The sequence below is a fragment of the Streptomyces sp. CC224B genome (assembly GCF_030010595.1).
In the GTDB taxonomy this organism is placed as follows: Bacteria; Actinomycetota; Actinomycetes; order Streptomycetales; family Streptomycetaceae; genus Streptomyces; species Streptomyces longispororuber.
Map to the genome: position 1 here is coordinate 57,672 of NZ_JASCXL010000020.1, position 41,202 is coordinate 98,873.

The 41,202-nt window shown below is 70.5% G+C and carries 27 protein-coding genes (2 of these 27 running past the window's edge); 13 read left to right on the forward strand and 14 right to left on the reverse strand.

Annotation, left to right across the window (positions count from 1 at the left end; genetic code table 11):
• On the forward strand, window positions 1-28 hold the 3' end of the coding sequence (locus QK440_RS10645; RefSeq protein WP_282792781.1) for a DUF397 domain-containing protein. The gene continues 347 nt to the left of window position 1, outside the view; 28 of the gene's 375 nt are visible here — the last part of the coding sequence; the start codon falls outside the window, past its left edge; it ends in the stop codon at window positions 26-28.
• On the opposite strand, the gene QK440_RS10650 is transcribed toward QK440_RS10645, so the two are convergent.
• The 6 genes from QK440_RS10650 to QK440_RS10675 all read right to left on the reverse strand — a co-directional run.
• A protein-coding gene (locus QK440_RS10650) for an MFS transporter (RefSeq protein WP_282792782.1) crosses the window boundary here: on the reverse strand, window positions 1-1,310 show its 5' portion. The gene continues 34 nt to the left of window position 1, outside the view; 1,310 of the gene's 1,344 nt are visible here — the first part of the coding sequence; the start codon lies at window positions 1,308-1,310; the stop codon falls past the left edge of the window. The two genes, QK440_RS10645 and QK440_RS10650, sit on opposite strands and share 62 nt — an antisense overlap.
• Before the next feature lie 257 nt (window positions 1,311-1,567).
• Window positions 1,568-7,009 carry a non-ribosomal peptide synthetase gene (locus tag QK440_RS10655; RefSeq protein WP_282792783.1) on the reverse strand — a complete coding sequence of 1,814 codons (5,442 nt, stop codon included), beginning with the start codon at window positions 7,007-7,009 and terminating at the stop codon, window positions 1,568-1,570.
• On the reverse strand, window positions 7,003-7,581 hold the full coding sequence (locus QK440_RS10660) for a GNAT family N-acetyltransferase (protein WP_282792784.1): 579 nt from the start codon (window positions 7,579-7,581) through the stop codon (window positions 7,003-7,005). The genes QK440_RS10655 and QK440_RS10660 overlap by 7 nt, the downstream gene beginning before the upstream one ends.
• Before the next feature lie 52 nt (window positions 7,582-7,633).
• Window positions 7,634-8,521: a TauD/TfdA family dioxygenase gene (locus QK440_RS10665; protein ID WP_282792785.1), complete on the reverse strand. Its 888-nt coding sequence runs from the start codon at window positions 8,519-8,521 to the stop codon at window positions 7,634-7,636.
• A gap of 61 nt (window positions 8,522-8,582) precedes the next feature.
• On the reverse strand, window positions 8,583-12,071 hold the full coding sequence (locus tag QK440_RS10670; protein ID WP_282792786.1) for an amino acid adenylation domain-containing protein: 3,489 nt from the start codon (window positions 12,069-12,071) through the stop codon (window positions 8,583-8,585).
• A 39-nt stretch (window positions 12,072-12,110) separates the two neighbouring features.
• Window positions 12,111-17,792: a type I polyketide synthase gene (locus QK440_RS10675; RefSeq protein WP_282792787.1), complete on the reverse strand. Its 5,682-nt coding sequence runs from the start codon at window positions 17,790-17,792 to the stop codon at window positions 12,111-12,113.
• A gap of 673 nt (window positions 17,793-18,465) precedes the next feature.
• On the opposite strand from QK440_RS10675, the gene QK440_RS10680 reads away from it, so the two are divergent.
• The 3 genes from QK440_RS10680 (at window position 18,466) to QK440_RS10690 (ending at window position 22,707) form a co-directional block, all read left to right on the forward strand.
• Window positions 18,466-20,949 (forward strand): penicillin acylase family protein, encoded by a 2,484-nt coding sequence (locus tag QK440_RS10680; protein WP_282792788.1) that lies wholly within the window; start codon window positions 18,466-18,468, stop codon window positions 20,947-20,949.
• A gap of 21 nt (window positions 20,950-20,970) precedes the next feature.
• The gene (locus QK440_RS10685; protein ID WP_282792789.1) at window positions 20,971-21,825 is read left to right on the forward strand and encodes an alpha/beta fold hydrolase; all 855 of its coding nucleotides are present in this window, start codon (window positions 20,971-20,973) and stop codon (window positions 21,823-21,825) included.
• A 354-nt stretch (window positions 21,826-22,179) separates the two neighbouring features.
• The gene (locus tag QK440_RS10690) at window positions 22,180-22,707 is read left to right on the forward strand and encodes a DapH/DapD/GlmU-related protein (RefSeq protein ID WP_282792808.1); all 528 of its coding nucleotides are present in this window, start codon (window positions 22,180-22,182) and stop codon (window positions 22,705-22,707) included.
• Window positions 22,708-22,811: 104 nt separating this feature from the next.
• Here the strand turns inward: QK440_RS10690 and QK440_RS10695 are convergent, their stop codons facing one another.
• Window positions 22,812-24,050 carry an aromatic acid exporter family protein gene (locus tag QK440_RS10695; RefSeq protein ID WP_282792809.1) on the reverse strand — a complete coding sequence of 413 codons (1,239 nt, stop codon included), beginning with the start codon at window positions 24,048-24,050 and terminating at the stop codon, window positions 22,812-22,814.
• Window positions 24,051-24,383: 333 nt separating this feature from the next.
• Between QK440_RS10695 and QK440_RS10700 the strand changes: the two genes are divergently transcribed.
• The 3 genes from QK440_RS10700 to QK440_RS10710 all read left to right on the forward strand — a co-directional run bounded on the left by QK440_RS10700 (window position 24,384) and on the right by QK440_RS10710 (window position 26,869).
• The gene (locus QK440_RS10700; protein WP_282792790.1) at window positions 24,384-25,181 is read left to right on the forward strand and encodes a DUF4239 domain-containing protein; all 798 of its coding nucleotides are present in this window, start codon (window positions 24,384-24,386) and stop codon (window positions 25,179-25,181) included.
• Window positions 25,182-25,327: 146 nt separating this feature from the next.
• Complete coding sequence (locus QK440_RS10705; RefSeq protein ID WP_282792791.1) at window positions 25,328-25,720, forward strand: VOC family protein; 393 nt, start codon at window positions 25,328-25,330, stop codon at window positions 25,718-25,720.
• Between the two features lie 411 nt (window positions 25,721-26,131).
• Window positions 26,132-26,869: a hypothetical protein gene (locus QK440_RS10710; RefSeq protein WP_282792792.1), complete on the forward strand. Its 738-nt coding sequence runs from the start codon at window positions 26,132-26,134 to the stop codon at window positions 26,867-26,869.
• Between the two features lie 114 nt (window positions 26,870-26,983).
• On the opposite strand, the gene QK440_RS10715 is transcribed toward QK440_RS10710, so the two are convergent.
• Entirely contained in the window at window positions 26,984-27,865 is an 882-nt protein-coding gene (locus QK440_RS10715) for a transporter substrate-binding domain-containing protein (RefSeq protein ID WP_282792793.1), read from the reverse strand.
• A gap of 7 nt (window positions 27,866-27,872) precedes the next feature.
• Window positions 27,873-28,736, reverse strand: a complete 864-nt coding sequence (locus tag QK440_RS10720; protein ID WP_282792794.1) for a hypothetical protein — start codon at window positions 28,734-28,736, stop codon at window positions 27,873-27,875.
• A gap of 252 nt (window positions 28,737-28,988) precedes the next feature.
• Here QK440_RS10720 and QK440_RS10725 point away from each other — a divergent pair, with 252 nt between their 5' ends.
• The gene (locus QK440_RS10725) at window positions 28,989-29,534 is read left to right on the forward strand and encodes a GNAT family N-acetyltransferase (protein ID WP_282792795.1); all 546 of its coding nucleotides are present in this window, start codon (window positions 28,989-28,991) and stop codon (window positions 29,532-29,534) included.
• A 37-nt stretch (window positions 29,535-29,571) separates the two neighbouring features.
• On the opposite strand, the gene QK440_RS10730 is transcribed toward QK440_RS10725, so the two are convergent.
• The 3 genes from QK440_RS10730 to QK440_RS10740 all read right to left on the reverse strand — a co-directional run bounded on the left by QK440_RS10730 (window position 29,572) and on the right by QK440_RS10740 (window position 31,981).
• Window positions 29,572-30,000 carry a VOC family protein gene (locus QK440_RS10730; RefSeq protein ID WP_282792796.1) on the reverse strand — a complete coding sequence of 143 codons (429 nt, stop codon included), beginning with the start codon at window positions 29,998-30,000 and terminating at the stop codon, window positions 29,572-29,574.
• Between the two features lie 61 nt (window positions 30,001-30,061).
• Window positions 30,062-30,277, reverse strand: a complete 216-nt coding sequence (locus QK440_RS10735; protein ID WP_282792797.1) for a DUF6199 family natural product biosynthesis protein — start codon at window positions 30,275-30,277, stop codon at window positions 30,062-30,064.
• A gap of 312 nt (window positions 30,278-30,589) precedes the next feature.
• Complete coding sequence (locus QK440_RS10740) at window positions 30,590-31,981, reverse strand: hypothetical protein (protein ID WP_282792798.1); 1,392 nt, start codon at window positions 31,979-31,981, stop codon at window positions 30,590-30,592.
• 273 nt (window positions 31,982-32,254) lie between these two features.
• Here QK440_RS10740 and QK440_RS10745 point away from each other — a divergent pair, with 273 nt between their 5' ends.
• Entirely contained in the window at window positions 32,255-33,025 is a 771-nt protein-coding gene (locus tag QK440_RS10745; protein WP_282792799.1) for a hypothetical protein, read from the forward strand.
• A gap of 81 nt (window positions 33,026-33,106) precedes the next feature.
• On the opposite strand, the gene acnA is transcribed toward QK440_RS10745, so the two are convergent.
• Window positions 33,107-35,821, reverse strand: coding sequence for an aconitate hydratase AcnA (gene acnA / locus QK440_RS10750; protein WP_282792800.1), 2,715 nt, complete (start codon window positions 35,819-35,821; stop codon window positions 33,107-33,109).
• A 607-nt stretch (window positions 35,822-36,428) separates the two neighbouring features.
• Between acnA and QK440_RS10755 the strand changes: the two genes are divergently transcribed.
• From QK440_RS10755 to QK440_RS10765, 3 genes are read left to right on the forward strand one after another with little or no spacing between them, the layout of a single operon-like run.
• The gene (locus tag QK440_RS10755) at window positions 36,429-37,958 is read left to right on the forward strand and encodes a UDP-N-acetylglucosamine 1-carboxyvinyltransferase (RefSeq protein WP_190138997.1); all 1,530 of its coding nucleotides are present in this window, start codon (window positions 36,429-36,431) and stop codon (window positions 37,956-37,958) included.
• 58 nt (window positions 37,959-38,016) lie between these two features.
• Window positions 38,017-38,493 carry a hypothetical protein gene (locus QK440_RS10760; RefSeq protein ID WP_282792801.1) on the forward strand — a complete coding sequence of 159 codons (477 nt, stop codon included), beginning with the start codon at window positions 38,017-38,019 and terminating at the stop codon, window positions 38,491-38,493.
• Window positions 38,494-38,509: 16 nt separating this feature from the next.
• On the forward strand, window positions 38,510-39,454 hold the full coding sequence (locus QK440_RS10765; protein ID WP_282792802.1) for an FG-GAP repeat protein: 945 nt from the start codon (window positions 38,510-38,512) through the stop codon (window positions 39,452-39,454).
• A gap of 16 nt (window positions 39,455-39,470) precedes the next feature.
• Here the strand turns inward: QK440_RS10765 and QK440_RS10770 are convergent, their stop codons facing one another.
• Window positions 39,471-40,307 (reverse strand): alpha/beta hydrolase, encoded by an 837-nt coding sequence (locus tag QK440_RS10770; RefSeq protein ID WP_282792803.1) that lies wholly within the window; start codon window positions 40,305-40,307, stop codon window positions 39,471-39,473.
• Window positions 40,308-40,465: 158 nt separating this feature from the next.
• On the opposite strand from QK440_RS10770, the gene QK440_RS10775 reads away from it, so the two are divergent.
• Entirely contained in the window at window positions 40,466-40,978 is a 513-nt protein-coding gene (locus tag QK440_RS10775) for a SigE family RNA polymerase sigma factor (RefSeq protein WP_282792804.1), read from the forward strand.
• The last annotated feature ends 224 nt before the right edge of the window (window positions 40,979-41,202 follow it).

The following is a 41,202-nucleotide window of genomic DNA, read 5'->3' on the forward strand; positions in this document are numbered from 1 at the left end:
TTCGCTGGCGCGGGGGCGCTGTCCCTGACCTCCCGCCCTGGCCCAGGGGTGTGGTGGAGGGCCCGTCGAGGCGGTTCAGTTCTTGGGCTGCCCCGGCGGGGCGTCCGGAAATTCGCCATCCCGGGGATGGTCAGCGAGCAGAGGGACACGATCGCCATCATCGCGCCTGTGCAGATCAGTGCTGGTCGCGTTCCCACTCCTGCGACCGCGGCAGGCAGGATCGCGAGGCTCAGGGGGCTCAGGGCGTACGACACCAGGAAGTCCAGCGATGAGATGCGGGCGCGCATGGCAGGGGGGAACTCGCGCTGAATGGCGCTGAACCAGGAGACGTTGAACATCTCCATGCCAAGACCCGCAGCGAAGTGAGCGACGAACACCGGCCAGGCGGCCGTCGAGAACGCCAGTGTGAACGGAATCCCGGCGAACAGCGTGATGCCGGTGACGGCGAAGAGCCCAGGCCGGCGCGAGCGCCACCGCAGCATGACGACGCCACCGGCCAGGGCACCCAGGGCGAACATGGTGAGCGCGACGGCGTACACGGCATCCGTACCGAAGCGATCGCGGCTGATCACCGGCAGCAGAACCATCTGCGTGGCCTCTCCCACGCCGAGGACCAGCGTGAGAATGACCAGCCCGGCGAGGAACCATGGCTGTCCGCGTGCGGCGCGGATTCCGGAGAGGAACCCTTGGAGGACGGTTTCGGCGCTTCGGTCCGGGGCCCGGAGTCTGGGCAGGCCGCGCACGACGTACGCCGCGCACAGCCACAGCAGGATCGTCGTGGCCAGGACCGTTCGTGGTCCTGACCACAGGGTCAGGGCCGTTGCCGCGCCGGGAGAGAGCACCAAGGCCAGCCGGAAGGTGACCGTGGACAGCGCGTTGGCGGACTGGCGTTGCGGTTCCGGAACGAGATCGCCGATGAGAGCCTGATAGGAGGGGCGCAGGACCCCCTCGCCCGCTCCTGTCACGAAGACGCAGGCGGCTATGACCCACATCGGGCCGTTCAACCAGAGCAACAGCATGCCGGTGGAGGCGACCCGTACCAGGCAGGCGAGGAACACCGTGCTCGACCGTGACCAGCGATCCGCCGCGACCCCGCCGGGAACGGTCGCGAGCACGAACCCCAGCGTCTTCGCCGCGAGGACCAGGCCGAGTGCCGTGGCACTGTCACCGCGGCGCACCAGCGCGAGCGTGACGGCCACCGGAAGCAAGGACACGGCCCACGCGTCGGTCGTGCTGCACAGCCAGAGCCGGGCGAAACCCGGAACCGCGAGAACACTGCCCCGCGTACGGGTTCTGAGGCCGGACATCATCACGGCGTCCCTCTGCCCGGCACGGCAACTCGGCTGTCCACAAAGCCGACGAGGTTGAAGAGGCCGGGAAGGCCGGAAACACCCCTGCGTGGTGGCTGCACAGAATCCCCCAGAAATCGCGGGCGGCGGCGCATGGCTGTCGCGCCGGAAAGGCGCGGGTCCGGCAGTCCCCCTGCTCGCGCGTGGGACTGCCGGACCCTGCGAAGCGCCCTCAGCACGTCGTCACGTGTGCGAGGTATGCGGCTCGAACGTCCGGATCACCGCTTGTTCCTGCGTCGCAGAGCTTGCGCACGGCGTTGCGCCCGGTCCGTGACCTCGCTGTCGTGGCGCGGGGAGCCGTCGGCCGGTGGACCGGCCAGAGTCCGCGCCAGTGAGCTGATCGTAGGATGCTGGAAGAGTGTGACCATGGAGATCTCGCGGTTCAGCCTGTGCGAGAGCCTGGCCTGGATCTCGGCTGCGAGGGCAGAGGTACCGCCGAGGTCGAAGAAGTTCTCCTGGTGGCCCATGTCGCTGACGCGCAGTACCTCTTGCCACACCGCGGCGACTTCACGCTCGGTATCCGGCATGGACGGAGAAGGAACCGCTCGGCCGGTCTCCTCGGGCAGGGACTCGCGCAGGGCCGCGCGGTCCACCTTGCCGTGCGCACTGCGGGGAAGCCCACCGGTGAGCACGTAGTCCGTGGGCACCATATAGCTCGGTACGCGCTCGCTGACGAAGCTCCTGAGCCGGTCGTCGAGGCCGGCTCCGGCCCCGGGCGCGGCGACGATGTGCGCGGTCAGCCGCCGGTCGATCGCCCGCCCGCCGGCAGCGGTGACGGCGGCCTCCCGCACATCCGGATGGTCGAGCAGTACCGCCTCCAGCTCACCCAACTCGATGCGGGCTCCCCGGATCTTGACCTGATCGTCGTCACGGCCGAGGTAGTCGATCGTGCCGTCGGCAAGGTAGCGCGCACGGTCGCCCGACCGATAGAGAAGCGTGCCCGGCTCGTCACGGAAAGGATGGGGAATGAACCGTTCTTCGGTCAGGTCCGGCCGGTTCAGATAGCCTCGCGCGAGCCCCGTCCCACCGATATGGATCTCACCGGGAACGCCGACGGGCACGATGCGACGGTTCCGGTCGAGCACATACATCTCGGCATTCGCGATGGGACGGCCGATGGGGACCCTGCGCGCCCCCGGGGCCGACGCGACGGCCTCGTACACACAGCACCCGACGGTCGCCTCAGTGGGACCGTATTCGTTGAAGATCCTGGCACCCGGCGCGTGGCGGCGCCAGAATGCGAGGCTTTCGGCGGGGAACGCCTCTCCTCCGACGACGAGGGCGCCGACGTTCGCCTGCGGAGCGTCGGCCGGGATCACGGCTCGGACGAGGTCGAGTTGTGCCGGGGTCGCCTTCACCAGGCTCTGGCCGGTGCCGCCGTGCAGCAGGTCGTACAGCTCGTGGATCTCGCCGCCCTCGCTGAGCAGCGTGACGGTCCGCCCGGCGAGCAGCGGCCCGAACAGACTGGTGAGCGTCGCGTCGAAGGTGACCGATGAGCTCACCGGGGCACCGGCGCCCTCGGCCATGCGGTACTCCCGGTTGGCCCAGGTCAGGTAGTTCACGATCGACCGGTGCGCGACCATGACCCCCTTCGGGGTGCCGGTCGATCCCGAGGTGTGGAGCACATAGGCGAGGTCGTCGGGTCCCGCGTCGGGCACGGCCGACGGGCTGGACGAGGATTCCGGAAGGGCCTCGTCCACGCAGACCGTCGGCTGTTCGCGGTCCGGGAGCCGGTCCCGTACGTCGCGCTGGGTCAGTACCGCCACGGCACGGGTGTCGTCGATGACGTGCGCGAGGCGGCGTGCCGGATGGGACGGGTCCATCGGAACGAACGCCGCTCCGCTCTTCAGCACGGCGAGCAAGGAGACGAGCAGCGCGGGGCGGCGGCGCAGGCAGACGGCGACGAGTGTGCCGCTCCGGGCGCCCAGCCGCGTGAGATGCTCGCTGAGCGCGGTCGCGCGGCGGTCCAGTTCCCGGTAGCTCAGTTCCTCACCGCGGCAGGCCACGGCGACGGCGTCGGGGGTGCGCGCCGCCTGCGCCGCGATCAGCTCGTGCAGCGTGGCGCCGGAGACCGGCTCGGCCGTGGCGTTCCAGTCCAGGACCGCCTGCTCGTGCTGGGCGTCGGTGAGGACGCGCAGCAGGCTGATCCGCTCCCGGGGGTCGCGCACGATGTCGGCGAGCAGGGTGCGGAAGTGTCCGCCGATCCGCTCGATCGTCGCGCGATCGAACAGAGCGGTGCTGTACTCCCATCGCGTCGTGAGGCCCTGATCCTCCTCGACGCAGGCGAGCGTGAGGTCGAACCGGGCCGCGCTCGCACGCACCGCGATGGGTTCGAGCGGTGGCACCGACCCCGCCGTGGAGGGCATCTTCTCGTACGCGAACATCACCTGGAACAGTGGTGTGTGGCTCGGATCGCGCGGCGGCCGGAGGCGTTCCACGAGCAGCGGGAAGGGAAACTCCTGGTGCTCCAGCGCACCGAGTACGGTTTCGCGCACGCGGGCGAGATGGTCGGTGAAGGTCGGGTCGTCGCCGACCTTCACGCGGAGCACGAGCTGATTGGCCAGGTACCCGGTGAGGGAAGCCAGCTCCGGGCGCGTCCGGGCCGCCGCAGGTGTGCCGACCACGAAATCGGTGCTTCCTGTGCAGCGGTGCAGCAGGACCTCGTACGCCGCGAGGAGCAGCGTGTACAGCGTCACTCCCGACGTCCTCGCGAGGGCCTTGAGCTCGGTCGACAGCGCGTCATCCAGCGGCAGGGTGACGCTGTCCCCATCGAATTCCTGTACCGCGGGCCTCGCCCTGTCGTAGGGAAGGGCCAGCGTGGTGGGTACGTCCTCGAGCTGCTTGGCCCAGTACCGCCACTGCTGCTCTCCCGCGGGGCCGAAGACGCGTTCCCTGATCCAGTGGACGTACTCGTGCGGTGTCCAGCCGGTGGCGGACGGTCCGGCGTCCGCCTTTCCCGTCCTTCCTGTGTCTCCTGCCGCACCCGTGGTGCCCGTGCCTCCCGCACTCACCGAACGTCCCGTCGCGGCCGCGTAGGAGCGTTGCAGGTCGTTGAGGATCAGCTTCAGCGACCACAGGTCGACGACGATGTGGTGTGCGGCCAGGACGAGGATGTGCCCTCCCTCGTCGTGCTTGCCGAGCATCGCGCGGATGAGGGGGCCTTGCCGCACATCGAACGGACGGTCACGGAACTCGATGATGCGCTGCTCCAGCGCCTGCTCGCCGAGGCCGGTGGTGTCCTCGTGGCTGACCGGTACCGGCATGCGGTCATGAACGACTGCGTACGGCTTGCCGTCGACTGCGGGGAACGTCGTGCGCAGTGCCGGATGCCGCTCGCTCAGCGCGGCGAGAGCACCGCGCAACGCATCGGCGTCGACGCTCCCGGGGAGCCTGGCCGCGTAGCAGGTGTTGTACGCGGGGCTGGTGGGTGCTGCGGTGTGCAGGAACCACAGGGCCTGCTCCCCGTGTGAGAGCGGGCGACGCGAGGGGGCGGGCGCGGGGGCCTGCCGCGGCCGCTCGCCGGGGTTCTCCGCGCTGCCCGGGATGTCCGAGCTGTCCGCGCCAGCCGTGCTGTCGGCGCCGTGCGCACTGTGGACCAACTCCAGGAGCCGGTCCGCGATGTGCTCAGCCGTCGCGTTCTCCAGGAACTCGGTGAGCGAGACCGGGACACCCAGGTCACCGCTGACGTGGTGGGCGAGTTCCGCCGCCGCCAGCGAGTCGATGCCCACGTCGGTGAGCGACGTCGACGGTGCGTGCTCCGCGGGCAGCTCGTCCTGCGGGCCGAGGACAGCGTCCCTGACGTAGGCGGTCAGCCACGCCTTGCGCTGGTCGACCGGTAGCGCCATGAGTGTTTCCCGCGCCCGGGTGCCGTGCCCTTGCCACGTCTCCCTCGGAGTGAGCACGTCCCGGTACAGCTCGCCGAGCGTCTCCGCCAGGTAGCGGGCCCGGCTCTCCCGCCGTCTGATCTTTCCGCTCGATGTCTTCGGGATCGCGCCGGTCGGCAGCAACGCGACCCCGTCGACCCGCAGCGCATGGCGTTCGGTGACGGTCCGCCGGATGGCCTGGGCGATGGCGGGGCCGTCGAAGTGCGCGGCGGCTTCCGGGGTCAGCTCGCAGACGATGACGAGCTGCTCGGCGTCGGGCCCCGGCACCGCGAACGCAGCTCCGCACCCGGCCCGGACCGCCGGATGGCACTCCTCGACGGATCGTTCCAGGTCCTGCGGATAGTAGTTGCGGCCCCGGATGATGATCAGGTCCTTGAGCCTACCGGTGACGAACAGTTCGCCGTCGTGCAGGAAACCGAGGTCGCCGGTCCGCAGGAAGGGGCCGTCGCCGGAGTCGGCAAGGTGCGCGCCGAAGGTCTCCTCGGTGTCCCCCGGCCGCTTCCAGTAGCCGCCGGCGACGCTTCGGCCGGCGACCCAGATCTCCCCGACCTGGCCGGGCGGGCACGCGACGCGGGCGGTCGGGTCGACCACACGCACCCGCGCGTCCCCCTGGACGGTCCCGCAACTGACCAGTTCGGTGGCCTGCTCGCCCGACGACGCCGCACGGGCGGTCCCCGCCTCGGACAGTTCGCCGGTGGCCGCGGAGAGGGTCCGGGCCCCGCTGCCGAGTTCGGCGCCGGTCACCATGAGGGTCGCCTCGGCCAGGCCGTAGCACGGGTAGGAGGACTGCGGCCGGAAGCCATGGGGAGCGAACGCCGCGGCGAACTCTTCGAGTGTGCTCGGCCGGATCGGCTCGGCACCGTTGTACGCGCTCAGCCAGCAGCTCAGGTCCAGGCCCTGACGATCGGCGGCCGTGGTGCGCTCGGCGCACAAGGCGTAGGCGAAGTTCGGCCCCCCGGAATGGGTGGCGCGATAGCGCGATATGGCCTGCAGCCACCGGATCGGGGCCTTGAGGAACGCCGTCGGCGGCATGAGATGGGCCGGGAACCCGGTGTACAGCGGTTGCAGGATCCCGTCGATCAGACCCATGTCGTGGTAGGCGGGCAACCAGCTCACGGACACGCTCGCCGGTGACAGACCGAAGGCCTGGCGGATGATGTCGGAATTGGCGAGCAGGTTGTGGTGGCTCACCATCACGCCCTTGGGGGTCGAGGTGGACCCCGAGGTGTACTGGAGCAGCGCACAGGGATCGGGATCGGGGGTGATCCCGTTTTCTCGCTGAGGACACGTGGCGGGAACGCACACGATGTTTCCCTCAGATACCCAGCGGTCCTCGGCGTCGAGGGCCTGCCGGACTCCTTCCGGCAGCGACGTGGCGATGGCACTCGTCGTCAGGACCGCCGCCGGTAGCGCATCCTTGAAAATGGCTTCGAGGTGGAGATTTCCGCGCCTGCCCGGCGGATACGCCGGAACCGCGACCACTCCGGCCTCGAAGCAGGCGAAGAGCGCGACGATGAAATCGAGACCCGGCGGATGGAGGAGCAGGGCGCGGTCACCGGGAGTTGTCACCTGCCGCAGACGGGCGGCGACGGACCGTGCCCGGCTCGCGAGTTCACCGTAGGCAAGCCGGTCGGAGGGGGTGGTTCCATCCTGGAGAAAGGTGTAGGCGAGCTGATCCGGCGTCGTTGTCGCACGGAAATCGAGCAGCTCGGCCCAGGTTGAGAACTCCGGCTTCGCCATGACGGGGACGGGGTCTGTCCGGGGATTGATCACCATGGGGGGCCACCTAGGTCGATGACGCCTTCGGTCGGCGTCGCACAGAGGACGGAGCGGGTCATTACCCGGGAGTAGGTGTATTCGACTTCCTCGCCGAACTGGGTCACGAGAAGTCGGCCTTCGAACTCCTGCCAGCCCAACCTGGAGTAGTAGGGAAGCAGCGGCGGGTCGCAGACCAGCAGTCCGAAGTCGACGTCACCGCGTTCGTGGAAGTACTTCTCGGCACGCAGCATCGCGGCTTCCGCGTAGCCCCGCCGCCGGTATCGGGGGTGTGTTTTCACTCCCCCGATACCGGCGATCCGGACGGCCTTGCCGTCGTGGCGACCGGAGCGGAAGAGCATCCCGACGTGGCAGGCCAGCGTGCCGTCCGGCGACCGGACGGCCACGCGCCACTGCGCGGGCGCCCACTCCATGGCGGCTCCCGACCAGCCGGCTTCCTCCTCCGGGGGGTACACGGCGTCCCGGAGCTCCCTGAGGGCCGACTGTTCCCGGTCGGGCAGGTCGGCCATGCGGTCGATCGACATCTCCGGTGCCGCGGCACCCCCGTGATCAGTGGTGTTCGCGTCGGCCATCGGGGAAACTCCAAGGGGTCATGAGCAGAAGTGATCAGAGGGATCAGAGCGGTCAGAAGTTGAGGAAGCTGAGGCTGGAGAAGATCCGCCTGTTGGGGTCCGTGTAGGCGTTGCGGCCATGGAGGTAGCGGCTGTTGTCGATGAACGCGAGGTCGCCGGGCTGCCAGGCGATCTCTTCGGTCACCCCCATGATCACGTCGTTGACCCGGGAGAGGTCCACCGCACGCGAGATGGGGGTGCCGTCGTCGAAGGCCATCGCGTCCCCGAGCGTGTTCTCGTGCTCGGTCATCAGGCTGTTGGCGAACGCGCGGTGTTTTCCGTACCGCGTGTCGACGACGGCGGAGCACACGTACTCCAGGTACACCGACTCGTCGTCGGTGACGTGGTAGGACACGCCGTCCAGGCCGGTGAGGGTGCGTTCGAGGTCGTCGAGCGTCGCCTGCCCGCCGAGGAAGAGCTGCCACTTGTCCTTCTCGTAGCGCTGGAAGAAGCGGATCTTCTTGGTCTCGAAGACGTCGCGCAGCTCAGCGCCCAGTCGCTCCCAGACCCGGACCCCGTCCCAGAGCAGCGTCTCGCCGCCGTCCTTCGACGGCGTCTCACAGCAGAACCAGAGCGCGTCGGGGCGGAACGGGGAATTCGCCTGTTCGCTGTGCGGTTCGACGAACCCCATACCCTCCAGGACCGCCTGAACGTAGCCGTCGCTGCCCTCGACGGTGGGGCGGAGGCGGTCCCGGTTGAAGCGGGTGCTGAACTTCGCGGCGAACTCGTGCATCCGCCGCGGGTCGGATATGTCGAACCCGCGGAAGATCAGGGCTCCTGACTCCTTGTAGATGTTCTGGATCTCGTCGACCGGCAACTCGAAGAGGTCGACGTCCTGGTTTGCGGATCGTTCGATGAGACGGGTTGAGCCGTCGCCGAGCGCCGAGTGCTCGATCGCCATAATCGCCTCGCAGTGTGTGTGCCTGGAAACCGGGACGGACAGTGCGGTGAGTGCGGGGCCGCTATGCGCCCAGGAAGGAGATGACCTGCCGGATCGTGGGGTACTTGATCATGTCGGTGATCGTGACGTCCCTGCCGGCCAGCGGCTTGAACTCGTTGTACACCTTCACGATCGACAGCGAATCACCGCCGACCTCGAAGAAGTTGTCGTCCAACCCGACCGAATCCACCCCGAGAACCTCCCGCCAGATCCGGTGCAGCGCCTCCGTGAGGCGCTCGGACTCTGTCACGGGTGCCGTGGACTCACTCTCGCCGATGAACGAGATGACCTGACTGATCGTCGGATACTTGATCATGTCGGTGATCGTGATGTCCCTGCCGGCCAGCGGCTTGAACTCGTTGTACACCTTCACGATCGACAACGAATCACCGCCCACCTCGAAGAAGTTGTCGTCCAACCCGACCGAATCCACCCCGAGAACCTCCCGCCAGATCCGGTGCAGCGCCTCCGTGAGACCGGCCGGTGCCGCACCCGGTGTGCTCGCTCCGGCCGCGGACGTCGCGGACACCACAAGCCCGGCCCGGTCGACCTTTCCGTTGGGCAGCCGAGGCAGTTCGTCGACGACCTCGATGAGTGAGGGAAGGGCGAACTCCGGGACGCGCCCGCGGACGAACTGACGCAGGTCCGCCGGTGAGGTGCCCGTGGCGCGCAGCACGACGTTGGCGACGATCTTCCGGTGTCCGGCATCGAATGCAGGGGCCCCCACGAGGGCGGCCTCGACAGCCGGGTGTTCCCGCAGCGCGGCCTCGATCTCACCCGGTTCGACGCGGTAGCCACGCACCTTCACCTGGTCGTCGATGCGGCCGAGCAGCTGGATCGTCCCGTCGGGCAGGTAGCGGGCGAGGTCCCCGGAGCGATACAGCCTGCCCGGGCCGAACGGATCGGGGATGAACCGTTCCGCGGTGAGCTCCGGCCTGCCCACGTACCCGCGGGTGACGCCGGGCCCGCCGATGCAGAGTTCTCCAGGGACGCCGACCGGAACCGGCTGCCTCCCCCGGTCCAGCAGGCGGATCCGGGTGTTGGCGATCGGTCGGCCGACCGGAACCTGGCCGGGAACGCGTGCGGGTCCGCAGCGCTGGACGGTGCACCAGACCGTCGCCTCCGTCGGGCCGTACTCGTTGAACAGGCCGACGGAGTCGAGCAGTTCGCCATGGCGGTCGACGAGGTCCTGGCGCAGGGGTTCACCGGCGAGGATCACGCACTCCAGGGAGGCGACCTCCTCCGGTCGCGCCTGGTCCAGGATCAGGTCGTACAGGGAGGGAACGCACAGGAGGTGGGTCGGCCTGCTCGTGGCCATGGAGCGGCACAGTGCCGGGATGTCGACGGCGTGCTCGGTGGGCGGCAGCACCAGCGCTCCGCCGGTGGTGAGCGTCCAGTAGATGCCGGCCACCGAGCTGTCGAAGGACAGCGAGGACAGCAGCAGATACCGCTGCGGCGGTGTGGAGTAGTAGTGCCCGCGTGCGGCGGTCGAGGCCACGAGGTTGTCGTGGGCGACCTGCACACCATGGGGCTTGCCGGTGGAGCCGGACGTGAACATCACATAGGCCAGGTCCTCCGGGGAGCCCGCGAGTTCCAGGTCGCGGCCGTCCCGGCGCGTGTACTCCTCGCGGATCCGGTCGAGGAGGATCTGCCGGGTGGCGGAGGCGGGCAGCCCCGAGGCGGTCTCGCTGTGCGTGAGCACCGCCACGGGGGCGGCATCCTCGATCATGGCTTCGAGCCGCCGGGGACCGTACGCGGGATCCATCGGCACGTAGGCGGCGCCCGCCTTCAGCACGGCGAGGACGGCCGTCAGCATGTCGGCCGAGGGCCGCAGCGCCACGCCGACCACCGCTCCCGGCTCGATGCCTGAGTCGCGCAACCACCGGGCCAGTTGGTTGGCACCGCGGTTGAGCTCGCCGTACGTCACCGATCGGTCGCCGTCGACGACTGCGGGAGCCTCAGGCGACCGCTCGACCTGCTCCTCGATGAGTTCGTGGATGCGGCGGCCCGTGGGAATCGGTGCGTCCGTGGCGTTCCAGTCCGAGACGACGGTACGCAGTTCCGGTGCCGGAAGGAGAGCAAGCGTCCCGATCGGCCGGTCGGGATGCGCGAGCGCGTCCTCCAGCAGCGTCAGGAAGTGCGTCCCGAGACGGCGGATGCCGTCGGTGTCGTACAAGTCCGTGCTGTACTCCCACACGCCCGTGAACGCGTCGCCTTCGGCGCGCAGTTGCAGCACGAGGTCGTACTTGGCCACGCCGATGTCGATCTCGTCGGGTGTGACCTTGAGTCCCCCGGGTTCGTGCCGTCGGTTCCCTGCCGCGTTCTCCAGGACCAGCATGGTCTGGAACAGCGGGTTGAAGCTGGGGGAACGCTCGGGCCGGACCGTGTCGACGACGCTCTCGAAGGGAACGTCCTGGTTGTCCTGCGCGGCGATCGAGGTTTCGCGCGCCTGGGCGAGCACGTCCCGGAACGTGGCGTCGGCGCCGATGTCTCCCCGCAGCACCACGGTGTTGGCGAAGAACCCGATGACCTGCTCCAGATCGGGGTGCTCACGGCCGGCCAGCGCGGTGCCGATCGCGATGTCCCTCTCACCGGTGTACCGGTGCAACAGGATCTGCAGCGTGGCGAGCAGCACCATGAATGGCGTGGCTCCGCCGTGCCGGGCGAACTCGGTGACGCCGCGGCCCAGGTGTGCTGGAACGGCGAACGGTTCCCGTGCGCCGTCGTGCGAGATGACCTCCGGTCGCGGCCTGGCGATCGGGAGCTGAAGGACCGGCGGGAGGCCGGCCAACTGCCGCCGCCAGTAGGCGAGCTGCGCGTCCAGGTCCGGGGCGTCCGGCCGGTTCCGCTGCCAGGCGGCGAAGTCCGCGTACTGGATGACGGGTTCACCCAGCGGTGACGGCCTGCCCGCGCTGAACGCCGCGTAGAGCGCGACGAGTTCGGCGCGAAAGAGATCGGTCGACCAGCCGTCGGTGACGATGTGGTGCGCGACCAGCACCAGGACGTGCTCCCGCGGAGCCAGACGCAGCAGCGACACCCGCAGCAGCGGACCACGGGCCAGGTCGAACGGCTGCCGTGCCTGTTCCACGGCCAGCGCGTGCGCCTTGGTGTCCTGCTCGTCGGCGGGGAGCCCGGTCAGGTCGGTGACCTCGAGCGGGACCGGCCGCGGGTCGTTGATGTGCTGGACGGGCCCGTCGGCTGACGCGGCGAACGTCGTGCGCAGTGACTCGTGCCGCCGGACGATCTCGCTCAGCGTGTCCCGCAGCACCGGCACGTCCAGCTCCCCGGTCAGCCTCCACGCCGCCGTCTCGTTGTACGTGGCGAGGCCGGGGCGGATCTGGTCCATCAGCCAGAGCCGCTGCTGGGTCGTCGACGCGGCGACAGGTGCCGGGGAGCGCCGGCGCGGTATGTGGTCCTGGTGCCCGGTGGTGGCCTGCTTCCGGAGAACGGCGAGCAGCCGTTCCCGCTCCGCGGGGGAGAGGTCCTCGGCGGAGGCGTGAAGGTCCGTCATGGTGTCGGTTCCTAGTCCTCAGATTTCGGCTTCTAACGGTCAGCGCTCGCTCTTCACCTGTCTGATCGCCTCAGCGACCGCATCCGGATGCGCGTTCGTGAGCAGCGCGTCGTCCACGACCTTCGCCAACGCCTCCAGCGTCGGGTGCTCGTAGAGGGTGCGTGCGGGCAGGTGGATGCCGAAGGCGTTGCGCACGCGGGTGACGAACTGACTGCCGAGCAGGGAGTCGCCCCCCAGCTGGAAGAAGTCGTCCGACGCGCCGATGCGGTCGATTCCCAGCAGTCCCTGCCAGATGTCCGTGAGCATGTGCTCCGTCGTGGTGCGCGGCGGGACGTAGGCGGCGTCCTGCTCCGGCCGTGCCTGCTGCCGCACGGCGGATTCGTGCTCGATCGCCTCGAGATAGACCTGGGAGAGGTCCCGGCGCGGGTGGTCGAGCACATCGAGGTAGTCGGAACTCGTCACGTACACGTGCGTCAGGCCGCTCGCCAGGATGCGGCTCAGGGCGTCGACGCCCTGGTGTGCCAGGATGCCGCGCTCCGCCAAGTCGGCGTGCTTCAGCTGCTGCAGCACCTTCGGCCCCGCCGCGTCGTAGGCCATTCCGCTTCCCTGCCACACGTCCCAGTTGACGCAGGTCGCCAGGGTGTGGTGGGCCGCGAGCTCGCTGTGCACGAACGAGTCCAGGAAGCAGTTCGCCGCGGCGTACGCGGCCTGCCCGAACCCCGGCTTGCGGGAGGAGAGCGACGAGAACAGCACGAAGAAGTCCAGGCTCTTGTCCTTGAACAGTTCGTGCAGCACCAGCGTGCCGGTGACTTTGGGTGCGAGCACGGCTTCGAAGTCCTCGAAGGTCTTCTGGGCGATCGAGCCGTCGCCCAGCACACCCGCCGAGTGGATCACCCCGTTGACAGGCCCGAACCGCGCCTCGCCGGTCTCGACGACCGTGCGCATCCGCTCGGCGTCCGTGACGTCGGCGGCCATCACCAGGACGTCCGGCCTGCCCTCGTACCAAGGGGCGGTGTCTCCGGACGTGTGGTCCGGCGCCGAGCGTCCGACCAGGACGACCTTCGCTCCCACGGTGGTGACCAGGTGCTGCGCGATGCTGGTGCCTATGGTGCCCAGGCCGCCGGTGATGAGGTACACGCCGTTCTCGCGCAGCACCGTCCGTCCACCCGGGTCCTCCAGGGAGACCGGGGCGACCGTCTCCACCCACCGGTGTCCGCCGCGGTAGGCGACGACCTCGTCGGACGGCGCGGCGCGGACCTCGTCCGCGAGCTGGGCGGCGACCAGCGCGAGCCGGTCCGGCTCCTGGCCGCCCAGGACGATGTCCACACTGCGGCTCGTGACGTCGGGGTACTCCAGTGGAATCACCCGGGACGGACCCAGCAGGAGGGACTTTCCGACGTCGGTGCGCTCCCCCAGCACGTCGTGCATGCCCGTGGAGACGACGGTGAGGTCGACCGGCCGGGACAGGCCCCGCTGGTCGACGGCCTTGGCCAGCGCGATGAGGCTCCGCCAGTCCCGTCCCGCCGTCGGATCCTCCGGTCCGGGTTCCGGTTCGCCGACGCCCCACATGTGCACGATGCGGGTGGGGAGCCGGTCCTCACTCGCCAGGTCCGCGAGGAGGAGTTCGTGGTCGGCGACCACGTGGGGTCGTACCTCGTACGTCGACGCGTCGCACCGGCGGTATCCCGGTCCCCGGCGCACGGTCACGACGGGCTGCTCCTGCCGGCGGAGGTGGCTCAGGAACGCGTCGTCCATCGCGGATTCCTGGCCGAGGACGAGCCATGTCCCGGACGGTGCGGCCGGCTCGCCGGCCCGGCGTACGGCGGCGGTCCGCTTCCAGGACGGCACGCGGAACCATTCGGTGACGTCGTTCCGCTTGCGCAGTCCCTCGCCGCCTGCGGCACCGGAGACCGGCGCACCGTGCGGTGCGGACGGCGCCTCGGCGACGATGACGTGATGTCCCAGCGCATCGTCGTCGAGTGTCGACGCGGTGTGCGCGAACACGATGGACAGGCGCCGTTCCCACTGCTCCCGGGAGAGGAACGGCGCGCTCCGGGTGCGGTCGTGATCGGTCACCTGCCCCATGAGGAGGCTGTAGCTGAGGGCGAAGTCGAGGGTCGGCGTGGTGATCTCGGCCAGCAGCAGGATCCCGCCGGGTGCGAGCAGCGAGCGGACGTGCTCCAGGGTGCGGGTGAGGTCGCCGGTGGCGTGCAGGACGTTCGCGGCGATGACGACATCGAAGGTGCCGCTCCGGAAGCCCTGTGCGGCGGGGGGCTTCTCGATGTCGAGCTGCTGGGCGCTGAACCAGGGCAGTTCGCCGTAGCGTCGCCCGGCGCGGGACACGAACGTCTCGCTCACGTCGGTGAAGACATACTGGTGTGCTCCGCTCTCACCGGCGAGCACCTCGGTGAGCTGGGAGGTCGTGATACCCGTGCCGCCGCCGATCTCAAGGAGTTGAAGGCCGTCGGCCGCTCGTGGCGTCTTCAGGACACCGGCGACGGCACGTCGTATCACTGCGGCGTACTCCGTGCCGAAGATCTCGCCGGGCTCGGCGAAGGCCCGGTCCAGCAGGGGGGTGAACAGGTCGACCGGGTCGGCCTCACCCCGCAGCGCCTCGGCGGCCGCGGTGCCGCACCGCTGCACCAGCTCGACCTCCGGCTCCCCGGGCCACGCCTGTCGGGCCTGGCGCAGCAGTTCGTCGAGCTCGTCCGGTGCGTACGCGGTCAGCCCGGTGATGCGCCCGGCACTGTCGCGCCGCAGACGGTCACGCCTGGTCAGCTCGTCCAGCCATTCGTTCAGCAGCGGGCGGTAGGCGGGAAGGACCCGGCACCGCCGGACGAACTCCCCCTGCTCGACGGCGGAGCCGTGCGGGCTGTCGGGCGCGAGCTTGTGGACCGCGTCGGTCATGTAGGCCGCGCTCAGCCGGTCCAGTGCCGCGGTCTTGGCCTGGCGCTGGGCGAGGTCGCACGCGTTGAGCCGGGCACCGGCCTCTTCGCGGCCCTCCCGTACCGCCGTGGTGAACAGGTCATTGCCGGGTGCCGTGGCCCGGTGGGGAGCGATCCAGTGCCGTTGCCGCTCGAAGGGGTAGGTCGGCAGAGGGACCCGCCGGCGCCCCCCGGTCGGGTGCAGCGCCTCCCAGTCCAGGTCCACGCCCGAGGACCAGAGCCACCCGAGCGACCGGAGGAACACCACGTCGTCCGGTTCAGCCGCGGTCCGGCGCGGCAGGACCGGCTGGGCGACGCGGCCGGGGTCAGCGGCGGGATGACGCCGGGCCAGGCCGGTCAGGGTCTCGCTCGGGCCCACCTCGACGAGGACGTGATCGGTCTCCTTGAAGACCCGTTGCAGGCCGTCCGCGAACCGCACCCGTGCGCGCAGGTGCGTGACCCAGTACTGGGGGTCGGTCGCCTGCTCGTCCGTGATCCAGGTGCCGGTGACGCTGGAGAGGAAGGGAACCCGCGGTGGCCGCAGCCGGATCCCGGCGAACTCCCGGGCGAAGGGTTCGAGGACGGGTTCGACCATCGCGGAGTGGGACGCGTAGGAGATGCGCAGGACCGTCGCGTCGACGTCCCGTGCGGCAAGTGCCTCCCGCAGCTCTTCCACGGAGGCGCGGGGACCGGCCACGACGCACGAGGTGGGGTGGTTCACCACGGCGATCGACAGGTCGGGGCCGAGGAGCGGCTCCAACTCGCCGGGTTCCAGCGGGACGGCCATCATGGAGCCGCCCGGGAGCTCCGCCAGCAGCCGCCCGCGGGCCACCACCAGGGAGAGCGCGTCCTCGAGCGTGAAGACCCCGGCGAGGGCCGCGGCGGCGTACTCTCCGAAGCTGTGCCCGACTCCGGCCGCCATGGGCACACCCAGGCGCATCAGTGTCCTGGCGAGCGCGTACTGCACGACGAACAAGGCGGGCTGTGCGTTGCTGGTGCGGGTCAGTGCCGCGTCGTACTCGTCGACACGGCTCTCGTCCTGCGGATGGATCAGCGCACGCAGGTCGAGGCCGTGCCGGGAGCGCAGCAGATCGAAGCACCGGTTGGCTTCCTCACGGTAGGTGCTGTGGGTCGCGTAGAGCCTTCGTGCCATGCCGACGTGCTGTGAGCCCTGTCCGCTGAACATGAAGGCCACCTGGCGGCCTTCCAGGAAGGCCGGGCCCGGCTGTGCCGACAGGGACGCGCTCAGCGCCCGGACCGCCTCGTCGACGGTGCCGGCCACGACGGCCCGCCGGTGGGCGAAGGCCCGGCGGCCGCCTTGCAGGGTGTACGCGATGTCGGCGACCCCGAACTCCTGGCCCTGGCGTAGGTGGTCCCGCAGCTCTTCGGTACGCCGGTCGAGCGCCGCCGCGGTGCGCGCGGACAGTGGCAGGAGCTGCGGTGCGGTGCCGGGCGCCGTCCGCCGGACGGCGGGTGCTTCTTCGAGTACGACGTGTGCGTTCGTACCGCCGATGCCGAACGAGCTCACACCGGCACGGCGTGGCGCTGTGCCGGTGTCCCACGCGGTGGCGGTCGTGTTGACATGGAACGGGCCGGTCGTGAAGTCGATGGCCGGGTTCGGCCGCTCGAAGTGCAGGCTGGGCGGGATCGTCTTGTTCTTCAGTGCCAGGACCGTCTTGATCAGTCCGGCGACTCCGGCCGCGGCGTCGAGGTGGCCTATGTTGGTCTTCACCGAGCCGAGGGCGCAGTAGCCCGTCTTGTCCGCGCCCGCGTTGTCCGTGCCCGCGTTGTCCGTGCCCGCTCGGAACGCGTCGGTGAGTGCGGCGATCTCGATGGGGTCGCCCAGTGCGGTGCCGGTGCCGTGTGTTTCGACGTAGGTAATGGTCTCGGGGCTGAATCCGGCTAATGCCTGGGCTTCACGGATGACCGCCGACTGGCCGTCGACGCTCGGCGCCGCGTAACCCGCCTTCGACGACCCGTCGTTATTGACGGCCGCTCCCTTGATCACAGCATGGATGTGGTCACCGTCGGCGAGCGCGTCCTCGAGCCGTTTCAGCAGGACGACACCGGCGCCGCTGCCGATGACCGTGCCGTCCGCCGACGCGTCGAAGGCGCGGCACTGCCCGGTACGCGAGAAGATGCTGCCTTCTTGATGGAGATAGCCGGCTTGGGGTGTCCGGATGGACACACCGCCCGCGAGCGCCATATCGGATTCCTGCGACAACAGGGACTGACAGGCCTGGGCGACGGCGACAAGGGAGGTCGAACAGGCGGTCTGTACCGTCATACTGGGACCGGTGAGTCCCAGTTTGTACGAGACACGCGTGGCAAGGGTATCGCTCTCATTGCCGAGAAGGGTGCGCTGTAACGCCCCTGGTTCCAGGAATTCAGGATGGCTGGCGACATTGCGCAGGAAATAGCTGTTCCAGCCAGATCCCGCATAGACGCTCACCGGGCCGGGAACGGCCTTCGGGTCGTAGCCGGCATCCTCGAAAGCCGTCCAGACGCATTCCAGGAAGAGCCGGTGCTGGGGGTCGAGCACCGCCGCCTCGCCGGGACTCATGCCGAAAAATGCGGCATCGAAGAGATCGCTGCCGTCCAGAACACCGTGCGCGGGGACGTAGTCGGGGTCCGTGAGCAACTGCGGATCCTCACCGGCGGCGATCAGGGTTCGTTCGTCCAGGCGGACTACCGCCTCGGTACCGGATTCCAGCAGGCGCCAGTACTCGTCGGGCCCATCGGCACCCGGAAATCGACAGGACATGCCGATGACCGCGATTCCATCGATCGAATTCACAGACGATACTCCTGACAGATCCATTGCTCATGCAGCCGTCACGGCACACAGAGCCGTCGTGCGACTCTGCGCGGACAGAACCCCCGTCACCTGCGGTTTCCGGAGGTGGACAGCCTGACGGGATGCGAGGACGACATGATCAGGTGATGGCGGTACGCCGTCGGCAGCCGGCCGTGCGGTGTCGAGCAGCGATCCCCGGGGGAAGCGGCGAAAACCCTGCGGGAAAAATGAAGGAGATTCAGCGACGGCATTCAGCAGCGGCAGCACTTCGGCACCCGCACGATCACTCAGGCGACGGTGCCACGCCATGCATGAAAGCGCACGCCTCATGAATCTCAGCAAGACATAGCGTCAACAATGTCCGCAACTGATGGAAATCTCACTCCGTCTCTTCGTGCAATGCTGATGAACTTCGCAGTCATGGATTGCCATATAGCGGTCGGCGATGACAAGATCACGTCCTGGTATGCCGGTTGCACTACTGAGAGACTGACTGAACCGCTGGGCCCGTGATGTACCGGGCCGGTCACTAGGATAGACCGCTGACCGGCCGATGACCTGGTACAGATCCCAGCATGGCCGAAACCACCCGGTGCACAGGACACGTAACCGCACGAAGAACCGGAGGGCACGCATCCACGAAGCCCGGCACCCGGGCAGCATTGGCTGAAACGTGATTGATACACGCATCCGGCACCGCAGACACGACCGAGCATGGCGCGCCTTCTGGAGCGGATCCGTAGGCCGCGCCGGCTGGAGGGATCCGGACATGGGATACATGAGACGGGCAGGCGGTGTGGTTTCCTGCCTCATCTTCTTACTCTCGACCGCACAGGTCGGGCACGCAGATTCCGTTCGCCGAAGTGACAGCAGGCCCATCGCGACGATCCGGTACACCGAGCACGGGATACCGCACATCACCGCCCTGGATCACCGAGGGCTCGGCTACGGATTCGGTTACGCCAGTGCCACGGACAACGTGTGCACACTCGCCGAGACGTATATGACGCTCGATGCGCAGCGCTCCCGGTTCCTCGGCCCGAAGGCGCCGGCCGCGCCTGGTGTGACCACCGCGGAAAACAGCCTCAACAGTGATCTGCATTTCCAGCGGATCAACGCCGGCTCTGTGGTCGACGCGTACGCGAAGGTCGCGCCTCGGCCGATCCGCCAGTTGGTCCGTGGATATACCGAGGGTTACAACCGTTTCGTGCGGAGCGACCGAATTCGTGATCCGGCGTGCGCCAAAGCGCCCTGGGTCCGTCCCATCACCGAGCGGGACGTCTACCGGTACATGCACGCGATCGCGCTCCTCGACGGCAGCGGTGCGCGCATCGACGATCTGGTGAGCGCCCGTCCGCCCGCCGGGCCACGGGCCGGGACCACGGCGACGGCCACGGCGACCGCCCTGGTGAAGGGCGTCCGTTCCGGCGGCCAGGGCAACGGCAGCAACGCGATCGCGGCAGGAGCCGCGGCCACGACGTCCGGTACGAGCGTTCTGCTGGCCAACCCGCACTTCCCGTGGCGTGGTGCGCTGAGGTTCTGGCAGAGTCACCTCACGATTCCGGGCGAACTCGATGTGTCCGGCGCGAGCCTGCCAGGACTTCCTGTCGTTCTGATCGGCCACAACGCCGACGTGGCGTGGAGTCATACGGTGTCCACCGCGGCGACCACCGGGCTGTTCGAGGTGCCCACCGTGCCCGGATCGCCGACCCGGTACCTGGTCGACGGCGCACCGGTGAAGATGACCCCGCACAGGGTGTCGGTCAAGGTGCGCAAGTCCGACGGTTCGCTGGGAACGGTCAGGCGCACGCTGTGGTCGACCCGGTACGGCCCTGTGATCAGCGGCCTGTCCGGTGCCCCGCTGCCCTGGGGGAAGTCAGCGTATGTACTGCGCGACGCCAACTTCACCAATCTGCGCCTGCTGGAGGTGTGGCTCGGCATGGCCAAGGCGCGCTCGGTCGCGGACATCCAGGCGGTGCTGTCCCGCACGCTCGGCGTCCCGTGGACCAACACCGTGGCAACGGACCGAGCAGGGCGGGCGCTGTACACGGACACGCAGGTCGTGCCGCACATCACGGACGAACACGCGGCCCGCTGCAACACCCCGCTGGGCGCGGAGGTCTTCGCGCGGACCGGGGTGGCCGTTCTGGACGGATCGCGCAGTTCCTGCGCCTGGGGAACGGACCGGGACGCCCGCGAGCCGGGACTGCTCGGCCCGGGCCGACTGCCGACGCTCACCCGCCACGACTTCGTGGCCAACGCGAACAACGCTCCCTGGCTCGCCAATCCGGCGGCGCCACTGACGACGTATCCCCGGGTGGTCGGCGCTGTCGCGGCAGAACCCTCGATGCGTGCGCAGCAGACACTGCACACCGTGCAGCGCCGCGTGGCCGGCACGGACGGGTTGCGCGGCAAAGGGTTCTCCGCCGAGACCATGCGGGAGGCGCTGTTCGCCGACCGGAGCAGGGTCGCCGAGATCAGCAGGGCGGAACTCCTCCGGATGTGCGCGGCGTTCCCCGACGGCAAGGCGCCGTCGCACAAGGGCCCGGTGGACGTGAGCGACGGCTGCTCGGCTCTCGCCCGGTGGAACGGCGACTACCGGCTGAGCAGCGAAGGAGCGCTGCTGTTCAACAGATTCGCGCTGAAGCTGAGTTCCGTGCCCGGCGGTCCCTGGCGCGTCCCCTTCGACCGCACCAGGCCGCTCACCACCCCCCACACCCTTGCGATCGAGCGTCCAGAGGTGCGGCTCGCCTTCGGAGACGCGGCGCGGGACCTCGCGGCGGCCGGCGTGGCACAGGATGCGCCGCTTGGTGAGAACCAGTACCTGACCCGTAAGGGCAGCCGCATACCCATCCACGGCGCTCCGCACGAACTCGGCGTCCTCAACGTGATCAACTCCGTCTGGGGACGAGGGGGCAACACAGACGTCGTGCACGGCTCGAGCTTCATCCAGGTCGTCGAGTTCGGCAGGAAGGCCGGACCCCGGTCCTACTCCCTGCTGACGTACTCCCAGACCGCCAACCCGAGATCGCCGTACTACGACGACCAGACCGCTCTGTACTCCAGAGGGACATGGGTGCGTGAACGGTTCACCGAGCACGAGATCCGCTCCTCGCCGGAGCTGAGGACCGTCCGTCTATCCGGCTCCACGAGGTGAGCCGCGAGGGGAGCAAGGCCAATGTCGTCTGAGGAAAAGATGTCGTCTGAGGAAAAGCGGTCGACCGCGCAAGAGTTGTCGTCCGACAAGACGCCGCTCGGGCAGAATCCGACCGACCACGATCCGGAGTCCACCCGTGCGGGAGCGACTCCTTGGCTCAAACCACTCACGGACGGCCATGGCAGGGCCACGCTGTTCGTGCTTCCGGGCGCCGGCGCCTGGCCCAGCAGCTACCGGAAGTGGCAGAGCCTGATACCCGCCGGCCTCGACGTCACCGTTGTCCACACCCCCGGGCGCGAGGACCGCATCTCGGAAGAGCCCTATACGGACGTGTCCCCCCTCGCGGACCGGATCGCCAAGCACCTCACGCACCTCATCGGTCACGCGGACCGTCCCTACGGGATCTTCGGGCACAGCACGGGCGCCTTGATCGGTCGCGAAGTGCTGAAACGCGTCGCTTCTCCCGCATCGCGTCTGCTCGCCGTCGCGGCTTCCCCCACCCCCGAGCTGCTCCGCATCGCCCCTGCCGACAGCAGCGACGACGACCTCCTGGGCGCCATGGCCAGGTGGCAGGGCACGCCGCGGGAGATTCTCGCCGATCCCGAGATAGCCGCGGCGTTTCTGGCACCGCTGCGTGCGGATCTCGCGGTGGCCACCAGTTGCCGCAAGCCGCTGGCCGAGGACGAGGTGCTGGACGTGCCGATCATCGGTTTCGCGGGTACGGCCGACGAAGGCACCCCGACCGAGGCCGTGGCCGCCTGGAAGGACTGGACATCGGGTCCGTTCGACCTCCATGTGCTCGACGGCGGCCACTTCTTTCCGCTGACCGCCGGTGAGGAGATCCTCGGGACCATCGCGGAAAGACTGCTCCCGTAGCGCAGTCGAGCCCTTTGAGCGTCGTCACTGACGGGCTTCCGGCGCCTGCCCGGGCAGGCGCCGGACAGGGACGCGGTCCGAATGCGCGCACGCGGACGTCGGGCGTGCACCCGCCGCGAGCAGGACCGCCTCCACTCTCTGATCCATAACTCCGCGGCGCCGCGGTCGAGGAGGGCTGCGCAGCCCTCTGCATGCACGCCGGGAGCCACGCCACGGCCCGTCCGCAGCGCTTCGCCATCCACACGCCACGCTGCCGACACAACCGCAGGTTGTTGCCGACCGTCGTCAAGGTTGTTTGATCGCGCACTCCGAGGGTGGTGGGATCGCCGCATGTCCACTCGCACAGACCACGTCATGTACGTACAGACACCGGAATTCGCGCGCCACGTGGAGCGCATAGCGGAAGTCACCGAAGCGACGTCCCGGCTGAACGTGCTGCCGTTCAGCGACACCGAAGCCCGTGCCGAACTACTTTCCGTTGTGTTCGGCGGCCCGCTCCCCAAGTCGGTGACGATCTACCCGCCGTTCTTCACCGAGTACGGGCTGAACACGGCGTTCGGGGAGAACGTCTTCGTGAACCAGGGGTGCACGTTCATGGACAAGGGCGGCATCCGCATCGGCGACGGTGTCATGATCGCTCCGAAGGTGAGCCTCATCACCGGGGGCCACCCCCTGCCCCTCGCGGAGCGCCGCGAGTACCTGTCCTTCGCCCCGATCGTCGTCGAGGCCGACGTGTGGATCGGGACGGCTGCCGTGGTCCTCCAGGGAGTGACCATCGGCGCCGGTGCCGTGGTCGCCGCCGGCGCGGTGGTGACGCGCGATGTCCCCGCCCGCAGCCTGGTCGCGGGAGTTCCCGCCCGCGTGGTCAAGACGTTCGACTGAACCGGGCCGGGCCGCCGGTGCGGCGCGGGGACCACGCGATCGGGGCGGACCGCGCGAGCGGCGAACTCCCCGCGGGGCCCGGCCGTGCGGCGGGCTCCGCGGGCTCACGCCTCCACGGTCGGCCGCCGCTCCCTGCCGCTCTGGCCGCGCAGCCTGCGGCGCAGCGCCGCGAGCCGCGGGTGGCGTTCGGCCAGCTCCACCGAGTGGCGGTCCAGCTCCTGCATGAGGCGCTCGGTGCGCTTGTCGAGGTCCAGCTCGTCGAGGATCCGGTCGACCTCGGCGAGCAGCGCGCCGTGCAACTGCCACTGCCGGGGGTGTTCCTGTACGTCTTCGAGGAGCATGTCCGCGACCCGGTCACGGGTGGCGCGGCTCGCGGCCAGGGCGGCGGTCAGCCGCTCCTCGGCGTGTTCCGCGTTGGCGGCCACCTGGGTGGTGATGAGCCGGGCGAAGCTCTCGATGGCGTCGGCGAGCTGCTCGAACAGCTCCTGGAGGGCGGCCGACACGTCCGGCGGGAACAGCGACTCCTCCGCGCGGAACTTCGCCAGGTCGGTCAGGCTGCGGGTCAGCACCCGCAGCACGACCGCGCAGATCTCCAGGGTGTCCAGACCCGTCCGCAGCACCACCCGGGACAGCAGCCCCTCCCGTACGCGCGGGTTCATCCGCAGGCTCTCCTCCGCCTGCCGCAGCGAGGCGTCGACCTCCACGATGTCGTGGTCGAGCCGCCGCGCCTCGTGCAGCCGGGCGGCCGCGTGCGGGAAGGGGAGGTGACCCCCGGCGATCTCCGCCCCTATGGTGCGGAACATCCCGCCCATCCCGCGGGCCAGGCCGTCGATGGACGCCCCCGCCGACTGCGTCCACACCGGGGGCGCGAACAGCAGGTTGAACAGCAGGCCGACCCCGGCCCCGATCAGCGTCTCCAGGACGCGGTGCCAGGCCGCCGACGTGGCCTGGGAGACCCCCAGGACCAGCATCGCGCTGATCGCCACCTCGGGCACGAACTCGTTCACCCGTACGAACCGGCCGATGATCAGCGAGGTGAAGATCGTCAGCCCCAGGCTCCACCAGGTCAGCCCCACCAGGGTGGTGAAGCCGATGGCGATGAGGACACCGACGACGACGGAGTTCACGCGCCGGATGCCGGTGGTGAGGGTCGCGTACAGGGTGACCTGGACGACCAGGAGCGCGGTGAGCGGGGCCGTCAGGGGGGCGGGTTGCGCGGGCAGGACCATCAGGGCGACGCCGAAGGAGATCACGGCGGCGGCCGTGGAGCGCAGCGTCTGCGCCGCGACGGGTTCGGTGGTCCGCCGCACCAGTTTGATCACGGGTGCTGATACATCTGGCATCCCTTTCACGTGCCCGATCATGATCCTCTCATCACACTTCAGCCCCAGGAACCCCACAGACGCCGTCCCGCACCGCCCGTCACGCGGTACGGCCGCCGCACCCCACTCCGCGCTCCCCCGGCGGCGACCGCGCGCGTCCCGGGCCCCGGGCCGCCACCCGGAATGCCCACACGAGCGGCGGCCCCGGTGGCACGCCACGGGTTCCGGCCGTAGAAAAGTCCTGCGGACGCGGGACGCCTCACCTGGGTGGGGCCGGGCGACCGCACCACGTCCGGCCCCCTCCGGAACCCTCGGGCGGTGCCGACGGCCGGACCGAGCCCCGGGCAGGTGCGCGTGATCATCACTGTCGTCGTAGCGGCGCTGGCCCTGGTCGTGGGCGTGGTCGGGCACTGGGTGCTCCGGGGCCGCCTGGAGGCCGACGAGACGCCCGCGCTGACGGTGCGCGACTTCGTGCTTCCGCTGCAGACCCTGACGGTGTTCGTCCTGGCCTTCGTCCTGGTGACCGCCTCGGCGTCGAACGGGAAGGCGGACCAGGCGGCGCGCGACGAGGCGGGCGTGGTGGACCACCTCTACGAAGTGGCCGAGTACGCCCCCGCTCCCCAGCGGCAACGCCTCCAGGGCGACATCGTCTGCTACGCCCGCGCCGTACGCGCCCACGAGTGGCCGGCCATGGCGGACGGCCACGGTGCGCGGCAGCCCGGTGTCTGGACCACCGATCTGCGGGCCGCCCTGAAGCAGATGCAGGACGACTCCGCCTTCGGCATGCTGGTCTCCTCCGACCGGGACCGCTCGGAGGCCCGGCAGACGCGCATCGCCGAGTCCACCCCCGCCATCCCGGGCGCCGTGTACTGGCTGATGCTCGCCGCCCTGGCCTTCCTCGTGCTGACGCTGGCACTGTGCCTGCCGCGCAAGAACACCGCCCTGGTCACCGCGGGCCTGGTCGCCCTGACCGCGCTCCTCGCGTCCGTCCTGCTCGTCATCCGGGACGTCGAGCGGCCCTTCAGCGGCGTCATCACCATCGCGCCGACCGCCATGGCCGCGGTCGAGGCCGACATCACCGACGACTACGCCGCCGCCTACGGCAGGACCAAGCTGCCCTGCACCGACGACGGCACGCGCGCACCCGCCTGACACGCCTCGGCGTCCGGCCGGAACCGCAGCCGTACGGCGCGGCTCGACAGGCCCGGGCGGCCGTGTCTAGGATCCCGGCAGCATCGCGTGCCGGTCACCGTCCGGGTGAGGCATGGAGGTGCGGGAGATGCCCGCGGAGGCATTCCTTGTCCGTTCAGCTCAACCACACGATCGTCCACGCCCGGGACAACCGGGAGTCCGCCGACTTCTTCGCGGACCTGCTGGGACTCGCCGTCACGCAGGAGTGGGGCCCGTTCATCGCGGTCGCCCTCGGCAACGACGTCACCCTCGACTTCGCCACGGTCCCCGCGGACCACATCGCGCCGCAGCACTACGCGTTCCTGGTCTCCGAGGCGGAGTTCGACGCGGCGTACGAGAAGATCACGGCCCGCGGCCTCGACCACTGGGCCGACCCGCACGGCAAGCGGCCCGGCGAGATCAACCGCAACGACGGCGGCAAGGGCGTCTACTTCACCGACCCCTCGGGCCACTACATGGAGTTGCTCACGGTGCCGTACGGCGGCTGGCCGCAGCGCTAGGCCCTGCCTTCCCAGGGCACGGAAGCCCGTGCGGAGCAAGTCGGTGAGGCTTTTCAGGACACGATTGCCCGAATCCTTCGGAGCTCGTGAGCAGGAGGAAGGCTTCCGCACGGGCACACGGCAGGTGTCCGTGGGGCGGGGGTGTGCAGTTGTCGGTCTGAGAGGTGCCGACAGCTCAGCCTCACCGGTACCCATGCTGGCGGAATCTCGACGGTGCCTGGTCGTCCGCCTGCGGTGTCTTGGCGGAGGTGGGCACCATGCGGAGAAACGGGAGGCGCCGCCCCTCGGTTCGGGCCGTCCCCGGTCTTGACCCGAGTCTCCGCTCTCGACCCAAGTCTCCGCCGCAGGCGATTGGCGAACAGGATGCTGGTGAGGAAGAACCCAGGTTGTCAGGAGCGTGGATACTCCCGATTGATCACCTGGACGGTCGGCATCGTGCTCACCGCGTTTCTGGCAACCTCGTGCGGAGGCCGCTCGACCGAGCACGATCCGGACAGTCAGGCTCTGTACGGCCAAGAGATCATCAAGAGCCGCAAAGAGATGTTCGACGGTCGCGTCACCTATACCGAACTGGGTTCTGTGAAGGTAGGCAGGTCCCTCGAGTTCGAGGCCAGCCTGAGGGGTTTTCGGCTGGCCAAGCCCCACGAGCGGCACGCACCCGGAAGTCGTCGTCGTACAGGGAGGACGCTCGTCGGTACGCTCATGGGCGTCAAGCTGCACTGCAGCGGTGCCGGTGTCCGATGTACGGCGCTTTCCTCCGAACGGCAGAACGTGCTGACGCCGGACGACGTGGCGGAGTGGCAGTGGGCGGTGAAACCCACCAGGACGGGCACGATGACTCTCGCCCTGACCGTTACGGCGTACTACCGCGACACGAGAAACGTCCTCTTCGAGAAGCCACCGTTCAGTCAGGAAGTCCACGTCGGTACTACGGCCTCACACGCCGCCCAAGGGGCCGCCTCCGACATGGGCGCGGTGGTGACCTTCTTGGCCGCTCTCCTGGGGCTGGGCGTCGCCTGCGCGACCATCGCGGATTTCTGGCAGCGTCGCACCGCCGGAAAGAAGCAAGGCGACGGGAAGAAGAAGAGCCCCCCGCAAAGGCCGCGGTACCACAGTCCTGTCAGGGTACGCCGCCGCAACCGGCGTTGACCGTCGGTCAGGGCCCCGGCGGGGTGCTTCCGCGGCCGGTGCTGTCGTGCGGACGGCACGGTCCCGGCGGCCGCCGAACTCGCCGTGGGGCTCGTCCGGCCGGCCGCGGGTCCGTCACTTCTTGCAGGACGAGTACGTGTTGAGGTCGTGCGGGTTGGGCTTGAAGCGGTTCTCCCAGTCGGCCGGGTAGGCGTCCACCAAGGCCGGCAGCTGGACCTTGACGTCGCCGGCCCACTCCTCGACGAGGTAGGTGCGCAGGGCGCGCAGCAGCTTGCGGCAGTCGTCGGCGTGCCCCTTCTGGAGCCCGATGCCGTACCGGTTGGTGAGCCCGAAGGAGACGTCGGGTACCACGCGCAGCGGCACCTTGCTGCGCCGCTGCTGCTGCGCGTAACCGAACAGCAGCGCCTCGTCGGAGAACACGGCGTCCACGCTGCCCTGCTGCAGCTTGCGCACGCAGGTGGAGAAGTCCCGTTCCTCGTGGAACGTGGCCCCGGGCGGCAGGTCGGCGGTGGACGACGTCGACTTCTCGGCGCTGCAGAGCAGCTTGTTCCGTACGTCCTGCTCGCTCTTGATGCCGTCGTAGTCCTCGCGCACCAGGAAGCCCTGCCGCGTCATCAGGTAGGGGCCGACGAAGTCGACCAGCTTCTGGCGCTCCGGCGTGATGGAGTACACCGAGATCACCAGGTCGGCGGCGCCCTCGCGCAGCTCCTGCTCGCGCGCGTCGATCGTCACGTCCTGGAACTTGGGGGTGAAGCCGACCTCCTCACCCAGGTAGGAGGCGATGTCGACGTCGAGGCCGCGGTTGGTGCGCTGGGCGTGCAGGCTGAAGCCCGGGTGGTCGAAGGAGGTGCCGACGTGGACGACGCCGGTGAGGACGGACTCGCCGTCCCCGTCCTTGCCGTCCGGGGCACAGGCCATGGGGGCCGCGAGCAGGGTGGCGATGGCTGCCACGGCGAGCGCGGAGCGCCGGGTGGACCGGCGGCACGGGTGCGTCATGGGTTCCCTAGTCGAGGCGGGCCGAGTCGACCGACAGGTTGAGCCGGCAGTTGCGCTCCGCCCGCACCGCGACGGTGAGGCGGATGTCCTTGCGGTCCGCGCCCAGGTCGAAGGTGAACGTCTCGTCCGACGGGCGGGTCTGCGGGGTGATGCGCGCGCCCCGGGAGTGGGGGGTGACCGTCAGCGTGCTGGCGGGGGCGCAGACGGGTGAGGCCGGGTCGAACTCGGTCACCGTGAAGGTGACGGTCAGCCGGGACTTGGCGCGGTCGGCGTGCGCCGAGGCGGTCACGACGTCGCGGTCCTCCACCGGGCCGTCGAGCTTGAGCGAGAGGTCGTTGGTGAGGTCGACCGGCCGGGACTCCAGGTACGTTTTCACGCCGAGGGCGGGAAGGCCCACGAGCAGGACGGCCAGAGGGGTCACGGCGAGGATCAGCGGCGGCCACAGAGGCTGCCCGTCACCGTCCTGGCCGTCACCGCGTTGCCCGTCACCGTGCTCGCCGTCACCGTGTTGCCCGTCGCCGTGCTGCCCGCGGCCGCGTTGCCCGTCACCGTGTTGCCCGTCGCCTTGCTGGCCGCGGCCGCGGATGAGCGGCAGCATGGCTCCCGCGAAGGCGAGCAGCGCACCCGCTGTCACCCCGACGACGGTGACGTCACCGCCGAGCGCGTACCAGAGCGCGCCCGCTCCCAGGATCACCACCAGGTTGGCGAGGATCATCAGGGCGAGCACCCAGGTGTTGTCCCTCAGCAGTGCCCGGACGCGGTCCGCGGCACGCGCCAGCGCTCCTGGAGCCGGGGGCGGGTCGGGGCCCTCGGGGCGCGCCGGAGGGGGCGAGGGGCGCCCCGGCGGTTCCTCGTCCACGTCGGCTGTCACGCGGGTCAGCATAGGGCGGCTCCGGCGCGCCAACTGCCCTTGCGCGCGCGGTTGTTGAGCTGTGATGTGCACTCCGCAGCCTGCTGTACAGGGGTGCGTCCCGCACGGCGCGGCGTCAGGTCACCGCCCGGCACGGCACCTCACCGCCCGGCACCGCACCGCGGGCGGAGAGGGCGGCGCCACTCCCGCGGGCGGGGTCCCGTGTGCAGAAATGGCTGGCTGGGGCTCTGCGGCCTGTGGTTCCATGCGGCGGTGACCGAAAAGAGCTGCGCCACCGCCGCGGAGGGGCCGACCGTACGCGTCAGGCCGAGGACCGATGACGACCTCACCGCGTGCGTGCATGTCCTCGCGGACGTCCACCGCCGTGACGGCTACCCGGTGAACTGGCCCGCGCGGCCCGCCGATTGGCTGTCCCCCGCTTCCCTGGTGGGAGCCTGGGTCGCCGAACTCGACGGGCGCGTCGTCGGACATGTCGTCCTCGCCCGCAGCGGCGAAGGGGACCTGGCCCCCGGCCTGTGGAGCGAACGGCACGGGGGCGCACCGGAGTCGACGTCACCGGTCAACCGGCTCTTCGTCGCCCCGCAGGCCCGGGGGCACGGGGTCGGCGCCCTGCTCATCGGCCGCGCGGTGGAGGAAGCACGGCGCCAGGGACTGCACCCGGTCCTCGACGTCGTGGCCTCCGACACCGCCGCGACCGCCCTGTACGAGCGGCTCGGGTGGGAGCGGCTGGCCACGGTCAGCCAGCGGTGGAGCCCGACGCAGTCGGTGACCGTCCACTGCTACGCGGCTCCGGCGTGACCCCCTCTGTGGCCCCCTCTGTGACCCACGCGGACCTTCAGTCGAGGCAGAACTCGTTGCCCTCGATGTCCTGCATCACGATGCACGCGTCGTGGCCGTCGTACAGGAGCCGCTCGCGCACCGCGCCGAGCGGCACCAGCCGCGCGCACTCGGCCTCCAGCGCGGCGAGGCGCTCCTCACCCACGAGTCCGGTGCCGACCCGCACGTCGAGGTGCACCCGGTTCTTGACGACCTTGCCCTCGGGGACGCGCTGGAAGTACAGCCGCGGACCGGCACCCGAGGGGTCGACGCAGGCGAACCACGCGTCCTGCTCCTCCGGCGGCTGGGACCCCTTGTACGCGTCCCACGTGGCGAACCCCTCCGGGGGCGGCGGTACGACGTACCCCAGCACCTCGCACCAGAAACGCGCGAGCCGCTCCGGTTCCGCGCAGTCGAAGGTGACCTGTACCTGCCTGATCGTTGCCATCGGCGCACCCTAACAGGGGGTTTCCTTCCGCCCCTCAGGCGCCTCAGGCGCCTCAGGCGCCTCAGGTGAGGATGACGACCAGCATCCCGATCGCCATGACCAGGACGACGACCCCGATGCCACGCGTCATCGCGTAACCGGCCTTCGTGGGCTCGGTGGCGTCGTAGTCCTTGACGAAAGGCGCCTGGAGCGGGCGATTCACCTTCCACAGCAACTGTGGTCGCACGACCTGGACCAACGCCATCACGATGAACAAACACAACAGCACCACGCTCACGAGAACCCTCCTCCGCACGCCGGACGTCCGCGTCGCCGTGCCTGTCTCTCGGACCATCACCTACGCCGACGGTCTCGACGCACGTACAGCGTGAGAACAGCGGCGAAAACCACCGCGGCGACCCCCACCAGCTCCGCTTGAAGGAGCGGGTCCCCGGTCACCGTGGTGTTCCGGGTGCCCCGGGGCCCTCAGTTGAAGCACACGTCCACACCCGACCGCGCGCTTCACGCCAGTGGGCTCGGGGGCCCCAGCGGAAGTGGGTGCCCCCGAGCCCGAGCCCGAGCCCGAGCCCGAGCCCGCGAAGGGTGGCTCTCAGCACAGGTGCCGGACGTACACGTCGTCCCTCTGTTCCGGGTGGTCGGGGACCAGGTTCGTGGAGTCCGAGGTGAAGGCCACCAGGCAGCCGCCCCGTGCCGGAACCGGGGCGCTCACGCCGTGGGAGGGGAAGCCGCCGTCCAGGGCGACGGTGACGCGGCGGGTCGCCTCGGGGTCCTGCCGTCGCAGGTCGCGCAGGTAGGCCGCGTGGCGGCAGTCCGGTTCGCCGGTGGCGCAGGCGGCCGTGGTGTAGGCCACGTACCGGCCCTCAGGGCTGATCCGCGGCGACCGGGCGGCCTTGTCGAGCGGTCCGCCGCCGGGGGCCGTGCTCGCGAGCACGGTGCGCCCGGTGCGCAGGTCGTGCACGAAGACCTCCCACAGCGCGAAGGGGTGCCGGGCGGGCAGGCCGTCGCGGTTGGTGACGTACGCGACGTAACGCCCGTCCGCGCTCAGGGACGGCTCGCCGTACCACTCGCTGACCGGCTTCGGGTCGCCCGGCGTGTGGTTGACGTGGTGCAGGCGGCCCGTGCGGCGGTCGCGGACGTACACGGCGCTCGCCCTGTTCACCCGGTCGTGGTCGTAGACCCGGAAGGCCACGTGGCGTCCGTCCGCGCTGAGCGACACGTCGCTGAGGAGCGGCCCCGGCGGGAGGGGCTCGCTGACGGCCTCCGTGAGGCCGCGCTCGCGGTCGCGCAGGTAGAGCGTGGGGACCTGGAAGGGAGGCCTGGGGATCTCGGCGTAGCCGAGGAAGGCCGCGTACCGGCCGTCCCCGCTGAGCGCGGCGAGGCTGGACCGCTGGAACGGCTGGCCGTCCGGGCCGATGCCCACGAACTCGGTGCGGTGGGTGCGCAGGTCGCGGACGTACGCGTAGCCGCCGCCGGGGGGCCGCTCCCCGGGAGCCAGCACCGGGTCGGCGGAGCTGAACCCGACGACGCGGCCGTTCCCGCTCAGCTTGCCGTTCCAGGCCCCGCGCTCGCTCGGGCGTCCGTCGTCGCCCACACCGGCGCGGGTGAGGGTGCCGGTGCGACGGTCACGGACCAGCACCTCGCCCACGCCGTTGGTGTCGCCCGGCACCAGGTTGCTCGCCTCGGAGGCGAAGACGACGTACCGGCCGTCGTCACTGGTCTCCGGCAGGAGCGAGCGCCCGTCGCCCCGCGTGCCGTCCTCGGCCGTACTGATGATCTCCGTACGCGGCGTCCGCGGGTCCGGCGGCGCCGCGGACGAGGTCGTCGCGCCGAGGAGGGAGGCCGCCGCGGACAGCGCGACCGCCGCCCCGACGGCACGTCTGCGGGTGGCCGTACGTGTTCCCTGTGCGATACGTGTTCCCTGGGCGGTACGTGTTCCCCGTGCCGTACGTGTTCCCCGTGCCGTACGAGTGCCCTGCGCCATGGGTGTCCCCTTCGCCGAAGCCGTCGAGAGCCCCCCGCCCGGGGCGGGGGCGGTGCCGCGGCCTTCGACGCAACCAGCGCCGCCAGGACGCCCGCAAGGCGGCTTTGCGCCTCGGACGCGTACGCGAGGCGCGCCGCCCATAGCCGCGTACCGGGCGCCCGGCAATCACCGGTTCGAGGGATACCGGCGGACGCGTTGACTCTGGGATCGTCGCGGACGAGGCGTGGGGCGTTTCCGGTACGTACGAAGCCCTCACAGAACGGATGACCAACGATGACATCCGAGATGACGCGATCGGCGATCAGCCGCGCCCTGCGCACGGTGGTCACCGCGGCCGTCGGCGCGTGCGCCCTCGTGGCCACGGCCGCCCCGGCCCCCGCCCGGGAGGCGGGCCCCGGAGCCGCCGCCTCCGGGTTCCTGAACCTGCACCAGTGCGCGTACTACGCGACCTCGCTCGACGACCACTTCAGCACCTTCGTGACCCCGAGCGGCGACGGCCGGTACGCCACCGGCACCGAGCGTTCCGCCACCGCCGACACCGCGGCGGAGTGCGGCCCCGGCAACGGCAACCACAACCCCGTCCCGGTCCTGCACGGCGTCCGCGCGCTGGACCTCGGCGCCGGGCGCTACCTCAACCTCCAGCAGTGCGACTACTACCGCGCCGCGAGCACCGACCACTTCACCACCCTGGTGACCCCGAGCGGCGACGGCCGGTACGCCACCGGCACGAAGGTCTCGAACACCCCCGAGACCAGGCCCGCCTGCGGCCCCGGCAACGGCAGCCACGTCCCCAACCCGGGCCTGTCCGCCGCCAGGGCGCTGGACCTGACCGCGGGACGCCACCTGAACCTGCACCAGTGCGTGTACTACTCCGAGCGGCAGGCCAGCCACCTCACGACGGTGGTGCCGGGCGCCGACTCCCGGTACACGACGGGGACGAACGTCTCCGACACCGCCGACACCAGGCCGGTGTGCGGCCCCGGCAACGGGGACCACGTGCCGGTCCCGCTGCTCTCGGCCGTCAGGAGCGTGCCGCTGGGCTGAGTTCGGCCGACGGCGGCGCCACGCGCGAGGGCCGCACCCCGGTCGCCCGGGGTGCGGCCCTCAACCGCTGTGCGCCGCCGCTTACTTGCGGATCAGCGAGCGCAGCACGTACTGCATGATGCCGCCGTTGCGGTAGTAGTCCGCCTCGCCGGGGGTGTCGATGCGGACGACCGCGTCGAACTCGACACCGGTGTCGGTGGTGACCTTCACCGTGCGCGGGGTGGTGCCCTCGTTCAGCTCCGTGACGCCCGTGATGGAGAAGGTCTCCTCACCGGTCAGGCCGAGCGACTGCGCCGAGGCGCCCTCCGGGAACTGCAGCGGCAGGACGCCCATGCCGATGAGGTTCGAGCGGTGGATGCGCTCGTACGACTCGGCGATGACGGCCTTGACACCGAGGAGCGCGGTGCCCTTGGCGGCCCAGTCGCGGGACGAGCCGGAGCCGTACTCCTTGCCCGCGAGGACGACCAGCGGGATGCCCTGGTCGATGTAGTTGCGGGAGGCGTCGTAGATGAAGGAGACCGGCCCGCCGTCCTGCGTGAAGTCGCGGGTGTAGCCGCCCTCCGTGCCCGGCGCGATCTGGTTGCGCAGGCGGATGTTGGCGAACGTACCGCGGATCATGACCTCGTGGTTGCCGCGGCGCGAGCCGTAGCTGTTGAAGTCGCGGCGCTCGACGCCGTGCTCCGTGAGGTACTTGCCCGCCGGGGTGTCGGCCTTGATGGCACCGGCCGGGGAGATGTGGTCGGTGGTGACCGAGTCGCCCAGCTTGGCCAGGACGCGGGCGCCCGGGATGTCGGAGACCGGGGTGGTCTCCATCGTCATGCCCTCGAAGTACGGGGGCTTGCGGACGTAGGTGGACTCGGCGTCCCACTCGAAGGTGTTGCCGGTCGGGATCGGCAGGGCCTGCCACTGGGCGTCGCCCGCGAAGACGTCCTGGTAGGACTTGTTGAACATGTCCTCGCCGATGGCGTTCGCCACGACGTCGTTGACCTCGGCCTCCGAGGGCCAGATGTCCTTCAGGTAGACGGGGTTGCCGTCCTGGTCGGTGCCGAGCGCCTCGGTGGTGATGTCCACCTTCATCGAGCCCGCGATGGCGTACGCGACGACCAGCGGCGGGGACGCCAGGTAGTTCATCTTGACGTCGGGGTTGATGCGGCCCTCGAAGTTCCGGTTGCCGGAGAGGACGGACGTCACGGCCAGGTCGTGGTCGTTGACGGCCTTCGAGACCTCCTCCGGCAGCGGGCCGGAGTTGCCGATGCAGGTGGTGCAGCCGTAGCCGACGAGGTTGAAGCCGACCTTGTCCAGGTACGGCGTCAGGCCCGCCTTGTCGAAGTAGTCGGTGACGACCTTCGAGCCCGGGGCGAGGGTGGTCTTGACCCACGGCTTGCGGGTCAGGCCCTTCTCGACGGCCTTCTTGGCGACCAGGGCGGCGGCGACCATCACGTACGGGTTCGACGTGTTGGTGCAGGAGGTGATCGCGGCGACGGTCACGGCGCCGTGGTCCAGCTCGTACGTCGAGCCGTCGGGGGCGGTCACGAGGACCGGGTTCGACGGGACGCCGTTCGTGGTGGCCGGGGCGTCGGAGGCCGGGAAGGACTCCTTGCCCGCCTCGTCCACGCTGTCCACGTAGTTGCGGACGTCGACCTTGAACTGCTCGGCGGCGTTGGCGAGGACGATGCGGTCCTGCGGACGCTTCGGGCCGGCGATGGAGGGGACGACCGTGGAGAGGTCCAGCTCCAGCTTCTCGGAGAAGTCCGGCTCGGCGGCCGGGTCCAGCCAGAGGCCCTGCTCCTTGGCGTACGCCTCGACGAGCGCGACCTGCTGCTCGGAGCGGCCGGTGAGCTTGAGGTACTTCAGCGTCTCGTCGTCGATTGGGAAGATCGCGGCGGTGGAGCCGAACTCCGGCGACATGTTGCCGATGGTGGCGCGGTTGGCGAGGGAGGTGGCGGCGACGCCCTCGCCGTAGAACTCGACGAACTTGCCGACGACGCCGTGCTTGCGCAGCATCTCGGTGATCGTGAGCACCAGGTCGGTGGCGGTGGTGCCGGTGGGCAGCTCGCCGGTCAGCTTGAAGCCGACGACGCGCGGGATCAGCATGGAGACCGGCTGGCCGAGCATCGCGGCCTCGGCCTCGATGCCGCCGACGCCCCAGCCGAGGACGCCGAGGCCGTTGACCATGGTGGTGTGCGAGTCGGTGCCGACCAGCGTGTCGGGGTAGGCCTGGCCGTTCCGGACCATGACCGTGCGGGCCAGGTGCTCGATGTTCACCTGGTGGACGATGCCGGTGCCGGGCGGGACGACCTTGAACTCGTCGAAGGCGGTCTGGCCCCAGCGCAGGAACTGGTAGCGCTCGCGGTTGCGGCCGTACTCCAGCTCGACGTTCTGGGCGAAGGCGTCGTTGGTGCCGAACTTGTCGGCGATGACGGAGTGGTCGATGACCAGCTCGGCCGGGGCCAGCGGGTTGATCTTCGCCGGGTCGCCGCCGAGCTCCTTCACGGCCTCGCGCATCGTGGCGAGGTCCACGACGCAGGGGACACCGGTGAAGTCCTGCATGATCACGCGGGCCGGCGTGAACTGGATCTCCTGGCTGGGCTGGGCCTGCGAGTCCCAGCCGCCGAGGGCGCGGATGTGGTCGGCCGTGATGTTGGCGCCGTCCTCGGTGCGGAGCAGGTTCTCCAGGAGCACCTTCAGGCTGTACGGCAGGCGGGCGGAGCCCTCCACCTTGTCCAGCCGGAAGATCTCGTACGACTCGTCGCCCACGCGCAGCGTGCTGCGGGCGTCGAAGCTGTTCGCCGACACGACAGTCTCCTTCATATGTGTGCGCGTTCCACCGCATCCTGCCGTCACGACTTCCCACCGATCCGCTAAGGTAGGGCTAAGTTAGGTAACCCTTACCGACAGCGGCCGGCGCCGGGGGCTGCGGTGCGCCTCGGCAGATATCTCGATGTCGAGATAACTCTAATACATCGCGCCTGCGCGCGCTGCGCCTGGCCCCTGGGCCTTGTGCGGCTTGTCGCGCTGCGCGCTCGTCCTCAAGCGCCGGACGGGCTGGATCTGCCGGCGCGGCTCGTTCGGGCGCGGGTGCCTGTCGCGCTGCGCGCTCGTCCTCAAGCGCCGGACGGGCTGGATCTGCCGGCGCGGCCTCGTCCGGGTGCGCGTCGGGTTCCGTTCGTGCGCCTGGGCGTGTGCGCCCCCGGGCTTGGGGGCGGGGCTCGCTGCGCCAAGTGGAGGAGTTGGCGGTGGCCGGGGTGCGCGGCGGCCGGGGGGCGGGCACAGTGGGGGACGGCGCCTGCCTGCGGTTCAACGGGCGGGTGGCCGGGCGCGACTGACGGGCCGGAAGCAGTCGCTCCCCCAATGGCCTACCCCAGCGCTTACCTCATCTCATATCTGAGATAGCCTCTGGCTCATGGCAGACGACTACCTCGTACGCATCGGCAAGCTCATCCGTGACGCCCGTCAGCACCGGGGCTGGACACAGTCGCAGCTCGCCGAGGCGCTCAACACCAGCCAGAGCGCCGTGAACCGCATCGAGCGCGGCAATCAGAACATCAGCCTTGAGATGATCGCCCGCATCGGCGAGGCACTGGACAGTGAAATCGTCTCGCTCGGGTACTCGGGTCCGATGCATCTGCGAGTCGTCGGCGGGCGCCGCCTCTCCGGCGCCATCGACGTCAAGACCAGCAAGAACGCCTGCGTGGCCCTGCTCTGCGGGTCCCTGCTCAACAAGGGCCGCACGGTGCTGCGCCGCGTCGCCCGCATCGAGGAGGTCTACCGCCTCCTGGAGGTCCTCAACTCCATCGGCGTGCGCACGCGTTGGATCAACGACGGCGTCGACCTGGAGATCGTGCCGCCCGCCCGGCTCGACATGGACGCCATCGACGCCGAGGCCGCGCGCCGCACCCGCTCCATCATCATGTTCCTGGGCCCGCTGCTGCACCGCATGGACCGCTTCCGGATCCCGTACGCGGGCGGCTGCGACCTCGGTACCCGCACGATCGAGCCCCACATGATCGCGCTGCGCCGCTTCGGCCTGGACATCGCCGCGACCGAGGGCCTCTACCACGCGGAGGTCGACCGCGACGTCACGCCCGACCGCCCGATCGTCCTGACCGAGCGCGGCGACACGGTGACGGAGAACGCGCTGCTGGCCGCCGCCCGCTCCGCCGGCACCACCGTCATCCGCAACGCCTCCTCCAACTACATGGTCCAGGACCTGTGCTTCTTCCTGGAGGCGCTGGGCGTCGAGGTCGAGGGCATCGGCACCACCACGCTGACCGTGCACGGCGTGCCGGACATCGACGTGGACGTCGACTACTCCCCCTCCGAGGACCCGGTCGAGGCGATGAGCCTGCTCGCCGCCGCCGTGGTCACCGAGTCGGAGCTGACCGTCCGCCGGGTGCCGATCGAGTTCATGGAGATCGAGCTCGCGGTCCTGGAGGAGATGGGCCTCGACCACGACCGCTCGGCCGAGTACGCGGCGGACAACGGCCGCACGCGCCTGGTGGACGTGACGGTGCGCCCCTCCAAGCTGGAGGCGCCCATCGACAAGATCCACCCCATGCCGTTCCCCGGCCTGAACATCGACAACGTCCCGTTCTTCGCGGTCATCGCGGCGGCCGCGCAGGGCAAGACCCTCATCCACGACTGGGTCTACGACAACCGCGCGATCTACCTCACGGACCTGAACCGCCTCGGCGGCCGGCTCCAGCTCCTCGACCCGCACCGGGTCCTGGTGGAGGGCCCGACGCGCTGGCGCGCCGCCGAGATGATGTGCCCGCCCGCGCTGCGGCCCGCCGTGGTCGTGCTGCTCGCGATGATGGCCGCGGAGGGCACCTCGGTGCTCCGCAACGTCTACGTGATCAACCGCGGCTACGAGGACCTGGCCGAGCGCCTGAACTCGGTCGGGGCGCAGATCGAGACGTTCCGGGACATCTAGGTCCGGCTTCGCCCACCGGCCTGGAGTCCGCGCGGGACGCGGTGTGAGGGTGTGCCGTATGACACCTCGTACCGCGTCCCGCGCGGCTGCTCTGTGCGCGGCTCTCGCGCTGGTCGCCGGGTGCGACTCCGGGGAGCCCGACGGCCGGCGGGGCTCCGCCTCGCGGGCACCGGACGTCGTGCCGACCGGGAGCCGCCCGCCCGCTCAGGGCAAGGGCTCCGACGACCCGGCCGACGTCAACGGCGACGGGCACCGCGACCTGGTCGTCCAGGTGCCCGTCGGCGCCCCGCGCGGGCAGCCCAAGGAGACCCGGCTCACCGTCGTCTTCGGCTCCCCGCGCGGGCCCGACCCGGCGACCCGGACCCTCTACGACCGGCGTGACCTGGGGCTGCCCACCCTGCGGACGCGGCCGGGGAGCACCCCCGCCCCGCCCCCCGGCGACCCCACCCTCGCCGACCTGGACGACGACGGCTTCCCCGACTTCGTGTTCCGCGACGGCGTGCCGGTGGACGCGGGGGGCGCGCGGCACCGATGACCACGAGACCCGGCCCGTGGAACTCGTCGCCTGGGGCGGTCCCGGCGGCCCCCGGCGCGGGGCCCGCGCGACGGAGCTGCCGCTCCCGCCCCGCGACCGCCCGGACGGCTACGAGGCGCCGGTCATGGGCGACTTCGACGGCGACGGCCGCCACGACCTGGCGGCGCTGCGCGAGGACGGAACGGCCCTCGTCATCCGGTACGGGCCCTTCACCCGGGCCGGGGTGGCGGCGCGCACGGAGCGGCGCCCGCCCGCGGACCCGGAGGCCACCTGGTACTCCGGGCTGTACGCGGACGAGGTGAGCACCTCGGGCAGGCCGCGCGTCACCGGCCTCTTCGTGCACCACGGCACCGACGGCGAGCAGTCCGACGGCGTGTACTACGCGCCCGGGAAGGGCGGCATCGCCACCACGGGGCGCCCGGTGCGCGCGGGCAACGCGATCGCCTTCGGCGACTTCGACGGCGACGGCAGGCGGGACCTCGCGGTCGGCGACGACGGCAGCCGCAACAACGAGCCGGGGGCCACGACGGAGCCCCCCGCCGTCGACGGCTCGTACGCGGTGTACGCGGGCGACGGCTCGGTGCGCACCCACCGGCTGCCCGCCTCCCACCGGGGCCGGTTCGCGGCCGCCGACCCGGACGGGGACGGCCGCGACGGCCTCCTCGTGGCCCGCTCCGACGCGGCGGTGCTGCTCGACGGGTCCCGCGTGACGGGGCGCCTGAGCCGCAGGCCGCCCGCCCGCGTCGACGGCCGGGCGATCCGCGGGAGTGACCGGTTGACGCGGCTGCACACGGTGGCGGACTTCGACGGGGACCACCGGGACGAGATCGTCCTCGGATGGTCGTCGAGCACGCTGCTCCACCGGTACGGCGACACGCCGATCCACTGGTGGGTCGCGGACGGCATGAGCCGCGAGGACGACGTCGCCTTCGCCACGCGGAGGTTCGCACGACCGGAGTGAGGCGCACGGACGGGGTTCAGGTCTCGCGGACGAAGGCCCTGAGCGCGGCCGCGAGGCCGTCCGGGCGGTCCAGCGGGATGAGCGTGCCGCAGCCGTCCAGCTCCACCAGGCGGCCGCGCGGCAGCAGGTCGGCGAGCCTGCGGCCGTGCTCGGGCGGCATCATGCGGTCCTGCCGGCCCCACACGACCAGCGCCGGGCGGTCGTAGGCCCGCAAGGCCTCGACGGCCGCCATCATGTCGGACCGGCGCACCGACCGCAGGTAGTTGAGCAGCACCCGGCGCGCCCGCGGGTCCTTGCGCAGCGGCTCGGTCCAGCGGTCGATCAGGTCGTGCGGCACGGGCTTGTGGGCCATGACGGCGTAGCCGGTGCCGGGGACGCGGCGCAGCGGCCGCACCGCCAGCGCGTGGGCCAGGAGCGCGATGCCGCCGGGGACCCGGGAGGCCACGTCGAGGAGCTTGCCGCCGGGCCCGGGCGGGTAGTTGTCGAAAGCCTCGCAGCCCGCGATCACCAACCGGCCGACGCGCTCGGGCCGTTCGGCGACGAGCTGCTGGAGGCGCCCGCCGTCGTTCTCCACGAACACCGCCTCGTCGCCGAGGCCCAGCGCGTCCGCGAACTCGCCGACGAGCAGGGCCATTGTGCGCGGCGTGAGCGCGGCGCCCGGCTTCAGCGGCAGGCGGTGGCTGCCGTACGGCAGGGTCGGTACGAGGCAGCGGACGGCGGCGCCGAGTTCGTCCACGACGTACCGCCACACCGTGCCGTCCTGGGCGGGGCCGTGGACGAGCACCACGGGCACGCCGTCCCCGCCGCTGTCCTCGTAGGCGACGGGTCCCACGCTGAGGTCGATGTGCGGCACAGTGCTCACTCCTGACGTCGGTGTGCGTCGGCGGCGCGCGGCTATAACGATGTTATGCGGTGCTGTGCCGGTGACGTGCCCGGGGTCCTCGCGCGTCTGTGGAGTGACGGCGCAGGGGCACGAGCCGCGGCGGCGGCACGGCGGGGGAGGTCTGGGGAGTGGGCCGACGAGAGGAACGCGCGGCGGAGTTCCACGAGTTCGCGCACGCCGCGAGCCCGCGGCTGTTCCGCACGGCGCTGCTGCTGACCGGCGGCGACTGGCACGAGGCGGAGGACCTGGTGCAGACGGTGCTGGCCCGGGTGTTCGCCTCGTGGGCCCGGGTGCGGCGCGTGGACCACCGCGAGGCCTACGTCCGTACGGCCCTCGTGCGCGCCCACCTGTCGGTGCGGCGGCTGCGGCGCAGCGCGGAGCGGCCCGTGGCGGTGCTGCCGGAGGCCGCGGGACGCGACAACGACCCGGCGCTGCGGGTGACGCTGCTCCAGGCGCTCGCCCGGCTCTCGCCCAAGGACCGGGCGGTGCTCGTGCTGCGCTACTGGGAGGACCGCAGCGTCCAGCAGACGGCGCACGAACTGGGGCTGCGGGAGGGCACGGTGCGCAACCGGAGCATGGTCGCGCTGGGCAGGTTACGGGAGCTGCTGGGGGATGAGCGTGACGTTCTCACGGCGAGGTGACGGAGGGGACACGGGGTGGGGCCGGACGACGGAGCGGAGGACGCGATGAGGCTCGACGAGGACACGGCGGCCGAGGTGCTGGCCCGGGCCGTGGACGGGGTGCGGCCGCCGACGCCGCGGCTCGTGGCCGGCGCGACCCGGCGCGGGCGGCGGCGGTGGGGTGGCGGAAGACGTCCTTGGTGGTCACGGTGAGGCCCGCGCGGCGGGCGCGGGAGACGATCTGG

Bases quoted from the DNA above. Each gene is read 5' to 3' on its own strand.
- QK440_RS10685 (WP_282792789.1), top strand. From the start codon at position 20,971: ATGTCGTCTGAGGAAAAGATGTCGTCTGAGGAAAAGCGGTCGACCGCG.
- QK440_RS10695 (WP_282792809.1), bottom strand. From the start codon at position 24,050: ATGCCAGATGTATCAGCACCCGTGATCAAACTGGTGCGGCGGACCACC.
- QK440_RS10690 (WP_282792808.1), top strand. From the start codon at position 22,180: ATGTACGTACAGACACCGGAATTCGCGCGCCACGTGGAGCGCATAGCG.
- QK440_RS10715 (WP_282792793.1), bottom strand. From the start codon at position 27,865: ATGACGCACCCGTGCCGCCGGTCCACCCGGCGCTCCGCGCTCGCCGTG.
- QK440_RS10760 (WP_282792801.1), top strand. From the start codon at position 38,017: ATGACACCTCGTACCGCGTCCCGCGCGGCTGCTCTGTGCGCGGCTCTC.
- QK440_RS10740 (WP_282792798.1), bottom strand. From the start codon at position 31,981: ATGGCGCAGGGCACTCGTACGGCACGGGGAACACGTACGGCACGGGGA.
- QK440_RS10755 (WP_190138997.1), top strand. From the start codon at position 36,429: ATGGCAGACGACTACCTCGTACGCATCGGCAAGCTCATCCGTGACGCC.
- QK440_RS10655 (WP_282792783.1), bottom strand. From the start codon at position 7,009: ATGGTGATCAATCCCCGGACAGACCCCGTCCCCGTCATGGCGAAGCCG.
- QK440_RS10660 (WP_282792784.1), bottom strand. From the start codon at position 7,581: ATGGCCGACGCGAACACCACTGATCACGGGGGTGCCGCGGCACCGGAG.
- QK440_RS10665 (WP_282792785.1), bottom strand. From the start codon at position 8,521: ATGGCGATCGAGCACTCGGCGCTCGGCGACGGCTCAACCCGTCTCATC.
- QK440_RS10745 (WP_282792799.1), top strand. From the start codon at position 32,255: ATGACATCCGAGATGACGCGATCGGCGATCAGCCGCGCCCTGCGCACG.
- QK440_RS10670 (WP_282792786.1), bottom strand. From the start codon at position 12,071: ATGACGGACCTTCACGCCTCCGCCGAGGACCTCTCCCCCGCGGAGCGG.
- QK440_RS10730 (WP_282792796.1), bottom strand. From the start codon at position 30,000: ATGGCAACGATCAGGCAGGTACAGGTCACCTTCGACTGCGCGGAACCG.